The sequence below is a fragment of the Lysobacter spongiicola DSM 21749 genome (genome assembly GCF_900167055.1).
GTDB classification, from domain to species: Bacteria; Pseudomonadota; Gammaproteobacteria; order Xanthomonadales; family Xanthomonadaceae; genus Novilysobacter; species Novilysobacter spongiicola.
In genome coordinates this window covers 849,400-894,733 of the sequence record NZ_FUXP01000001.1, presented here as the reverse complement: position 1 = coordinate 894,733, position 45,334 = coordinate 849,400, and the positions used below count along the sequence as shown (strand labels likewise).

At 66.2% G+C, this 45,334-nt stretch carries 46 protein-coding genes and 1 pseudogene (1 of these 47 cut by a window edge); 24 read left to right on the top strand and 23 right to left on the bottom strand.

The annotated features are described in order from the left end of the window. A partial coding sequence (locus B5D37_RS04200) for an integrase core domain-containing protein (protein WP_143814116.1) occupies nt 1-318 on the top strand: 318 nt, incomplete at its 5' end. Nucleotides 319-581: 263 nt separating this feature from the next. Here the strand turns inward: B5D37_RS04200 and B5D37_RS04195 are convergent. Next, nucleotides 582-779 (bottom strand): annotated as a pseudogene (locus tag B5D37_RS04195) (methyltransferase); the annotation flags it as partial. Between the two features lie 50 nt (nt 780-829). Here B5D37_RS04195 and B5D37_RS04190 point away from each other — a divergent pair. Further along, a complete protein-coding gene (locus B5D37_RS04190) occupies nt 830-1,276 on the top strand; it encodes an Rrf2 family transcriptional regulator (protein WP_078757398.1) in 447 nt (148 codons plus the stop codon). Next, a complete protein-coding gene (locus B5D37_RS04185; RefSeq protein WP_078757397.1) occupies nt 1,273-2,166 on the top strand; it encodes an NAD(P)/FAD-dependent oxidoreductase in 894 nt (297 codons plus the stop codon). Before B5D37_RS04190 ends, B5D37_RS04185 begins: the two co-directional genes overlap by 4 nt. 37 nt (nt 2,167-2,203) lie before the next feature. Here the strand turns inward: B5D37_RS04185 and B5D37_RS04180 are convergent, their stop codons facing one another. From B5D37_RS04180 to B5D37_RS04145, 8 genes are all read right to left on the bottom strand, one after another. Continuing rightward, nucleotides 2,204-2,539, bottom strand: a complete 336-nt coding sequence (locus B5D37_RS04180) for a YnfA family protein (RefSeq protein WP_234987689.1) — start codon at nt 2,537-2,539, stop codon at nt 2,204-2,206. Beyond that, complete coding sequence (locus B5D37_RS14900) at nt 2,536-2,688, bottom strand: hypothetical protein (protein ID WP_200809181.1); 153 nt, start codon at nt 2,686-2,688, stop codon at nt 2,536-2,538. Before B5D37_RS14900 ends, B5D37_RS04180 begins: the two co-directional genes overlap by 4 nt. Before the next feature lie 29 nt (nt 2,689-2,717). Further along, nucleotides 2,718-5,834 (bottom strand): efflux RND transporter permease subunit, encoded by a 3,117-nt coding sequence (locus B5D37_RS04170; protein ID WP_078757396.1) that lies wholly within the window; start codon nt 5,832-5,834, stop codon nt 2,718-2,720. Between the two features lie 10 nt (nt 5,835-5,844). After that, nucleotides 5,845-7,395: an efflux RND transporter periplasmic adaptor subunit gene (locus B5D37_RS04165; protein ID WP_078757395.1), complete on the bottom strand. Its 1,551-nt coding sequence runs from the start codon at nt 7,393-7,395 to the stop codon at nt 5,845-5,847. A 59-nt stretch (nt 7,396-7,454) separates the two neighbouring features. Then, on the bottom strand, nt 7,455-7,760 hold the full coding sequence (locus B5D37_RS04160) for a hypothetical protein (RefSeq protein WP_078757394.1): 306 nt from the start codon (nt 7,758-7,760) through the stop codon (nt 7,455-7,457). A gap of 2 nt (nt 7,761-7,762) precedes the next feature. After that, the gene (locus B5D37_RS04155; RefSeq protein WP_159447334.1) at nt 7,763-9,016 is read right to left on the bottom strand and encodes a TolC family protein; all 1,254 of its coding nucleotides are present in this window, start codon (nt 9,014-9,016) and stop codon (nt 7,763-7,765) included. 69 nt (nt 9,017-9,085) lie between these two features. After that, complete coding sequence (locus B5D37_RS04150; protein ID WP_078757392.1) at nt 9,086-9,487, bottom strand: hypothetical protein; 402 nt, start codon at nt 9,485-9,487, stop codon at nt 9,086-9,088. Between the two features lie 82 nt (nt 9,488-9,569). Continuing rightward, a complete protein-coding gene (locus B5D37_RS04145; protein WP_078757391.1) occupies nt 9,570-11,408 on the bottom strand; it encodes a SulP family inorganic anion transporter in 1,839 nt (612 codons plus the stop codon). An 86-nt stretch (nt 11,409-11,494) separates the two neighbouring features. On the opposite strand from B5D37_RS04145, the gene B5D37_RS04140 reads away from it, so the two are divergent. From B5D37_RS04140 to B5D37_RS04130, 3 genes are read left to right on the top strand one after another with little or no spacing between them, the layout of a single operon-like run. Then, entirely contained in the window at nt 11,495-12,367 is an 873-nt protein-coding gene (locus B5D37_RS04140) for an MBL fold metallo-hydrolase (protein ID WP_078757390.1), read from the top strand. 8 nt (nt 12,368-12,375) lie between these two features. Continuing rightward, complete coding sequence (locus B5D37_RS04135; protein ID WP_078757389.1) at nt 12,376-12,780, top strand: YeeE/YedE family protein; 405 nt, start codon at nt 12,376-12,378, stop codon at nt 12,778-12,780. A gap of 2 nt (nt 12,781-12,782) precedes the next feature. Then, nucleotides 12,783-13,199 (top strand): DUF6691 family protein, encoded by a 417-nt coding sequence (locus B5D37_RS04130; RefSeq protein ID WP_078757388.1) that lies wholly within the window; start codon nt 12,783-12,785, stop codon nt 13,197-13,199. A gap of 57 nt (nt 13,200-13,256) precedes the next feature. On the opposite strand, the gene B5D37_RS04125 is transcribed toward B5D37_RS04130, so the two are convergent. Then, on the bottom strand, nt 13,257-13,892 hold the full coding sequence (locus B5D37_RS04125; protein WP_078757387.1) for a class I SAM-dependent methyltransferase: 636 nt from the start codon (nt 13,890-13,892) through the stop codon (nt 13,257-13,259). A gap of 134 nt (nt 13,893-14,026) precedes the next feature. On the opposite strand from B5D37_RS04125, the gene B5D37_RS04120 reads away from it, so the two are divergent. Then, entirely contained in the window at nt 14,027-15,061 is a 1,035-nt protein-coding gene (locus B5D37_RS04120) for an NADP-dependent oxidoreductase (protein WP_078757386.1), read from the top strand. A 228-nt stretch (nt 15,062-15,289) separates the two neighbouring features. Here the strand turns inward: B5D37_RS04120 and B5D37_RS04115 are convergent, their stop codons facing one another. Together B5D37_RS04115 and B5D37_RS04110 are read right to left on the bottom strand one after the other, a co-directional pair. Further along, a complete protein-coding gene (locus B5D37_RS04115; protein ID WP_078757385.1) occupies nt 15,290-15,625 on the bottom strand; it encodes a hypothetical protein in 336 nt (111 codons plus the stop codon). Nucleotides 15,626-15,627: 2 nt separating this feature from the next. Continuing rightward, complete coding sequence (locus B5D37_RS04110; RefSeq protein WP_143814114.1) at nt 15,628-17,073, bottom strand: amidohydrolase family protein; 1,446 nt, start codon at nt 17,071-17,073, stop codon at nt 15,628-15,630. A 167-nt stretch (nt 17,074-17,240) separates the two neighbouring features. On the opposite strand from B5D37_RS04110, the gene B5D37_RS04105 reads away from it, so the two are divergent. Then, nucleotides 17,241-17,729, top strand: coding sequence for an RNA polymerase sigma factor (locus tag B5D37_RS04105; RefSeq protein WP_078757383.1), 489 nt, complete (start codon nt 17,241-17,243; stop codon nt 17,727-17,729). Next, nucleotides 17,726-18,289, top strand: a complete 564-nt coding sequence (locus B5D37_RS04100; protein ID WP_078757382.1) for a hypothetical protein — start codon at nt 17,726-17,728, stop codon at nt 18,287-18,289. The genes B5D37_RS04105 and B5D37_RS04100 overlap by 4 nt, the downstream gene beginning before the upstream one ends. Here B5D37_RS04100 and arsB read toward each other — a convergent pair. The 7 genes from arsB to B5D37_RS04065 all read right to left on the bottom strand — a co-directional run bounded on the left by arsB (nt 18,276) and on the right by B5D37_RS04065 (nt 25,869). Next, on the bottom strand, nt 18,276-19,367 hold the full coding sequence (gene arsB / locus B5D37_RS04095) for an ACR3 family arsenite efflux transporter (protein ID WP_078757381.1): 1,092 nt from the start codon (nt 19,365-19,367) through the stop codon (nt 18,276-18,278). The genes B5D37_RS04100 and arsB overlap by 14 nt on opposite strands. Before the next feature lie 14 nt (nt 19,368-19,381). Next, nucleotides 19,382-19,912, bottom strand: a complete 531-nt coding sequence (locus tag B5D37_RS04090; protein WP_078757380.1) for a cytochrome b — start codon at nt 19,910-19,912, stop codon at nt 19,382-19,384. Further along, the gene (locus tag B5D37_RS04085) at nt 19,909-21,012 is read right to left on the bottom strand and encodes a catalase family peroxidase (RefSeq protein ID WP_078757379.1); all 1,104 of its coding nucleotides are present in this window, start codon (nt 21,010-21,012) and stop codon (nt 19,909-19,911) included. Before B5D37_RS04085 ends, B5D37_RS04090 begins: the two co-directional genes overlap by 4 nt. A 376-nt stretch (nt 21,013-21,388) precedes the next feature. Beyond that, nucleotides 21,389-22,900, bottom strand: coding sequence for a CsgG/HfaB family protein (locus B5D37_RS04080; RefSeq protein ID WP_078757378.1), 1,512 nt, complete (start codon nt 22,898-22,900; stop codon nt 21,389-21,391). A 3-nt stretch (nt 22,901-22,903) separates the two neighbouring features. Continuing rightward, nucleotides 22,904-23,539 carry a hypothetical protein gene (locus tag B5D37_RS04075; protein ID WP_078757377.1) on the bottom strand — a complete coding sequence of 212 codons (636 nt, stop codon included), beginning with the start codon at nt 23,537-23,539 and terminating at the stop codon, nt 22,904-22,906. A 30-nt stretch (nt 23,540-23,569) separates the two neighbouring features. Continuing rightward, complete coding sequence (locus tag B5D37_RS04070; RefSeq protein ID WP_234987688.1) at nt 23,570-24,712, bottom strand: hypothetical protein; 1,143 nt, start codon at nt 24,710-24,712, stop codon at nt 23,570-23,572. Next, complete coding sequence (locus B5D37_RS04065) at nt 24,703-25,869, bottom strand: hypothetical protein (protein ID WP_143814113.1); 1,167 nt, start codon at nt 25,867-25,869, stop codon at nt 24,703-24,705. The genes B5D37_RS04070 and B5D37_RS04065 overlap by 10 nt, the downstream gene beginning before the upstream one ends. Nucleotides 25,870-26,281: 412 nt before the next feature. On the opposite strand from B5D37_RS04065, the gene B5D37_RS04060 reads away from it, so the two are divergent. The 9 genes from B5D37_RS04060 to B5D37_RS04020 all read left to right on the top strand — a co-directional run bounded on the left by B5D37_RS04060 (nt 26,282) and on the right by B5D37_RS04020 (nt 36,896). Next, nucleotides 26,282-28,129 carry a type I restriction-modification system subunit M gene (locus B5D37_RS04060; protein ID WP_078757375.1) on the top strand — a complete coding sequence of 616 codons (1,848 nt, stop codon included), beginning with the start codon at nt 26,282-26,284 and terminating at the stop codon, nt 28,127-28,129. Next, nucleotides 28,126-29,466 carry a restriction endonuclease subunit S gene (locus B5D37_RS04055; RefSeq protein WP_078757374.1) on the top strand — a complete coding sequence of 447 codons (1,341 nt, stop codon included), beginning with the start codon at nt 28,126-28,128 and terminating at the stop codon, nt 29,464-29,466. Before B5D37_RS04060 ends, B5D37_RS04055 begins: the two co-directional genes overlap by 4 nt. Continuing rightward, on the top strand, nt 29,463-30,221 hold the full coding sequence (locus B5D37_RS04050) for a hypothetical protein (protein WP_078757373.1): 759 nt from the start codon (nt 29,463-29,465) through the stop codon (nt 30,219-30,221). Before B5D37_RS04055 ends, B5D37_RS04050 begins: the two co-directional genes overlap by 4 nt. A 15-nt stretch (nt 30,222-30,236) precedes the next feature. After that, on the top strand, nt 30,237-31,100 hold the full coding sequence (locus B5D37_RS04045; RefSeq protein ID WP_078757372.1) for a GIY-YIG nuclease family protein: 864 nt from the start codon (nt 30,237-30,239) through the stop codon (nt 31,098-31,100). A gap of 20 nt (nt 31,101-31,120) precedes the next feature. Next, nucleotides 31,121-31,933 (top strand): HNH endonuclease, encoded by an 813-nt coding sequence (locus tag B5D37_RS14610; RefSeq protein ID WP_234987687.1) that lies wholly within the window; start codon nt 31,121-31,123, stop codon nt 31,931-31,933. A 92-nt stretch (nt 31,934-32,025) separates the two neighbouring features. Beyond that, nucleotides 32,026-32,655 carry a nucleotidyltransferase domain-containing protein gene (locus B5D37_RS04035; protein ID WP_078757371.1) on the top strand — a complete coding sequence of 210 codons (630 nt, stop codon included), beginning with the start codon at nt 32,026-32,028 and terminating at the stop codon, nt 32,653-32,655. Further along, on the top strand, nt 32,603-33,052 hold the full coding sequence (locus B5D37_RS04030) for a DNA-binding protein (protein WP_078757370.1): 450 nt from the start codon (nt 32,603-32,605) through the stop codon (nt 33,050-33,052). The genes B5D37_RS04035 and B5D37_RS04030 overlap by 53 nt, the downstream gene beginning before the upstream one ends. Further along, nucleotides 33,049-36,156 carry a type I restriction endonuclease subunit R gene (locus tag B5D37_RS04025; RefSeq protein WP_078757369.1) on the top strand — a complete coding sequence of 1,036 codons (3,108 nt, stop codon included), beginning with the start codon at nt 33,049-33,051 and terminating at the stop codon, nt 36,154-36,156. The genes B5D37_RS04030 and B5D37_RS04025 overlap by 4 nt, the downstream gene beginning before the upstream one ends. 185 nt (nt 36,157-36,341) lie before the next feature. Continuing rightward, nucleotides 36,342-36,896, top strand: a complete 555-nt coding sequence (locus B5D37_RS04020; protein ID WP_078757368.1) for an NADPH-dependent FMN reductase — start codon at nt 36,342-36,344, stop codon at nt 36,894-36,896. A 27-nt stretch (nt 36,897-36,923) separates the two neighbouring features. Here B5D37_RS04020 and B5D37_RS04015 read toward each other — a convergent pair whose 3' ends face one another. After that, complete coding sequence (locus B5D37_RS04015; RefSeq protein WP_078757367.1) at nt 36,924-38,423, bottom strand: catalase; 1,500 nt, start codon at nt 38,421-38,423, stop codon at nt 36,924-36,926. An 82-nt stretch (nt 38,424-38,505) separates the two neighbouring features. Between B5D37_RS04015 and B5D37_RS14895 the strand changes: the two genes are divergently transcribed. Beyond that, nucleotides 38,506-38,961 (top strand): MATE family efflux transporter, encoded by a 456-nt coding sequence (locus B5D37_RS14895; RefSeq protein ID WP_200809180.1) that lies wholly within the window; start codon nt 38,506-38,508, stop codon nt 38,959-38,961. Between the two features lie 26 nt (nt 38,962-38,987). Further along, complete coding sequence (locus B5D37_RS14890; RefSeq protein ID WP_200809179.1) at nt 38,988-39,842, top strand: MATE family efflux transporter; 855 nt, start codon at nt 38,988-38,990, stop codon at nt 39,840-39,842. On the opposite strand, the gene B5D37_RS04005 is transcribed toward B5D37_RS14890, so the two are convergent. Further along, nucleotides 39,812-41,005 (bottom strand): phytase, encoded by a 1,194-nt coding sequence (locus B5D37_RS04005; RefSeq protein WP_078757366.1) that lies wholly within the window; start codon nt 41,003-41,005, stop codon nt 39,812-39,814. The two genes, B5D37_RS14890 and B5D37_RS04005, sit on opposite strands and share 31 nt — an antisense overlap. Nucleotides 41,006-41,163: 158 nt before the next feature. Between B5D37_RS04005 and B5D37_RS04000 the strand changes: the two genes are divergently transcribed. The 3 genes from B5D37_RS04000 (at nt 41,164) to B5D37_RS03995 (ending at nt 44,442) form a co-directional block, all read left to right on the top strand. Beyond that, a complete protein-coding gene (locus B5D37_RS04000) occupies nt 41,164-43,485 on the top strand; it encodes a TonB-dependent receptor plug domain-containing protein (RefSeq protein ID WP_078757365.1) in 2,322 nt (773 codons plus the stop codon). Nucleotides 43,486-43,560: 75 nt separating this feature from the next. Next, nucleotides 43,561-43,770, top strand: coding sequence for a hypothetical protein (locus B5D37_RS14605; protein WP_143814111.1), 210 nt, complete (start codon nt 43,561-43,563; stop codon nt 43,768-43,770). Between the two features lie 63 nt (nt 43,771-43,833). Next, nucleotides 43,834-44,442 (top strand): DedA family protein, encoded by a 609-nt coding sequence (locus B5D37_RS03995; protein ID WP_078757364.1) that lies wholly within the window; start codon nt 43,834-43,836, stop codon nt 44,440-44,442. 4 nt (nt 44,443-44,446) lie between these two features. On the opposite strand, the gene B5D37_RS03990 is transcribed toward B5D37_RS03995, so the two are convergent. Next, the gene (locus B5D37_RS03990) at nt 44,447-44,872 is read right to left on the bottom strand and encodes a type II toxin-antitoxin system death-on-curing family toxin (protein WP_078757481.1); all 426 of its coding nucleotides are present in this window, start codon (nt 44,870-44,872) and stop codon (nt 44,447-44,449) included. A 10-nt stretch (nt 44,873-44,882) separates the two neighbouring features. After that, nucleotides 44,883-45,104 carry an AbrB/MazE/SpoVT family DNA-binding domain-containing protein gene (locus B5D37_RS03985; protein ID WP_078757363.1) on the bottom strand — a complete coding sequence of 74 codons (222 nt, stop codon included), beginning with the start codon at nt 45,102-45,104 and terminating at the stop codon, nt 44,883-44,885. Between the two features lie 164 nt (nt 45,105-45,268). Between B5D37_RS03985 and B5D37_RS03980 the strand changes: the two genes are divergently transcribed. Continuing rightward, on the top strand, nt 45,269-45,334 hold the beginning of the coding sequence (locus B5D37_RS03980) for a PAAR domain-containing protein (RefSeq protein WP_234987686.1). It continues 465 nt past the right edge of the window; only the first 66 of its 531 coding nucleotides appear in the window; its start codon is at nt 45,269-45,271; its stop codon lies off the right edge, out of view.

Sequence of the window (45,334 nt, the reverse complement as noted above, 5' to 3'; positions counted from 1 at the left end):
ACCCGGGTGATGACCGACAACGGTGCCTGCTACAAGTCCCGGCGCTTCTGCCGGCTCCTGCGCCGCTTGGGCCTGCGCCATCTGCGCACCCGGCCCTACACGCCACGCACCAACGGCAAGGCCGAACGCCTGGTCCAGACCGCTTTGCGCGAATGGGCCTATGCCCGCTCCTACGACAGCTCGGAGCAGCGTCGGCACGCTCTTCCTCGCTGGCTGCACCACTACAACTGGCACCGGCCGCACGCCAGCCTTGGCTACCAACCCCCGATCAGCCGCATCCAGCTTCCACTGAACAACGTCCTGGGTTTACACAGCTAGCCCTAGGCGCGCTCGAAGCGTCGTGGTGAGGTCCGTCATCATCTGCAATGGTAGCCGGCAATCAGGATGGCACGTGAGCCGCCCGGGGGAATGTCCGACAATTCACTTAAGCCGAACCCGCTTCGCGGGTCGGTCAAGTTCTTCCGAGGTGGAGTGCCCCAAGCGAAGGTCCGGTCTTGGCCGGAAGCGGCCTCAGGTGAGCTACGGCCGATACGTTTCCCAACCGAAACGAAAACGGGGCATAGAACAGCTCGATCCCCTCAAAATCCGGGGCGCGCTTCGGCAAGCGCGCTGAGCTCCAGGCCGCCGCCCGCACCGAGCACGAGCACGTGGCCGTCCTCGGGAACCACCTCCGCGAGCAGTAGCGCGGACATCCGATGGAGCGCCGCGAGGCCCGGCACCTTCTTGATCACACCCTCGATGTAGTGGGTGGCGGCGCTTGGATCGTTGAACGAGAACACGACGATCTCGGGGCTTGACGAGGGTCGCCATATGTAACATGGTTAGTTACATGAAACGAGACAGCCGTCTTTCCGCCGTCCTGCATGCGTTGCTGCACATGGCCGAGCACCCCGGGCCGATGACGTCCGCCGCCCTGGGCCAGTGCCTGGGCACCAACCCGGTGGTGGTCAGGCGCACCATGGGGCTCCTGCGCGATGCCGGGCTGGTCGCCGCCGGCCGTGGCCATGCAGGGGGCTGGACCATCAAGGCCGACCTGGCCACCGTGACGCTCCGGGACCTGCACGAGGCGCTCGGCGAGCCGGCGCTGTTCGCCGTCGGGCACCGAAGCGAGAACCCCGCCTGCCTGGTCGAGCAGGTGGTTAACGCGGCCTTGAACGATGCTTTCGACGAGGCCGAGGCGCTGCTGATGGAGCGGTTCGCCTCGGTGTCCCTGGCGCAGTTGGCGAAGGAGTTCGCGCGCCGCCACAAGGCCCACAAGAGGAGTGCGGTGGCATGACCTATCACGTCATCGTCATTGGCGGGAGCTACGCCGGCATGGCGGCTGCACTGCAGTTGCTCCGGGCGCGGCGCACCGTGCTGGTCATCGATGCGGGGCAGCGGCGCAACCGCATGGCGGTCGAATCACACGGGTTCCTGGGCCAGGACGGGAGCGATCCCGCAGAGATCGCGCGCGTCGCACGGTCCCAGCTCGAGCGTTACCCCACGCTGACCTGGATCGAGGGCACCGCCGTTGCCGCGTCCGGCGCGAGGGACGGCTTCACCGTCACGACGGGAGACGGCGACGAGCACCGCGGGCGGCGCCTATTGCTGGCGCTCGGCGTCTCCGATGCGCTGCCCGAGGTGGAAGGCCTGGCGGAACGATGGGGAAGGAGCATCTTCCACTGCCCCTACTGCCACGGGTACGAGCTCGACCGCGGCGACGTCGGCGTCATCGCCGCCCACCCGATGTCGGCGCACCAGGCGAGCCTGTTGGCCGAGTGGGGGCTGGTGACGCTGTTGACCAATGGCGTGCTCGAACTCGATGAGCCGGCGGAAACGGCACTGGCAGAGCGGGGCGTCGTCATCGAAAGGACGACGATTGGCCGCATTGAGGGCAAGGCGGAGGTCGTGCTGGCGGATGGGCGCGGCCTGGAGTTCGCCGGCCTCTTCACCGCACCGCGCAACGCGCCTGCCTCCGACATCGCCGAACAGCTCGGCTGCGAGCTGATGGACACCCCGATGGGCACCCAGATCCGCACCAGCGAGGCCAAGGAAACCAGCATCCCCGGCGTGTTCGCATGCGGCGATGCCGCCCGCGTGCCGCATTCGATATCGCTTGCCGTCGGCGATGGCGCATGGGCCGGGGCGCAGGTGCACCAGTCGCTGGTGTTTGCAGCGGCCGCGTAGCAACCTCGCTTCAACCGATGGTCGTTTCTGCTGCGGGTCAGGTACGCCAGTGCCCGCCGACCATCACCATGGCCCCGAGGAAGATCAAGCCGCCACCGAGCACGTCGATGCGGTCGAGGCGGCCGTCATCGACGAGCACCAGCCAGGCCAACGCGGTTGCGACGTAGATGCCGCCGTAAGCGGCGTAGATCCTGCCCGAGGCGACCGGATGCAAGGTCAGCAACCAGGCGAACGCGGCCAGGCTGACCGCCGCTGGAATCAGGAGCCACGCGGAGCCGCTTTCCTTTCGCCAGAGCAGGACCAGCCAGCAGCCGACGATCTCCGCGAGCGCGGTGATGACAAACAGCGCGGCGACTTTGAGCACCGGGATCACGCTGCACTTTCCATACGCAATTCGGCCCATGCATCGCGCAGCACCCGCCACAACGAGCGCAGGAACATCATCGCGAACGTGGCCAGGTTGATGGCCAGCACGATCATCAGCACGCGGCGCTGCCGTGCCTCCAGGGCGCGGATATCCACGGTGCTTCCGCAGCAAGCGTCTCCCATGTTCAGCTCTCCATGGATACGGGGCCGGAGACACGGCGGCCGTACTGGCCGTAACGCAGGTACAGCGCCGGCAGCACCAGCATATTCAGTACCGTCGAGCTCAGCAGGCCGGCCAGGATCACGATGGCCATCGGTGCCTGGATCTCGCTGCCCGGCTCGCCCGCCGACAATGCCAACGGCACCAGCGCCAGGGCGGTGGCGAGCGCGGTCATGGCGATGGGTACCAGGCGCTCCTCGGACCCGCGCCGCACCCGCTCCAGGGCATCGGCGATGCCTTCTTCGCGCGCCAGGTGATGGATGTGCGCTATCAGCATCACGCCGTTGCGCGTGGCGATGCCAAACAAGGTGATGAAGCCGATGATCGACGCCACCGTCAGGATGCCGCCCGACAGCCACACGCCGGCCACGCCGCCCAGCAGCGCGAGCGGCAGGTTGAGCATGACCAGCAGCGCGTCGCGGGTGCTGGAAAACGCGAGGTACAGCAGCAGGAAGATGCCGACCACCACGCCACTGCCGATCAGCAGCAGCGTGCGCGAGGCGGCCTCGGCGCTCTCGAACTGGCCGCCATACTCGACGTGGTAGCCGGTAGGCAGGTCGATGTTGCGCTCGATGCGTTCGCGCGCGTCGTCGACCACCCCGCCGAGGTCGCGGCCGGCGACGTTGGCCATCACCACGATGCGCCGCTGCACGTTCTCGCGGCCGATCTGGTTGGGCCCGCGGCTGCGCTCCACGCGGGCCAGCGCCGACAAGGGCACGCGTGCTCCGTCCGGCGTGGCGACCTGCAGGGCGCGGATGGTCTCAACGCTGTCGCGCGCCGAGTCCGGTAGCCGCACGACGACATCGATGCTGGCGTCACCTTCAAGCACGCGCGATACCGTGCTGCCGAAGAACGCGGTTTCGATCACGTGGCTGGCCTCACGCACGCTCATGCCGTACCGGGCCAGGGCGCCGCGATCGAAGTCGATGGTCACGAAAGGCAGTTCCGACTGCTGCTCCAGGTTGACGTCAACCGCGCCCGGCACCGCCTTGACCTGGTCCTCGATCTGCTGGCCCAGGCGGCGCAGTTCGTAGAGGTCCTTGCCGAACAGCTTGATCGCGATGTTGGCGCGGGTGCCCGACAGCATGTGGTCGATGCGGTGCGATATCGGTTGGCCGATTACTACCTGCGCGCCGGAGATGCCGGAGAACTCGCTGCGGAGGTGCGCCAGCAGGGCCTCCTTGCTGCGCTCGCCCATTGCCAGGGTGACCTCGATCTCGGAGGCGTAGATCTCCTGCGCGTGCGGGTCGAGCTCGGCGCGTCCGGTGCGGCGGCCGGTGGCCACGACCTCGGGCTGGTCGAGCAGGATCCCTTCGACCCGGCTGGCCAACGCGTCGGACTGCTCGAGCGAGGTGCCCGGCAGGGTCGTCACGTTGACCGTCAGGCTGCCTTCGTTGAAGTCGGGCAGGAAGGCCCGGCCGGCGCTGAACAGCGCGAACAGCGTCAGCGCCGTGCCGACCACCGAAGCGATGCCGATGATGCGCCAGCGCGACACGGTGGCGTCGAACAGCGGCCGGTAGCGCGCCTTGAACCAGCGCGACAATCCGGACTCGCGCGCTTCGCGCACGATCTTCGAGCGTGGCAGCAGCAGGCTGCACAGCACCGGCGTGACCGTGACCGCGACCGCAAGCGAGGCCAGCAGCGACACCACGTAGGCGAAGCCCAGCGGCTGCATCAGCCGGCCTTCCACGCCGCTGAGGAAGAAGATGGGCAGGAACACCAGCACGATGATGATGGTGGCGAACACCACCGAACCCTGGATCTCGCGGGTGGCCGCGAACACCAGGTCCAGCACGCCGCGACGTTGGGACTCCGGCAGCAGCACGTTCTCGCGCAGCCGGCGCACGGTGTTCTCCACGACGATGATCGCGTCGTCCACCAGTGCGCCCAGCGCGATCGCCATGCCGCCCAGCGTCATGGTGTTGATGCCGATACCGGCCGCCTTCATCGCCAGGACCGCCACCACCAGCGACAGCGGGATCGCCAGCAGGGTGATGCCGGTGGCGCGGCCGCTCAGGAGGAACGCGAATACGATCGCGACCACCAGCAGCATGCCTTCGACGATGGCGCGGCCCAGGTTGCCGATGCCGACTTCGATGAAGTCCGCTTGGCGGAACAGGTTGGCGCTGATGGTCATGCCCGCGGGCAGCGTGGACTGGATATCGGCCAGCACGCGGTCAAGCTCGCCGGTCAGCGCCAGCGTGTTGGCACCGGGCTGCTTCTGGATGCCCAGCACCACCGCGCGCTCGCCATTGAACGCGGCGGTCCCGCGCGTGGGCGCCGCTCCGACGCGCACCTCGGCCACGTCGCGGACCAGCACGGGACGATCGCCGCGCCGGGTGATGAACACCTCGCCGATGTCCGCGGGCTCGCGGACGCGGCCGCGCCCGTGGATCAGGAACTCCTGCGCGTTCTCCACGTAGAAGCCGGCCGAGGTGTTTTCGTTGCTCTCGCCGACCGCATCCATCACCTGTTCCAGCGTGACGTCGAAGGCGGCCATGCGCACCGGGTCGGCCACTACCTGGAACTGCCGGGTATCGCCGCCATTGGGGATCACCTCGGCGATGCCGGGCACTGCCAGCAGACGCCGGCGCAGCACCCAGTCCGCCGTGGTCTTGAGCTCCATCGGCGTGTGCCGATCGGAGTGCAGGGCGATGAACATGATCTCGCCCATGATCGAGGTGATCGGCGCGAGCGTGGGCTCGGGAAGGTCCGGCGGCAGCTGCCCGCGGACGGTGGCGATGCGCTCGGCGACGATCTGGCGTGCCTGGTAGACGTCCGTTCCCCAGTCGAACTCCACCGTCACCACGCCGATGCCGATGCTGCTGTTGGATCGCACGCGGCGCACGCCGGGAGCGCCGTTGAGCGCGGTTTCGAGCGGGAAGGCGATCAGGGTCTCCACCTCTTCGGGCGCCATCCCATGCGCCTCGGCCACCACGGTCACCGACGGGGCGGTGAGGTCCGGAAAGACGTCCACCGGCATGCGCTGGGCTTCGATCGCCCCCCAGGCCAGCAGCAACAGCCCACCGAACAGCACGAACAGGCGGTTGCGCAGCGACCAGCCGATCAGTTTCTCGATCATTCCGGCGCCCTCAGTGTGCGTGGCCGTGGCCCATGGCTTCCGGCGTCGCCGCCGCCAGCCGGACCTGCATCGCGCCGCGGCTGACGACGCGCTGGCCGGCCTCCAGCCCCTCGAGTACCTCGTAGCGGTCGCCGTCGCGCAGACCCAGTCGCACCGGCACGCGCGAGAAAGATTCACCGCCACGCATCACGTACACCACCCGCTGGCCGCCGTCGTCGATGACCGCTCCCACCGGCACGCTCAAGCCGCTGCGCATCCCACCGGTAAATACCCGCGCTTCAACGTCCTGGTTGAGCGCGATGTGCGGGCCGGGGTCGTCCATCGCGAAGATCACGGGGACGCTGCGGCTCTCCGGATCGATCATCCCGCCGACCCCGACCAGCCGGCCGTTGTCCGCGGTGCGGATCTCCACCGGGGCGTCGAGCCCGGGTAGCTCGAATGAAGCGCCCGTGGGCGACTCCAGCCGCGCCGCGTCGGCTTCGGAGACGTGTGCCTCGAGCCAGAGCTCGTCGCGGTTGACGATATGGAACAGCAGGTCGCCATCCTCCACCGCGGACCCGTTTGATACGGGCGCGAGCGCGATCATTCCAGCCATCGGTGCCTTGACTGCAATGCCACCACTGCTGCCGCCCAACTGTGACACCCGGTCCCCGGCAGCCTGCAACTGTGCCTGTGCGACTTTCCGTGCAGCGCGGGCCTCCTCCAGGCGACGCTGGGATACCGCCTGCTGTGCATACAGGCGCTCCATGCGCGCCGACTCGGCCTCCGCCAGGGCCGCCTGGCTGCGGGCGGTGGCCAGGTCCGCTTGCAGAGAGGCGACGTCGGTATCGCTGCCCAGTCGGGGGACCAGCATCGCCAGGGTCTGCCCGCGTGCGACGCGGTCGCCCAGTGCAGGGAAGCCGCCGGTCGCGCGCACGGTGCCGGCGGCGGTGGCGACCACCTCGGCGGCGCCGTCGGCGGATGGGCGGATGGTGGCCGGGGCACGCACCGATTCGCGCAGTTCTCTCGGCTGCACCGCTTCGATGGAGAAGTCGGTGGTCCACTGCTGCTCCTTCAGGAAACCGATCTCGCCTTCGGTCGTCCCGGCTGCAGGGCCGGCTTCCAACGCGGCCGTCGCATCGTCGTAGACCGTGACTTCCCCGAGCTCGTGGCGCGCCTCCAGTCCGGGTGCCGTGATGACAAGGCTGAGGTTGCGGCGCCCGGTGGCGCGGGGCAGGACGGTCGGCGCGAAGATGCCGGGAGCGCGCGGCGCGCTGACACGAAAACGCTCGGTGGGCGCGTTCCCGCCGGAGAGGATCACATCGACGGTGCCGGCTTCGACCGGCTTGTAATCCGCGAGCCGGGTGAAGTGCGCCGCGAAGGTCGATTTGGCGCCGGTGACCAGCGGATCGAACTCGACGAACAGCTCCGTCCGGGGGGTGAAATGGGTATGGACCTGCGCCTGCAGATCCGGTGACGCACTCCCGCTCGTGCGGTCGCAGCCGGCCAGCGCCAGTGCGATCAGCGCAGCGGGCAGCATGCGGGTGCGGAGGGAGGCGAGCGAAATCGGGAGGCGGCGCATGGCGGTTCCGTAGTCAATCGGGGGAGCGTCCCGCCCGGGTTCCGGGCGGGACGGATGGATCAATGGCTGTGGTCGGCGTCGTCGCCGTGCGGATGGTCACCTTCCTCTTCGGCGTGGTCCTCGCCGGTGGGGTGGCTGCCGTCGGCGTTGTGCGCGTGGTGATCCTCTGCCGCCGCATCGGCCTCGATGGCCACCGGGGCTTCGTCGCCATACACGGCTTCGGTCTGTGCCGCGGCTTCGGCGGTGGCTGCGGCATCGGCCTGCGGCGTGGCGTCGGTCGGCGTGGTGTCGCTGTTGCATGCAGCCAACAGCAGGGCGACGGCGATGGCGGTGGCGGTGGCGGTGGCGGTGATGCTGATCTTCATGGTCACTCCTTCAGGTGGGTGGGGTTGGGAACGTCGGGGTCGAGGGGGCTCAACAGCTGGAGCTCGAGTAGCGCTTCGAGTGCACGCGACTGCTGGTCCAACGCCTGCTGGATGACATCAGTTTCGGCCTGGTGGGCGTCGAGCAGGCCGACCAGATCGAGCTCGCCTTCGGCGAAGCTGTTGCGGGCGATCGTGGTAAGCCGCGCGGCTTCGGGTACCGCGAATCGCAACAGCGTCCGCGCCGATTCCGAAAGTTGAGCGGCCTCGGCGAGGGCGGCAGCGCGGCGGCCCTCGGTCTGAAGCAAGGCGCGCTGGTATCGGGCTTCGGCCAACTGGGAATCGGCGGCGGCGCGGGCGCGTGCCGCCTGGTTGCGGTCGAACAGGGGCAGCGGCACACCCAGCTCGACGATCATGACGTTGTCGCTGATGCCGGCTTCCTCCACCCGCTTGGTCCCCACGCCAATGTTGAGCGGCAGGGCCAGCCGGCGTTCGGCGCGTGCCTGCGCTGCGGCGTGTTCGCGCCGTGCCTGAAGCACCTCGAGTTCTGCTGATCCGGTTTCGGCGGAAACAGTGGGGAGGGCGGGCAGCGGTGGCGTGGTGTCCAGCTCGGCGGTCAGTGCCGCCTTGCCGATCCAGCCGACAAGATGGGCGCGGGCGGCGCGGGCTTCTGTATCTGCCAGGGCGGCATCGGCCTCGGCCTGGGCGCTGGCCTGGGCGATGCGGCGGCTTTCGTAGCCGGACAGGTCCCCGGCCTGGTGGCGATGTCCGGCGATGTCCGCAAGCGTTGCCAGGCCGGTGGCACTCCGCTGCCAGGAATCCCTGAGCGTTTCGGCAGCGACGGCCCGGGAGTAGGCGCGAAGGACCTCGCCGCGCAGGCGCGCACGTTCGTAGCGGGCGGTCACCTCCGCCGCGCGGATGCCGAGTTCGGCCGCGTCGATGCGCAGTCCGCGGCGGCCCCCCAACTCGATCTCCTGCGAAAGCACCACGCTGGTTTCGCGTCCGTCGCCACCCGGCGCACTGCGGTCGCGCTCCTCCAACAGCTCCAGCTCGGGATTGGACCAGGTGCGCGCGGCCAAGACTTCGCTGCGGGCGTGTCCTACGCCGGCATCCAGCTCCTGTCGGACATGGGGTTGTGACAAAGCGAGCGCCACCGCCTCATCGGCGGTGATGCGCTGCTGGGCGTGGCCGGACAACGCCCAGCACGCAAGCGACAACGCCAACAGGCGTCGCGCCTTGCAACGATGTGGAGACAACACGGGTGACCCTCCGTCCGGATCAATCAGGCAGGTGCGCGGGCGCGGTCGCGGTGCGACCGGGGACAGCGGTCAGGCGATCGGTGGACGGAACGGGAGGTTTGGGGCGTCGTCGGGGAGGCAAAGCCGGTGGAGCTCCGGCAGCAAGGGCTCACAGAGCTCCACGCCGGACATCGCCATCGGCTCGTCGGGCATGGTTACCGTGAGGCTAGCCGCCTGGTGCATCAGGCCGTGCCCACCCGTGGCATGGTCGGGATCAGGATCGGCCACGTCATCGGAATGGTCGTGATGGTGGTGGCCATCGGGTGTCGGGTGACCGTGCCCATGCCCGTCGTCACTGGCACCCATCGCGGCATGCTCGAGGCCGTGAAGTTCGCCTACGGCCGCGAGGGTCGGGCTGACGACCATGGCCAGTACCATCAGCACGAGCAGGGCAGTGCGCAGGCGGCGGCGGTGGCGACGGAGGGCGTGCATGGCCGTCGTAGCCTACTTGCTCCACGCCAGGATCGGCAAACCGACGCGGATTCGGCCTTGGGAGTGCAGTGGGACCGCGGGGTCACTGGTCCGTGGCAGCTTTACCCTCTTTCGTGGCGCCGGCACCCGTAGGCGGGGGCTGTGCGGCCGGCACGTCATCATCTGCGCGCCGGGTCGTCTCGCAGTCCAGCGCAGCCATGGCCTGGTGCTGGCTCAGGAAGACGCGGCCGCTGAGGTGGTCGAGGAAGTGCGAGCGCTGCAGCCGGTCGAAGACCGGGCCTTTGACTTCTGTCAGGTGGAACCGCACGCCGGCCTGTAGGAGCCGTTCGTTGATCACTTCGAGACTGGCCAGTGCGCTGGCGTCGATGTAATTGACCGCCGGACACATCAACACCACGTCACGGATCTCCGGTCGCCGGGCGATCTCGTCGTACAGCCGGTCCTCCAGGTAACGCGCATTGGCGAAGTACAGGCTTTCATCGACACGTACGGACAACACGTGGGCGCTGGTCAGTACGGTGTGGCGCTCGATGTTGCGGAAGTGTTCCGTGCCGGGGACCTGCCCGACAACCGCGATGTGCGGCCGGCTGGTGCGCCACAGGTACAGGGCGATGGACAGCAGCACGCCTGCGACGATGCCTGCTTCCACGCCCACCGCGAGCACGACCAGGATCGTGACGGCCATGGCCGAGAAGTCGCTGCGGGAGTAGCGCCAGGTGTGGCGGACCGTGCCCAGGTCGACCAGTGACAGCACCGCGACGATGATCGTTGCAGCCAGTGCGGCCTGGGGCAGGTTGCGGAACAGCGGCGTGAACAACAACGCGACCAGTGCGATGCCGGCGGCAGTGAAGACACCGGCCAGCTGGGTACGGGCACCGGCGTCGAAGTTGACGACGGAGCGCGCGAAGCCCCCGGTGACCGGATAGCCGCCGGTGAGCGCGGCCGCGACGTTGGCCGAGCCCAGGCCGACCAGCTCCTGGTTCGCATCGATGCGCTCGCGCCGCTTGGCCGCCAGCGTCTGGGAGACGGAGATCGACTCCACGAACCCGACCAGGCTGATCAGCACGGCCGCGGGCAGCAGTTGCGTCCACAGGCCCGCATCAAAGCGGGGGAAGGACAGCGGCGGCAGGCCCGCAGGCACCGCACCCACCACGCGGACGCCACCCTGGGCCAGGTCCCACGCCGCCACTGCCAGCGTGGTGGCGATGATGGCGACCACGGGGCCGGCCTTGGTTGCGAAGTCCGCCGCGCGCACGGGCATGCCAATGCGCAGCAGCAGCGGCTTGAGGCCCTTGCGGACCCAGAACAGGAAGGCGGTCGCGAACAGGCCGATCAGCACGGTTGGAACGTTTGCGGCGGGCAGTGCCCCGACCAGCGCGGGCACCAGCTCGACCAGGGTGTCGCCTTCCAGCCGGATGCCGAGGATGTGCTTGAGCTGGCTCGCCGCGATCAGCACGGCCGAGCCAGTGATGAAGCCGGAGATCACCGGGTGGCTGAGGAACGTCGCCAGGAACCCGAGCCGCAGCACCGCCATGCCCAGCAACACCAGACCCGACAGCAGCGCGAGCACCAGCGCCGCCTCGACATAGCCGGCCGTGCCCGTGGCCGCGATGTCGCCCACCGCTGCGGCGGTCATCAGCGACACCACGGCGACTGGCCCGACCGAGAGCGTGCGGCTGGTGCCGAATGCGGCGTACGCGATGAGGGGCGCGATGCTTGCGTACAGCCCGACCTGAGGGGGCAGCCCGGCGAGCATCGCGTAGGCGAGGCTCTGGGGGATCAGCATCAGCGTGACCACCAGCGCCGCGAACAGATCCTGGCCAAGCGTCGCGCGCCCATAACCGAGCAGCCAGGTGGCGGCTGGCAGCCAGCGCTCAAGGTGGAACAGGTGCTGGGATCCGGGTGTCCTGGGTGTCGTCATGGCAGCCGCAGCGTGGAGGGTGGTTGACAAGTAATTTCCGTGTAGCTAATTTAGTCATTACTAAAGTGAAAAGCAAGGAGCCGCCCATGAACCCTCAGGTCCAGAGCTTCTACGATCCAGCGACGTTCACCTTCACCTACGTGGTCTACGACCGCGATGGCGGCCGGGCTGCGGTTGTCGATCCCGTGCTCGACTACGATTCCGCCTCGGCGCGCACATCGACCGCATCGGCGGATCGCGTGCTTGCGTTCGTGCGCGAACATGCGCTGACGGTGGACTGGATCCTCGAAACACACGCGCATGCCGACCACCTCACCGCGGCCGCACACCTCAAGCGGGAGACCGGTGCGAAGGTGGCGATCGGTCGTGGCATCACCCAGGTGCAGGAGCGCTTCAAGACCCTGTTCGGCCTGGAGCCGGAGTTCCCGACCGATGGCCGCCAGTTCGACCGGCTGTTCGCCGACGGCGACACGTTCACCATCGGCGGGCTCGAAGCGCGGGCGATCGCGACGCCCGGCCATACCGACGACAGCCTGACCTACCTGGTGGGCGATGCGGCTTTCGTGGGCGACACCGTGTTCGCCCCGGATACGGGCACCGCCCGGGTGGACTTTCCCGGCGGTGATGCGCGCAAGCTGTACAGGTCGATCCGCACGCTGTTCGACCTGCCGGCCGACACCCGGCTGTTCCTGTGCCACGACTACCCACCGGACGACCGCGAGGCGCGCGCGCAGAGTTCGCTCGACGAACAGAAGCAGCGCAATGTGCATGTCGGAGGCGAGGCGGAGGAGGAAGCATTCGTGAAAATGAGGACGGAACGGGATGCCGGGCTTGCGGTGCCCAAGCTCATCCTGCCGGCATTGCAGGTGAATATCCGCGCGGGCGAGCTGCCGCCGCCGGACGCGAACGGCATCCGCTACCTGCGGCTGCCCATGAACCAGCTGGGAGGTGACGCGTGACCACGTGGATGATCGCCCTCGCGGGCGGCGTACTGATCGGCCTGTCTGCGACCCTGTTGCTGTGGTTGAACGGCCGGATCGCCGGTGTCAGCGGCATCCTCAACGGCGTTCTGTTCCCGAAGGCCGGCGATGTGTCCTGGCGGGCCATGTTCATGCTGGGCCTGATCGCGGCCGGCGGGCTGTACATGGCGTTGGTGCCGGGTGCACCGCTGCCGCGGACGGACTACTCGCGCGCGGGCCTGGTGGCCGCCGGGCTACTGGTGGGGTTCGGTACGCGCATGGGCAATGGCTGCACCAGCGGCCATGGCGTCTGCGGGCTCGGACGGCTGTCGATGCGTTCGCTTGCGGCGGTCCTGACATTCATGGCGACCGCAGTGGCGACCACGTTCGTCGTGCGGCACGTCTGGAGCTGATGATGAAAAAGTTCTCGTTTGCCGCCCTGCTGTCGGGCGCGCTGTTCGGACTGGGTCTTGCGATGTCCGGCATGACCGATCCCCGCCGCGTGCTGGGCTTCCTGGATGTGTTCGGCGAGTTCGACCCGACCCTGGCCTTCGTCCTCGGCGGTGCCGTGGCCACTACAACGCTTCTGTTCCGTTTCGTGCTGCGCCGTGGCAGCCCGGTGCTCGCCGACACCTTCCAGCTGTCGAACCTGAAGCACGTCGATGCCAGGCTGCTCGGTGGCGCCGCCCTGTTCGGGATCGGCTGGGGCATCGCCGGCTACTGCCCGGGCCCCGCGCTCGCCGGTCTGGGCATCGGCTCGACCGAAGCACTGTGGTTCGTGCCGGCCATGCTGGCTGGCATCCTGTTGCATCGCCTCGTCAATCGCGCCTGAGGCGATTGGCGCGGGGCGGAATGCGCGAAAAAGCGGAGCGCTTGGCCCGTCGAAGGATTACCCGGTCCGCTGCAGCAACGCGTACTCGAAAGCCTGCTCGTTGCCGTCCGGCGTGCGGTGGAGCTCCCGTCGGCAGTCCAGCAACTTGAAGCCTCGGCCCAACAACCGCGCGACGTCCTGCGCGGAGCGGCGGGCGACGTCCAATCCACTGCAGCGGACCGGGCCGTCGGGAGCGAACCCGCCGATGATGGCGTGTCCGCCGACCACCAGCGCGTGAGTGGCTTGGCGGACGTACGCCGCTACCTGCTCCTGCCGGGTAAGGAAGTGCAGCACGGCGCGGTCGTGCCAGTGGCTGTATTCGCCATCAGGTAGTGCCAGGCTCGTCACGTCCCCGGCCATCCACTGGACCGTGCGTGCCCGGGGCCCGAGCCGCGCGCGGGCGATGTCCAGCGCGGCCAAAGACAGATCCAGCACGGTGACCTGGTTCACGCCTCTCGCCAGGAGGTCGTCCACCAGCGTCGATGCGCCGCCACCCACGTCGATGATGCGACTGTCGGAGGAGAGGCCAGCCTGCTCAAGAAGCGCGAGCGACGTCTCCAGGTGCTCGCGGTGCCAACTGACAGAGTCACTGGCCTTCGTCCGGTAGACGTTTTCCCAGTGGACTTCGGCGTCGCGCGGTCCGTTCGTATGCATGGCGAAGCGCTTGAGGATTGGGGGGCATTCCGTGGTTGATACCACCACCAGCCGGCGTATCCTGGAAATCGCCCTCTGCTTGAGCTCACATGCCCGGGACTACGCTAGTCCTCGACTTATTAAGAGGCAACCCCATGTCTTCAAACGCAACCATGCAACGGGCGATCGTGCTGAACTCCCGCCCTGTAGGCGCACCCACGCCCGATAACTTCCGACTGCGCGAAACACCACTGCCCGAGCCAGCCGACGGAGAGCTGCTGCTGCGTACCCTGTATCTCTCACTTGACCCGTACATGCGTGGTCGAATGAGCGAGGCCAAGTCGTACGCCGAACCCATGGCTATCGGTGACGTGATGGTCGGTGGCACCGTGTCGCGGGTGCTGGTTTCCAGGCATCCGGACTTCAAGGAAGGCGACCTGGTGCTCGGCTTCAGCGGCTGGCGAGACCATGCCCTGTCTGATGGCACCGGCCTGAGCAAGCTGGACCGGAACATGCAGGCGCCGTCGCTCGCGCTTGGCGTGTTGGGCATGCCCGGCTTCACCGCCTACATGGGCCTTCTCGACATCGGGAAACCAGAAGCCGGTGAAACCGTGGTCGTGGCTGCGGCCAGCGGCGCGGTGGGCTCGGTGGTCGGCCAGATTGCCAAACTCAAGGGTTGTCGCAGCGTAGGAATCGCCGGGGGGGCGGAAAAATGTCGCTACGTGGTCGAGGAACTGGGCTTTGATGCCTGCATCGACCATCGGGGCGCAGACTTTGACGCCGAGTTGGCTGCTGCGTGCCCCGATGGCATCGACGTGTATTTCGAGAATGTCGGCGGCGCGGTGTTCGATGCGGTATTGCCGTTGCTCAATACCTCGGCGCGTGTGCCGGTATGTGGCCTCATTGCCAACTACAACGCCACCGAGCTTCCCGCCGGACCGGATCGCCTCGGCTTGCTCATGGGCAACATTTTGTCCAAGCGCATGCGTGTGCAGGGATTTATCATCTTTGATGATTACGGCGATCGCTACGGTGAATTCATTGAGCAGATGGGTCAATGGGTACAGGCCGGCAAGATCAAGTTCCGCGAAGACATCGCCGACGGTCTCGATCAGGCGCCACGTGCCTTCATCGGCATGTTCAATGGCAGCAATTTCGGCAAACTGGTGGTTCGTGTTGCCAGCGAATGACGCATGACGGGGTCACGGTTTTCGGGGCGCTGTACCAGCAGTGGGCGCCTTGGCCCTGCACCTGGCGACCCAGGCTGATGTCCACGATCTTCGCCGAGGTCGCCCGGGCATTCAGTGTCCGGCGACCTCGGTTCCGATCCCGCCCGCTGCGGCAGAACAAGCAGGCGACTTGATGGTCGGTCTTGGCCGGGAGCGGTCGTCGCCTGGCAGCGACCGCTCCGTCGTGGTTCAACGCATTCGCTGGCGGATTTGCTCCCATAGGCGCCGACGCGCTTGATAGGCGCTGACGCCAAGCAGCAGGGCGGCCACCCAGATGGTTCCCTCGGTGGTGACCGCGGCGAGGGTCGCCAGCACCAGCATCGTCGAGGTATCGACCTCCATCCCGATGCCGACAGCCAGCGCCACCCATGACAACACACACGCGGCGCCGGCCAGCTTGATCCACATCCACTTGCGCCGCACGGCCGGTTGCGACTCCGCCATCGCGGCGTTCTCCGGGCCGCTCTCTTCGCGCGTGCGAAGGTCTGCGGCAGGAAGGCTTCGGGCTTGTGCTTCGTGTTTCATGGTCATTCTCCCTTGAGTTGATCGAGCGTGGCGGTGGTGAGGAACTCGCCGTCGAGCACGACGGCATGGATGTCGCGGGTGTGCTGGATGTCGTCCAGCGGATTGGCGTCGAGCACCAGCAGGTCAGCCTCGTACGCGGGCGCGATCCGCCCGAGCCGATCGCCGGCGCCGAGTGCGTCGGCGGCATTGCGCGTTCCGGCCAGGAGCAGCCGCTCGTTGGGAACACCGGCCTCTGCCAGCAGTTGCATCTCGCGGTGCAGGCTGATGCCCGGGGCGATCCACGGGTTGCTCATGTCGGTGCCCAGGGTCATGCGTGCATCGGTGGCATACAGCCGCGCGGCCATGCGCTGCACCTTCGGCCAGACGTCGCGGGCACGCTGGAAGTCTTCGGGCTGCCAGCCGATGGCGAAGGTGAACCATTCGTTCCAGTGGGCCAGCAGCTTGGGATGGGCGTACCGGCGGGCGTCGTCCTTGTGGACGTTGTCCTGGTCCTGGACGAAGGCGGCATGGAAGGCGACGAGGGTGGCGTCGAACACCGGGCGGTGCCTCCGGTACGCCGCGACCAGCCCGTCCGCCTGCGGGCCTTCCGGGTCGAAGTGCTCCCACCACTCGAAGAACGAGTACGTACCGCCACGGGCGGTGGCCTGCCATGCCGCGCGCTGCTCCGGTGTCAGCAGGTCCGGGCTCACCGGCATCAGGTGGACGATGCCATCCAGCCCCATCTCCAGTGCGTCCGTCCAGGCGATGCTCTCGAGATGCGCGATGGCGGGGCGGCCGTGCCGGTGCGCAGCGTCGATACCGGCTTTCAGTAGTTCGGGGGACAGGCCGGTGTAGAGCTTGATCCAGTCGGCGCCAGACTCGACCTGTGCGCTTACCACCTGCTCCATTTCCTCGGCGCTGTGCACTGCGGTGGCCAGCCCGGGCAGCCCGGCGTTGTTGATGACCGGCCCGGCGTCGAAGCTTTCCGGACCGACCATCTCGCCGTTGGCCAGCCGCTGCTTGTAGCGGGCGGCCGCCTGCAGGTCCCCGGCCGGATTGCGCACGGTGGTGACGCCGAACGCGACCAGCCGCCTGGCGTTGTGCTCGGCGATGTCGTCATCGGGCAGGGCCTGCATCACAACCTCGCCGTGCTCCTGCTTGATCTCCATCGGCCCCAGCGTGAGGTGCGCGTGCATGTCGATCAGGCCGGGCATCAGATAGCGGCCCTCCAGATCGTTGGGGCGGGCACCGCGCAGGCAGGCGGGATCCCCGGCTGCGGTGATGGTGGCGATGGCGGCGCCTTCCACGCGTACACAGCGGAGCGCGCTGACGCGGTTGTCTTCGGCTTCGACGATGTGCACATTGTCGAGCGCCAACGGTGCGCCGCCGGATGGCGCATTGGCCAGTGCGGGGGGCGGTGCGCACAACGCCGCGGGAAGCAGCAGGCTTGCGAGAGTAGAACGTTGCATCAGGTGTGTCCTTTCCAGTGGGATCGCCCAATGAGTGGCGGCCAGCAGGGAATTTCTTACGCAAAAAAGAAAAATTGTTTCGATGTAAGAAATGCGCCGCCCGCTGCGACTGAGGGTTTGCTGGCCATCCCTTTGGTCGCCGATCGATCCACTCCACACACCACTGCATGCACCCACTCTGGCCACAGGTAAAAGCTTTCCATCCGCAGCTGTGGCGCGCGGTGTGCGGCTATGAACTCAACCCCGCCGTCCGCGAGGAGTTGCTGCAGGAGGTGTTGCTCGCCATCTGGGAGAGCCTCCCTCGGCTGCGCGAGGCGGACAGGCTGTTGCCGTTCGTGTTGCGCATCGCGCACAACCTGGGTGCCAGCCACGTGCGCGCGGAGACACGGATGGCGACACCTGTTCCGTTCGACGATGCGCTGCACGATGTCGCGGACCCGGCCACGGCCGATGCGTGCGCGCGTACCCAATGGCTGTTCGAGGCGCTGGCCACGCTGCCACTCAAGTTGCGGCAGGTACTGATGCTGCAGCTGGAAGGCTTCGACTACCAGGAGATCGCCGACATGCTGGGCATCAGTCCTGAGAACGTCGGCGTGCGCCTGCATCGCGCCCGAGATCGCCTGAAGTCCCTGTCAAAAGAAGAGGGCATCCAATGAATTTCGATGATCTGTTGAAAGATGCCTGGCAGGGCCAGGCGCAAGCCCCGGTCCAGCAGGACCTGACCCGCCGCGTGCGCCGGCGCCAGTTGCGGCTGCGCCTGCTGCGCACGCTGGAAGTGGCGCTAACGGTCATCGCCGTGCTGGTGTTCGGCCAGGCGCTGCTCAGTGGCCGGGTCGATCCCGCGCACTGGCTGTTGATGCCGTTCTTCCTGGCGTTCCTGCCGATGGCGTGGATCTTCGTCCTGCGCTCGCCGCGGCGGCATGCGGCCGACGCCACCGGCAGCGCCAGCACCTATGCACGGGTCCGGCTTGCGCAGCTGCGCACCGGCCTGCGCGACCTGTGGCTGGCGCGGACCACGGCGTGGGTGCTGCTGGCGTATGCGCTGGTGGTAAATGTTGGCGTCTGGCTGCTGGCCGGCGCGGCGTGGCGCGAGGCGGGGCTGGCCCTGCTGGTCATGGCCGTCGCGTCCCTGGGGGTGACCCTCTGGCTGAGCCGTACGCTGCGCCAGCGGTGGCTTCGGGAGTACCGTTCGGTCCGGCGGCTTACCGGCGGCTGACGGCGCACGAGGCCACGGTGGCCGGCGCGGCCGGGAACCAGCGCGCCGTGCGATTGGCAAAGGCCACGAGCGACAGCATCACCGGCACCTCGACCAGGACGCCGACGACGGTGACCAGCGCCGCGCCCGAGTTGAGGCCGAACAGGCCGATGGCCACCGCGACCGCCAGCTCGAAGAAGTTGGAGGTGCCGATCAGGGCGCAGGGCGCCGCCACGTTGAAGGGTACTTTCCAGAGCTTCGCCGCCCCGTAGGCCAGGGCGAACATGCCGTAGGACTGGATCAGCAGCGGCACCGCGATCAGTGCGATCAGCAACGGCTGGTCGAGGATGCCCCGCCCCTGGAACCCGAACAGCAGGACAACCGTTCCCAGCAGCCCAAGGATCGACAACGGCTTGATGCGGCCAGTGAAGCGCGAGACCGCGGCATCGGCCTGCGCCGGATCCGCGGCATTGCGGCTGAGATGCCTTCGGGTGATGACGCCTGCGATCAACGGAATCAACACATACAACCCAACGGACAGGATCAGCGTGGCCCAGGGCACCTGGATGTCGGTCACCCCCAACAACAGGGCCACGATCGGTGCGAACGCGAAGATCATGATCACGTCGTTGAGCGCCACCTGCGCCAGCGTGTAGGCGGCGTCCCCCCGGGTCAGTTGCGACCAGACGAACACCATGGCGGTGCACGGTGCAGCGCCGAGCAGGATCAGCCCTGCGATGTACTGGCCGGCGTTCGCGGGATCGATCAGGTCGACGAAGAAGTAGTGGAAGAACAGTACGCCCAGTCCAGCCATCGTGAACGGCTTGACCAGCCAGTTCACCACCAGCGTGATGATCAAGCCCTTCGGGCGTTCGTGGATGCGCCTCAGGCTGGAGAAGTCCACCGAGACCATCATGGGATAGACCATGAACCAGATCAGGATCGCGACGATGAAGTTGACCGAGCCGTACTCGAACGCCGCCAGTGTCTGGAACAGGCCCGGCGCCAGGTTGCCCAAGGCGATGCCGGTAGCGATGCAGGCCGCGACCCACAGACTCAGGTAGCGCTCGAAGAAGCCAATAGGGGACGCGGTGCTCACACTTTCTCTCTTCTCTACTGTTTGCGTGCCATCGCCTCGAACACGCCATCGCGGCGCACCCAGGCGTGGTACAGCGCCGCCGCGAGGTGCAGCAGGATCACCGCGAACAGGGTGTAGCCGAGCAGGCCATGGGCGCCGCGGAGCCACGCGTAGAGGGTGGGATCATGCGGCACCAGGGCCGGCAATTGCAGCGCACCGACCATCTGCACCGGATAACCGCCTGCCGAAAGCATCGTCCAGCCCAGCAGCGGCATCGCGAACATCAGTCCGTACAGCACCCAGTGCGAAGCCTTGGCGGCGAAAGCCTGCAGCCGGGGCATGTCCGCCGGCAGTGGCGGGGGCGGACTGCGCCAGCGGTTGGCCAGCCGGATCACCGCCAGCACCAGGATCAACGCACCCAGCGGGCGGTGCAGATCGACCAGCACCGGGCGTAGCGTCACCGACGCGACCATCCCGACACCGATGAAGAGCATCGCCAGGATCAGCACGGCCATCCCCCAATGCAGCAGCCGCGCGAGACCATCGAAGTGACCGTGGCGGTTCATGGCTGGGCCTCCGGCGCGGTGTCGGTGGGCTTCGGGGGTGTCAGGCCCTGTGCGGTCTCGCGTTCGCGACGGTTGAACGACACTGCGTAGGCGGCAGCGCGTGCGGCCAGGATCGGATCATCCGACAGGGCGATGCCTTCCGGCACGATGGTCGGGTCGTAGTTCACGTCCCGGCATGGCCCCGTCTCCTGCGACTGGCTGTTTTCGAGCACCACCACCCCGACCACGTGGCGCGGGCGATCCTCGGGCCACGGCTGTGAGGGGTCGGCCACCGGATCGCCCGGGCCCGCCTCGGTCACGACCATGTCCCACCGCAGGGGCCCGTCCTGCAGCCGCGTCTCGAGATCACTGGCGAGGTAATCGGGTTCGGCCTGCTGGCGCTCCACTTCGCCCAGTGGTTCGAACGGCGCCTGCGGCTCCATCGACCAGCGCACGAAACGTGATCCACCGTCGGCATCCTCGAAGCGGAACGCGTTGATGCCGTTGTAGGTGGTGTTGGCCCAGCTGCTCGACCATGGCGCCGACTTCGCCCAGGCCTGGAACCGCGCGGCCTCCGGATGCTCGGCCAGGAACGCCGCCATCTTCTCCGGGTCCGGCTTGCCCGTGGCCGGATCGGGGCGCGATGCCAGCATCTGGTGGTGGAAACCCTCCAGCGAGGACACCGCGAAGAACGGGAAGCTGTTCATCGCCATCCGCCACTCCTGCCCATCGTCGGCCGTGAGCACCAGCGCCATGCTGCGCACGCGCGCCTGCGCCTCCGCTCCGTGCGGATCGCCACCGCCAATCGACATCCGCCCCTGGACCCGCGTGCGCGGCTGGCTGAAGACGCTGGCGCGCGACAGCGCCCGGGCCTGCGCGGTCGGCTCGAAATAGCCCGCGACGCAGACCCCCTTGCTGTGCGCGCGACGGAAGCCGGGATTCAGCCCGCCGACCTCGATATCGTCGACCAGGCGCGGGGCCGTCAGGCGCGTCCCAATCCAGCCGGCGGCCCACGCGAAGGCAGTGGCGAGCACGGCCACGATGGCGGCGATGGCGACGAATGCAGGCCAGCGGGATGGCGGCCGCGGGGGCGTGGGGGGTGCGGGGGGCAGGGTGGACATGGGGGGCTCCGGGAGTGCGGAGACCGTAGCAGGGCATCTGGCAGCAATGCGTGTTCCGGTAGCTGCGGCAGGCGTTCAAGAAGCGGTCGGGTTGGCCGAGCCGCTACATGGGGGCGCCCGAATCACTGGCCTGCGAGATCAACGCGACACATATCTACGGAGCGGGCGCCAAGCACAGAGACACCGCCAGCAGTGATATCGACCTGGTGATCCGATCGGGAGGGACGAAGCCCATGCCTTCTGCCTGGCTGCACCGGCGGGATATGCGGGCGTAGCTGCTGGGGAAGGTACTCCGCAGGTAGCTCGCGACTACCCGCCCTTAAGGAAGAACGCCCCGCCAACCTGGCGGGGCAAGTACAAAGTGAATCCGCTGCGACTACCAGTCGCTGTCTTCCTGAGCAGCCGGCACTGTGGGTTGGGCCACCGGCGAGGAACTGGCTCTCCGCATGGGCGCAGCGGCCGCATCAGCTACTGCCGGTGGAGACTCGGGGGCAGAAGTTGCAGCCTTCGCCAAGCCACGCAGCTCGACCATGCCAGGGCTGAAGCTCGAGAGACTCGCAGGTACGTTTCCTTCGATGGTGCCGTAGGACGTTTGACCAGCGACCCGGTCCACCATGATCACGCAACACGGGATTTCCATGCGGCCCAAGGACCGGCCGGTTTGCGGATCCGACAGCTCCTGCCCCAGAACTACGGCTTCATACCGTTCGCCAACCGCCAAGCTCTGGCCTCCCTGGCTGAGCACCACCTGGTCGCCCATCAGTGCGATCACCGACACCGGGAAGATCTCGGCGACGATGGTTTTGGTCATCTGACCAGACAGGGAGCTCATCATCTCTGTTGCCAAACCGACGCCGTCAATGCTCCTGGGCAGAGTACTCGCGCCCGTTGCAGGCAACTCGTGCGAGAACGTTTCCGACAGCACCACTTCACCGGTTGTCGCATTGATCAGGCGCAACGAAATCCGCCCACCACCCGCATAAGACACCAGCTCCCGGTCAGACATACGCAGTTTGCGACTGGAGCGTGGATAGGCGAAGCGTTCGATCGTGGGCACAAGGATGAGATCCGTAGCCAACCGCTGACCAAGTCGAGCGACTTCTTCTTTACGGGCGTTGCCTGAATTGATGAAGTCCACTTCATCCTGCAGTTCATCGCCAAACTCACGATCCAGTACCTGGAACCGGTCCGTCTGGGTCAGGGCATCGGACAGCCGCCCACGGATCTCGGCGGCGACGGATGACGCGTCGATGTGTCCGTCACCCACCTGGTACCGGGCCGAACCGACCCGGGGAGCAGTGATCGCGATCGATGGACGGCCGTCGTCCTTCGGGCCCACGAACTTCGCGACCTCCGCCTTGACCCGCACCTTCCAGTAGCGGCTCATGCCGCGCTCCGTTTCACTCACCTCGAGTTTGTCGCCGAACCAGCCGCCAAGGCTCGCAGCGGCATTGAATTCCCGCTCGTAGTCGACCCGCTCGATTTCCTCGCTCGAGACAACGGAGAAACTGCGGACCGCCCCATCGGAGGAAGAGACCACGACGTCGGCGTAGGCGTCGGAATCCACGCCCAGTGAGCCAAGGCCGTCCACGCGGATGTCCACCCCCGCCGATAGCGCCGCGGATGAGGATGAAACACGGCGTCCATTGACCTGCGCAATCGCCTGGTCGAGGCCACGCAATGCGGCGATGTTCGGTGTGGGGCCGACCCCCTCCGCCTCGACGGTGACCGCTTCCACGCCCCCGAAATCGGGGTTGTCACGGAAGGTTGGTGCAGCGGTTTCCGCAGGCACTGCTCCATCAGGCGCATCTGGTTCTTCCTGCTGCTGACACGCGGATGTCACAGTCAGCATCAGCGCGGTCGTGCTGGCGATGATCAGCCGGCGCATGGGTCAGAGCCCGTCGAGGGCGGCGGTGGCGTTCTCGGGCGCCTCGATGTTGTTGCGCTTCGCATATGCAAGGAGCGAGCGGGTCGTGGTGCCTAGGTTCTTGACGTAGCCCGGGATCTCCTTGCCCACGTACAGGGCGCTGCGTGCCTGGCCGATCAGCATCAAGGGATTGGAGGTGGCCGAACTGGTGAAGGCGGACGCTTCGCCCACCAGGTGGCGGGCACCCGCAAGTGCGGCCAGGTAGCCGACGAGCCCTTCGGTAAACTTTGCACGCGCCTCGACAGACAGCTCCGGCTGGTCCTCCATTGCCTGGTCGATCGCTGCCTGCATGGCTTCCGAGTACTCGCGGGTCTTCTTCATTGCGTCATGGTCCAGTTGGCCCGACGCCATCGCCTGCTGGGTCGCCTGCGCTTCGGCCAATTGATCCTTCAGTCCCAGTGCCTCGCCGAGGGTGCTCTGCGCGTTGATCAGCAGCGCCTGCGACTGGCTGAAACTGACGATGAGCGAATCCGCGCTGGGTGCGGCAGCCGCCTGGGCCGGGTCGGCATTCTTGCCGAACAACTTGCCCAGCTGTGCGTGGGCGGGCAGGGAGGCGGACGCAGCCAGGATCACGGTGAGCGCGGTGGCAATCTTCTTCATGTGGATCTCCTTCGTAGTTGGATGTGGCAGTTAGTGCACCGCGCGGACGTTCAACTCATCCACCATGGTCTGTGCTGTTCTTTCAGCGGCAATGCTCAAGGCGTTGGTACGGGCTTCCATTTCGCTGCGGCCGAGCCCTGCGAATTGCACAGGCCCCACCGATGAGATGGTCCGGGGGAAGCGGCCGCGCACATCCAGGACCTTTCCAGTCACCGTCACGTACACGCGGACGTTCCCACTGACCGGGTCGGTGTCACGCATGCCGACATCCAGCGTGCCGAAGGCCAGGTAGGGAATGCCGGCAGTACGAACGCCGGCAACGGTGGATCGCAGCACCTCCGGTGACAGGTCGTCGCCGGCACTGAAGTCACTCCGTACCCGCTCGACGCTCAACTGGCCACCACTTTCGGCTTCGACGTATTCGGCTTCGACCATTTCGTAGCCAGCGCCGCTGAATACCCCGGTCATTGCCGTGTTGATCTCGCCCGCGTTCGTGACCTTCCAGGCGACGTTGTCGGCGCGCTGGGTGACGCTGCCACCGGTTTCCGTTGTCACGGAGCTGCTCGCGTTGCTCGAAGCCTGTTGCGTGATCGACCCCGAGGTGCCGATGCTGCCGCCGCCGATGCTTTCGCCTTCGCGGGTGCGTTCACTGAAGCTGCCGCTGGCATCGCCGGAGGCTTTCACGTCAGCGCGGTGATAATCGCGCGCCCGGAAGGTCTGGACGCTGTCCTGCATGCGCGCCACGAACAACGCAGTGACGAGTGAGCGATCGCCCATGGATGCAGTGGCGGTGGCGGAACCGGCGTCAAGCTCGGCCCGGAGAAGCGTCGCATTGACCTCGGCCCTGACCACCACCGTGTAGGTGTTCGCCTTCTTGTCTTCCGATTCATTGAGAACGGTCGAGCCCAGGACGAACTGGTCGAGCCGGGCCCCGAACTCCTCCCTACGGCTCGCAAATACCTTGGCCTTGGCCACCCATGTTTCAGCAACATGCGATTCGAGCGCGGAGAGCGTGGCCCGGCGCATTGCCTCCTGCCGCTCATCCGGGCTCAGCCGGCCGCTGTAGGACACGGTGGCCATCCCCTTGCTGCTTACCACCTGTGCAAGGGCGGGTAACGCGCATAGGGCAGCCAGCACGCATACCGCGATGCGCAGGCGAAATGTCATCTGCATTGGTCGATCAACTCCTTCAGTGATTTCAGTTGCTTGTTGAACAGGCGGCCGCCGGGCTGCTCGCGGGCCCAGTCGTTGTTTTCCCCCGCCGAAGCCACCGCCAGGGAAGACAGGCCGGCAAGCAAGGTTTCGTAGTAGGCGGCGCCGGTGTCCACCCGGTCCTGCGAGGCCGGAATGGTCTTGGTGGCGCCCTGTCGCAGTGGCTGGTCGAAAAAGACCTGCGCCGACAGCGGCTCCTCCACCCGGACATCGAAGAAGGCGCCGTAGAGCTGCTGCCGGAAGGCGGGCGTCTGCTTGAGCGTCTTCTCGCGGAAGTCGCTGATTTCAAGTGCAATGGTGTAGTCGGCGTCGGGTATCGAGAGGTTGTAGACCGAGCCGTCCGCGAACCGGGCCGACATCGCACCGGCAATTGCCTGGCCGGACTGGTATGGCAACAGCGGCAATCGAAGCCTTGCGGCGAGGATCTTGCTGAACTCGTGACCGATGAGGTCGCCATCGACGCTGGCTGGAAGACGCTGTGCCAGTGCGTCCGGCAGGTGGACGCTCGTGATCTGCAAGCGCCGGGCCGAAGCGGAAGGCAGCGTCAGGCCGGCGAGTTCCTCCGCCAGTGCCAACGGCAAGCCCGAGGCGCGCCCGTCGAACAGAATGTCGTGGGCGATCTGCTGCTTCCGGGCCTCGCTGGGAGGCTCGGGTAGCAGCTCTATCCGCTGCAGTGTGAGCGGGTATGAAAAGAGTACCTGGCGCTCCTCGAAGTCAAAGAAGAGCGCTTGCCCGGCCAGTTCAAACAACAGCTTGTACTGGCCGGCGAGCGGTTCGACCACCACCGTTTCACGGTCGATGGCGACAGCCATTGCTACGGCACTGCCGGTGCCGTCGAGGCTTGCGAGAGTGCCGGCTTCCACCATGAAGTTGGCAGGAGGACGGTCGGAGAGCGCCTGCAGAAGCTGTGCGTTGAGTGCGAGATCCCCTCGGGAGGAAATCGCAGCCTGGGTGTAAGGAGCCCTCGTGCCGGCCTGGTCAGCAGCGCCCGTATAGGCGATGCCTGCGAAATGCACGGTCGGCTTGCCGCCCTGTGCGGCAGCGATGCCAGCGAACCCGAGAAACAACAGCCCGCAGCAAGCCATGCGCGGCCAGCTGGCCGCGAATCGTGGATTCATCAATTTCCCCCTGTTGCCCGCCGAGCACGGTGGGCGGCGAAAACTGTATAGGAGTTTTCGCTTGCATCACATAGCTTTTTAGGGCAGGTGTGCGGGCTGGTTGCGGCAGGAAGTGCCGTGATCAGCCAGTACTGCGGATGCCGGGACCCGGCCCGTTCTGTCGTTAACGAGCCCGGAGGCTGACAACACGGGGGCGGCAAGGCTGGTTTGACGTGAATTAGAGAAGTTAGCCCTGCTCTGTAATTTGCCTAATGCCCTCATAGGCTCGATTCGCAGGACGTCGAGGTCGACGATGTTTGACAGCTTCATGCGGGCGGATCATGCCGGGGGACGACTGGCGGACCGGGTAACGGGGTGGAGTTACCTCGTATGATCTGACGTGAAGCATGTCTGCCAGATCACCCCGGGGCCCATGAACCAAACCTCCCTCTCCAGCTTCATCTGGTCGGTTGCCGACCTCCTGCGTGGCAACTACAAACCGCACGAGTACGGCCGCTTCATCCTGCCGTTCACGGTGCTGCGCCGCCTGGATTGCGTACTGGCGCCCAACAAGGACAAGGTGCTCGCCGAGTTCAAGAAGAAGACTGACGCCGGCATCAACCCCGACCCGTTCCTGCGACGCATGGTCGGCGACGCGCGCTTCTACAACACTTCGCCGATGGACCTGCCCAAGCTGCTGGGCGATCAGGACCACATCCGCCAGAACCTCTACGCCTACGTGCAGGGCTTCTCGCCGGAGGCGCGAGACATCTTTGAGCGGTTCGACTTCTACACCCAAGTCGAGCGGCTGGCCAAGGACAAGCTGCTGTACCTGGTCACCGAGAAGTTCGCCAACATCGACCTGCACCCGGACCGCGTGGACAACGCGCAGATGGGGCACGTGTTCGAGGAGCTGATCCGCAAGTTCGCCGAGCTGTCCAACGAGACCGCCGGCGAGCACTTCACCCCGCGTGAAGTCATCCGGCTGATGGTCAACCTGATCTTCATCGAGGATGACGACGTGCTGACGCCCGGCAGCGCCGTGGTGCGCACCATCTACGATCCAACGGCCGGCACAGGCGGCATGTTGTCGGTGGCCGCCGAGCACCTTATGGAGCACAACCCGGCAGCGCGGCTCACCCTGTACGGGCAGGAGCTCAACGACGAGTCCTACGCCATCTGCAAGGCCGATATGCTGATCCGCGGGCAGGACGTGGACAACATCGTGCCTGGCAACACGCTCAGCGAGGACGGCTTCACCCACCGCAAGTTCGACTACATGCTGTCCAACCCGCCGTTCGGCGTGGAGTGGAAGAAGGTGCAGAAGGCCGTGCGCGACGAGCACGAGCAGAAGGGCTTCGATGGCCGCTTCGGCCCCGGCCTGCCGCGCGTGTCAGACGGCTCGATGCTGTTCCTGCTGCACCTGGTGTCGAAGATGGCGCCGGTGGTCAACGGGGAGGGCGGCAGCCGCTTCGGCATCGTGCTCAACGGCTCGCCGCTGTTTACGGGTGGCGCCGGCAGCGGCGAGAGCGAGATCCGCCGCTACCTGCTGGAGAGCGACCTGGTCGAGGCCATCATCGGCCTGCCGACCGACATGTTCTACAACACCGGTATCGCCACCTACGTGTGGATCGTCAGCAACAAGAAGCCCGAGGACCGCCGCGGGCAGGTGCAGCTGATCGACGCCAGCGACTTCTGGCGCAAGATGCGCAAGAGCCTGGGCAGCAAGCGCAAGGAGATGGGCGAGGACGACATTGCCCTCGTCACCCGGCTGTTTGGCGACTTCACCGAGGCCGAGCGCGTCACCCTGCTGGATGCTGACGGCCGCGAGGTGGAGCAGCGCATCGTCACTGGCACCGACAGCCCGCCGGTGGCGCCCGAGGGCGGCAAGCTGAAACGCGTGCCGATCTCCCGCATTTTCGACAACGAAGCCTTCGGCTACACCACCATCACCGTCGAGCGCCCGCTGCGCGACGAGGCCGGCAACGTCGTCAAGTTCGAGAAGGGTAAGCAGAAGGGCCAGCCGCAGCCCGACAGCAGCCTGCGCGATACCGAGAACGTGCCGCTGGGCGAGGACATCAAGGCGTACTTCGAGCGCGAGGTGCTGCCGCACGCGCCGGATGCGTGGATCGACGAGGGCAAGACCAAGGTTGGCTACGAGATCCCGTTCAACCGCCACTTCTACGTGTTCGAGCCGCCGCGCGCGCTGGAGGAGATCGACGCCGAGCTGAAGCAGGTGGCCGGCAACATCATGCGGATGCTGGGGGAGCTGGCGGAATGAGTCTGCCGAGGTATCCGGAGTACAAGGACAGTGGTGTTGAATGGATAGGAGATATCCCATCCCACTGGGCGGCCACCCCGATCAGCATGCTGGCAACGTTGAACGATGAGACGCTCCCGGAATCCACCGACGCGGAGCTAGAGATCGAGTACGTCGATATCGGAAGCGTGAGCCTCACCGGAGGGATTGAACGCAGCGAAGCCCTGACGTTTTCCAATGCACCGTCGCGGGCACGGCGTATTGTTCGCGATGGTGACGTGCTGGTATCGACAGTTCGAACGTATCTCAAGGCGATTGCCCCGGTGGTTTCGCCAGCGCCGAACCTCATCGCCTCCACAGGTTTTGCGGTGGTGCGCCCAAAATCGGGCCAGTACTCCGGGTATTTAAAGTACGGACTTCAATGCGAAGCATTCGTTCACCAGGTCATCGCGCGATCTACTGGGGTCAGCTATCCAGCGATCAACGCTTCTGATCTTGCTCGCATCCCCCTGTGGACTCCTTCGTTCGGAGAGCAACATGCGATAGCAAGTTTTCTCGACCGCGAAACCGCCAAGATCGACGCACTGATCGCCGAGCAGGAAAAGCTGCTGGCACTGCTGGCCGAAAAGCGCCAGGCCACCATCTCCCGCGCCGTCACCCGCGGCCTCGACGCCAACGCCCCCATGATGGAATCCGGCACCCCGTGGCTGGGCAGGGTGCCGGCGCATTGGGAGGTGAGGCCGTTGAAGAAGGTGATCGCGAGCGCCAAGGCTGGTCCGTTCGGATCAGCACTCACGAAAGACATGTACTGCGCTAGTGGCTATCGCGTCTACGGGCAGGAGCAGGTAATTCCTGCAGATTTCACGCTGGGCGATTATTTCATCGGCAGTGAGAAGTACTCAGAGCTTCAGCAGTATGCCGTCACACCAGGCGATATCTTGATCAGCTGCGTTGGGACATTCGGAAAAGTCGCCATCGTTCCAGAAGGGATTCATCCCGGCGTGATCAATCCTCGCCTCATTCGTTTACGTTCGAGGTCGCATGTCCTGGCTGAGTTCTTGGTTACGGTCCTCCGTAGCAACATTGTGTTCGAGCAATTCTCGCTGCTCAGTCGTGGCGGGACGATGGACGTGATCAACATCGGCACGCTGAATGGGATTCAAATTGCTGTGCCGCCGCTTTCTGAGCAAGGGGCCGTCTGTGACTTCGTGGTCGCAGAATGCGCAAGGATTGATCGGCTTGGGGCAGAAGCGAAGCGGTCGGCGAGTTTGTTGCGGGAGCGCCGAACCGCCCTGATCGCTGCTGCCGTCACCGGCCAGATTGACGTGCGCGGTGCAGTGGAGGCGGAGGCGGCGTGACCGATCCTTGGCTCCGCGATGTCCTCGCAGTGTTCCGCGCACTGGCCGACCCCAGGCTTGAAAGCGCGATCCCGCGGCCGACAACCGGACCACTCGAACAGGCCTGCGCCCATTGGGGCGCGCTGCACTACACGCTGTCCAGCCTGCTGGGGTGGGCCGATGTTGGCCGCGGCCTTGCGTGGTGGTACGCCGCCGGCCAGCCGGTGGGCGATTCACCCGTGCTGGCGCTCGTGCAACGGGTGTGGGGCGCCGATGACCTCATCGACTACTACGCCGCGTGGTCCTGGTTGCCGCTGGGTGTGGGCTACGAGTTGCCGCAGTCCGCCTTGATCGGCGGCGGCCCCTCGCCTACCTGGCTCGCCCGGCATTCTCGCTGGCCGGACGAGGACTGGTGGCGCAGCTTCGCCCGGCGCGGTCAGGTCCACCACCACGACCCGTTCTACGGCGGCAGCGATCCGCTGCACCTGTCTATCCATCACGGCCCACCCACCGCCGAGCCGTCGGGGAATCCGTTGGTGCACCTGATCCCGGAACAGCGCCGCGCTGTGCTGGTCACGGAGCGGTTGGACCACTGGCTGTCCGACCTGCGCGCGCTCGAAGCCCGCCTGCCGCCGCTGGGCGACCGCTCATGGCGCGTCGAGGTGTTTGATCGCCGCACCGGCTATCTGGGTGAATACCGCCGAAGCCGCGTCACCGGCCGCTGGTTCACCGGCAGGCACGCCATCCACATGCGCGGCCACGACGCGCACGACTGACCGCAGGGAACGCCCATGCCCCATCCGCAAACCATACAGATCTTCCTCCCCGCCGGCGACCCGCAGGGCATCCGCATCGCCGAGATCACCACGCGCATCGTCCGCGTCATCGAGGTGCCGCGCAGTCTGCTGAGCGACTTCCTGAAGATGCCGGAGGCCGAACAGGTCGGCGTGTACTTCCTGTTCGGCGAGGATGAGGACGGCGGCGCCCAGCGCTGCTATATCGGCCAGACCGGCTCGCTCAAGACCCGCCTGTCGCAGCACAACTCGGGCAAAGATTTCTGGAACCGCGCCCTCATCGCGGTGTCGCTGACCAACAGCCTTACCAATACCCATGCGAGCTACCTGGAGTGGCTGTCCATCCAGCAGGCGCAGTCGGCTGGGCGCTACGTGATGGACAACGGCAACGCCGGTGGCCGCCCCTATACCCCTGCGCCGATGGAAGCCGACTGCAGCGAGATACACGCCACCGTGCGCACGCTGCTGGCCACGCTGGGCTTCCCGGTGTTCGAGCCTTTGGCGCGCGCTGAGGTTGTGCAGCGAGGCGACGAGGTCTTCGTGTGCCGTGCCTCGGACGCGGACGCGAGAGGCCTCTATACCGAGGAAGGGTTCGTGGTGTTGGCTGGGTCAAGTGGTCGTCTCGAGACCGTGCCCTCGTTCCAGAACCACGGCTATCACCGAGTGCGCGAGCAGCTGGTCGAGCAAGGTGTACTGGTCATTGAAGGCGACCGCATCCGCTTTGCACGGGATCACCTGTTTCAATCGCCCAGCGGTGCGGCCGCATGCGTGACGGGACGCACCGCGAACGGTTGGATTGAGTGGAAGGATGGCAACGGCCGGACGCTCGGCGAGCGTAAAACGGCGGTGGCAGAGACATGAAGCACACAGGCTGCACGTCATTGGCAGAACTCGTAGCGAGGGAGCTTGACGTTCCGCCGGAAGACATCATGTTGCTTCGACACTCCAGTGAGAGCGTCAAGAAGCTACTCGCTACTGGCGGTACTGTGGAGGATTACACCTACACGCAGCCCACGGGGTCCGCGTATGACTATCATCATCCCGATAAGACGCCGATCAAGGTTGTGGTTGTGATCGTCCGGGATCGTGTCTATGGCGTCTTCAAGGTCCTGGGAGTCGAACGCGAAGGTACGACCTACTCCCTGACGTCTGCCGCGCATCGGCGCTTTGATATCGAGCGCGGCAAGCCGCCGCGACCCGCGAAGCGCTTCTCCATGCTGCCTGTGCACACGGCCTACGCCGACCTTACCGTCCAGGGCTGGGAAGGGCGGAGCAGGACCGCCGTCCAAAGATCCGATGGATCCTTCTTTCTGGAAATTGTGGTGGCACCGCCGATCGATCCTGAAGGTTCCGAGGCTCTTCAAGAGCAGCTCGATCGACGACTGCAGGCTGCCCTTACTGATACGCCGGCGCAGCGCAGACAGCGCCTCATGCTCGCGCCGAAGCTCCCCCGGAAGATAAGCGTCGCAACTGTAGCCTTCGTCAGAAACGCAGACGTGATCGCGGAGGTCTTGCTTCGTGCCGCAGGAAAATGCGAGAGCTGTTTTGCGTCTGCTCCCTTTTTCCGCAGGACAGATCACAGTCCGTATCTCGAGGTTCATCACAGGATACGACTCGCGGATGGAGGCGAGGACACCGTAGCCAATGCGATTGCGCTGTGTCCCAACTGTCACCGGCGTGAGCATTACGCTTAGTACTTGAGCCGATGCCTGCGAGCTCCAATGGCAGGTACTTGCGATGTCGGGTGTTGCGGACATGTTGCTTTATAGGCAACATTCGTAGCCATATGAGCAACACCCGCCAGTTGATGGATCTTCTTTTCGGCATCACCCGCCAACGCGTGCTTGCCGTGCTGTTGCTGCGCCCGGACACCAGTTTCCACCTGCGAGAGCTCGCCCGCCTGACTGGCAGTCACCCGGGCACTCTTGGACGGGAGCTCGACAAGCTCACCGAATCGGGATTGCTCCAACGCACCGAACAGGGCAACCAGGTGCATTACCGGGCCAACCGGGACAGCCTGCTGTTCAATGACCTGGCGGCGATCTTCCGCAAGACGCATGGAGTGGTGCCGGCATTGCAGGAGGCACTGGCGCCACTGGATGCAGGCATCCATGTTGCCTGGGTGTTCGGCTCGCTCGCGCAGGGCACCGAGGGCGAAGGCAGCGATATCGATTTGCTGGTGCTTGGGGATCTTGGTTTCGTCGAACTCGTCAAGGCTTTGAACCCTATCCAGCAGGCCCTGCGGCGGGACATCAATCCGGTGCTGTATCCGGTGGCCGACTTTCAAGCGCGGGCAGCTTCTGGGGATGCCTTTGCCCGCGGGCTGCTGGATAACCCGAAACTCTTCGTAAAGGGGAACAAGGATGACGTTGCAGAACTTGTTGGCAATCCGACAACTGCAGGCCCACTCCGCTGACGCAGCGGCAATAGGGAAGTTGTTGGCGGCGGCGGAACGCAACCTTGCCGATGCGCAGGTCGAGGCGATCAGCCCGGATAGCCGCTTCGATGTCGCCTACAAGTGCGTGATGCAGTGCGCCATGTTGGGCTTGTGGGCCAACGGGTATCGCACGTCCACCAGCCAGCCGGGTCATCATCAGACGGCGATCCAGTGCCTGACGCACACCATGGGAGTGCCGAAGGATGACGTTGTCGTGCTCGACGCTTTGCGTCGCCAGCGCAACATCTCCGATTACGAGGGCGATCCGGTATCCGGGCCTACACTGATCGCATGCCTGGACGAGGCGGCGAAACTGTTGGCACACACCAAGCGGTGGTTGCGAGAGCATCGCCCCGAGCTGATGGGGAACGTATGAACCTGCACCAGGAGCACCACTTCGAGCGCGAGATCTGCGCGCACCTCGCCGCCCATGGCTGGCTGTACGCAGAGGGCGACGCGGCCCACTACGACCGTAAGCACGGGGTGTTCCTGCCGGATCTGCTGGCGTGGGTCGAGGCCACCCAACCGGACAGCTGGCAACGGCTGCTGAAGACTCACGGGCCTCAGCTGGGCGAGCGCCTGGCCGACCGCATCCGCAAGAACCTGGACGATCGCGGCACGCTCGACGTGCTGCGCCGGGGCGTGGAGATGCTGGGGCTCAAGCAGCCGCTGTCGCTGGTGCAGTTCAAGCCAGCGCTGGGGATGAACCCGGTGACCCAGCAGCACTATGCCGCCAACCGCCTGCGGGTGGTGCGGCAGGTCAAGCACTCGCCCAACCGCCCCAATGATTGCCTGGACCTGGTCTTGTTCGTCAACGGCATTGCGGTGGCGACCGCGGAACTGAAATCGGACTTCACCCAGAGCGTGGGTGACGCAGTGGATCAGTATCGGTTCGACCGGCACCCTCACCCCAAGGGCAGGCAGCGCGAACCGCTGCTGGCGTTCCCGGGCGGCGCGCTGGTGCATTTCGCGGTCAGCCAGGCGGAGGTGATGATGACCACGCGGCTGGCTGGCGAGCACACGCGCTTCCTGCCGTTCAACCGTGGCAACGCCGGCGGGGCGGGCAATGCGCCGGACCCGGCCGGATTTGCCACTCGCTACCTGTGGGAAGAGGTGTGGGAGCGCGACAGCTGGCTGGAAATCCTCGGCCGCTACCTGATCGGCAAGCGCGACGACAAGAAGCAGCTGCAGGCGGTGATCTTCCCGCGCTACCACCAGCTGGATGCCACGCGGAAGCTGGTGGCCGACGTGCACGAGCACGGCGCTGGGCAGCGCTACCTCATCCAGCACTCGGCCGGCTCGGGCAAGACCAACTCGATCGCATGGACGGCGCACTTCCTCGCTGACCTGCACCGCGACAACAAGAAAGTGTTCGACAGCGTGCTGGTGGTGTCTGACCGCAACGTGCTGGACAGCCAGCTGCAGGAGGCGATCTTCGACTTTGAGCGCACCACCGGCGTGGTGGCCACCATCACCGGCGAGAGCGGCAGCAAGAGCGCGCAGCTGGGGCAGGCGCTGAAGGATGGCAAGAAGATCATCGTCTGCACCATCCAGACGTTCCCCTTCGCGCTGCAGGCGGTGCAGGAGCTGGCGGCCACCGAGGGCAAGCGTTTCGCGGTGATTGCCGACGAGGCCCACAGCTCGCAGACCGGGCAGGCGGCGGCCAAACTCAAGCAGCTGCTGAGCCCGCAGGAATGGGCGGAGCTGCAGGACGGCGGCGAGATCGACACCGAGGCGCTGCTGGCCGCGCAGATGGGCGCGCGCAGTGCCGAGTCAGGGCTGACCTATATCGCCTTCACCGCCACGCCCAAGGGCAAAACGCTGGAATTGTTCGGCCGTACCGGAGCGGACGGCTTGCCGCAGCCGTTCCACGTGTACTCGATGCGGCAGGCAATCGAGGAGGCATTCATCCTCGATGTGTTGCTCAACTACACGCCGTACGACCTGGCCTTCCGCCTTGTCCACGATGGCAAGGAGATCGACCACACGCAGGTCGAGCGCAGCACCGCGATGAAGGGAATCATGCAGTGGGTCCGCCTGCACCCGTACAACATCGCGGCCAAGGTGCAGATCGTGGTGGAGCACTACCGCGAGAACGTGCAGCCGCTGCTGGACGGAAAGGCCAAGGCGATGGTGGTGGTGTCATCCCGGCAGGAAGCGGTGCGCTGGCAGAAGGCCATCCGTGAGTACATCGAACGGCGGGACTATCCGCTGGGCGTGCTGGTGGCTTTCTCCGGTGAGGTGAGTGATCCCGAGAGCTTCCCGGAGCCGGTTACCGAGACCAGCAAGCTGCTCAACCCCGGCCTGAAGAACCGCGACATCCGCGAGGCCTTCGCGCAGCCGGAGTTCCACCTGCTGCTGGTGGCGAACAAGTTCCAGACCGGCTTTGACCAGCCGCTGCTGTGCGGCATGTACGTGGACAAGAAGCTCGGCGGCATCCAGGCGGTGCAGACGCTTTCGCGCCTCAACCGCGCCCACCCCGGGAAGAAGAGCACCTACGTGCTGGACTTCGTCAACGACGCCGGTGACGTGCTGAAAGCGTTCAAGACGTACTACGAGACGGCCGAACTGGAAGCCACCACGGACCCCAACCTCATCTTCGACCTGCGGGCCAAGCTCGACGCCGCCGGCCACTACGATGACTTCGAGGTGGAGCGGCTGGCGAAGGTGGAGATGGACCCGCGGGCGACACAGGCCCAGCTGGTGGCCGCCATCCATCCTGTTGCCGACCGTCTGCTCAAGCGTTACAAGGCATTGCAGCAGGCCCGCGTGGCGGCTATCGGGGCCGACGACGGCGAGTCGGAAAAAGCGGCGAAGGATGAACTGGAGGCGCTGATCCTGTTCAAGGGCGACATGGCGTCGTTCAACCGGCTGTATGCCTTCCTGTCGCAGATGTTCGACTACGGCAACACCGATATCGAGAAGCGGTCCCTGTTCTACACACGCCTGTTGCCGCTGCTGGAGTTCGGCCGCGAACGCGACACTGTCGATCTCTCGAAGGTGGTGCTGACCCATCACACGCTGCGCAGTGGGGGCAAGCAGCCGCTCAGCCTCAACGCAGACGGCACGTACAAGTTGCCTCCGTTGGATGCGGTGGGCAGCGGCCGGGTGCAGGAGAAACAGCAGGCGTACCTCGCCGAGATCATCGAGAAGGTCAATGGACTGTTCGAGGGACAGCTGACCGACGATGACCAGCTGCTGTACGTCAACGGCGTACTGAAGGGAAAGCTGCTGGAGAACCAGACACTGGTCGAACAGGCAATGAGCAACAGCAAGGAGCAGTTTGCGAACTCCCCGGACCTCAAGGATGCGCTGATGAACGCGATCATGGATGCGTTCGAGGCGCACTCGACCATGAGCAGTCAGGCGCTGGGATCGGAGCGGGTGCGCGATGGGCTGCGGGATATTTTGCTCGGGCCGGCGCAGTTGTATGAAGCGCTTAGGAGGCAGGCGCCTCACGCTTCTGCCGGGGCTCCGTAGAGGTCGGTGGTGGCCGGTCGCGGCTGAAGCCGCTCCTACAGGGGCGGGATGGGTGAGTGGGTGGGTTGGCGCTTCACGTGGATTGAAGCCGCGCCAGCCGAGACTCGGGGGTCCAAACCGGCGTCGTCCTGTCGAGCAGGGCTCCAGGGCCGGTGCCGGCCCACCCCAGCCACATGGAGTCCCTCATGAGCCAGACCACCATTGCCGTCCTCGTCGGCAGCCTCCGCAAGGAATCCTTCAACCGCAAGCTGGCCGATGCGCTCGCACGCCTGGCGCCTTCGGATGTCACCTTCGAGCAGCTGGAGATCGGCGACCTGCCGCTCTATAACCAGGATGACGACGACAACCAGGCCGATGCGGTGAAGCGCTTGAAGTCGGAGCTGCAGTCCGCCGATGGCGTGTTGTTCGTGACGCCGGAGTACAACCGCTCTGTGTCGGGCGTGCTGAAGAACGCGATCGACCATGCTTCGCGCCCGTACGGGAAGAGTGCGTTCGCCGGCAAGCCGGCCGGGGTGATCGGGGTCTCGGTCGGCGCAATTGGCACGGCGATGGCGCAGCAGCACCTGCGTAACATCCTGGCCTATCTCGACATGCCGACCTTGAACCAGCCCGAGGCGTTCATCCACGCCAAGGATGGGCTGTTCGACGATGCCGGCAACATCGGTCCGGCCAGCAAGGAGTTCCTGCAGGGCTGGGTGGACAGCTTCCTGGGGTGGGTCACCCGCCATTCGGCAAGGTGACCCGTCAGCCGCCGGATGGGTGGGGCGTCAGCTCTCGCCCATGCCGGCGGCGGGTTCGGACGCGGCGCCGGCACGCACCTTCTCTTCGATCCGCCTGCCCACGTCGGGGTCGATGCCCTTCCAGTACTCGAACGCGCGCTCCAGCACCGGGCTGCGCACGCCACCCAGCAGGCTGCCTGACACCTGTTCCACCAGCGCGTCGCGCTCGGCGTCGTTGAACACCTCGCGCACCATGATGCCGGGCTGGGTGAAGTCGTCGTCTTCGGCACGCAGGGTGTAGGCGCAGCGCACCATCTCGCCGTCGGATTCCCAGCTGTCGTCCATCACGCCTGTCTTGTCCGACCACGGGCGACCGCCGCTGTTGGCGGCATAGACCGGGGCATCGCCGCTGTTCTGGTACGCCATTGGACCGTCGAACATGTAGGTGTTCACCGGCACCTGCGGCTGGTTGACCGGCAACTGGTGGAAGTTGGCGCCGATGCGGTTGCGCTGGGCATCGCTGTAGGCGAACGATCGCGCCAGCAGCATCCTGTCGGGTGACAAACCGATGCCCGGCACGGTATTGCCTGGGGAGAACGCGGCCTGCTCGATCTGGGCGAAGAAGTTCTCCGGGTTGCGGTTCAAGGTAAGCGTGCCGACCGGGATCAGCGGGTAGTCCTTGTGCGACCAGACCTTGGTCAGGTCGAACGGGTTGTAGCGGTAGTCCTTGGCCTCGGCGTACGGCATCACCTGCACGGACAACGCCCATTCGGGGTGCTCGCCGCGGGCGATGGCGTCGAACAGGTCGCGACGGTGGAAGTCGGCATCGGCGCCGGCCATGTCCTGCGCTTCGGCATTGCTGAAGAACGCCATGCCCTGCTGGGTGTGGAAGTGGTACTTCACCCAGAACTTTTCACCGGCGGCGTTGATCCACATGTAGGTGTGCGAGCCGTAGCCGTTCATGTGCCGCCAGGTGCGCGGCAGCCCGCGCACGCCCATCAGGTAGGTGACCTGGTGCGCGGATTCGGGGTTGTTGGTCCAGAAGTCCCACTGCATGTGGTTGTCGCGAAGGCCGGAGTCGGGCAGGCGCTTCTGGCTGCGGATGAAGTGCGGGAACTTCATCGGGTCACGTACGAAGAAGATCGGGGTGTTGTTGCCGACCAGGTCGTAGTTGCCTTCGCTGGTATAGAACTTGATCGAGAACCCGCGCACGTCCCGCCAGGTGTCGGGGCTTCCCATCTCGCCGGCGACGGTGGAGAAGCGCAACAGCAGGTCCGATTTGCCACCGGGCTGGAACAGCGCGGCTTTGGTGTAGCGGGAGACGTCTTCGGTGGTCTCGAACACGCCGAATGCGCCGGCACCCTTCGCGTGCGGCTGGCGCTCGATGACCTTCTCGCGGTTGAAGTGCGCCAGCTGGTCGACCAGGTGCACGTCGTGCAGCAGGATCGGGCCGTCCGGGCCGACGGTGAGTGAGTTGCGGTCGCTGGGGGCGGGTGCGCCGGTGGAGGTGGTCGAACCCGTGTTGGATTTGCGATCGTCGCTCGACATGGCCGTGCTCCTTGAGGGGGACAGCCCGATGCTGCAGCCCGCGGCGTTAGTTTTTCATTAGGCCTGCCGGCATCATGGCGCCATGAGTGCAGCCACTGCCGGTGCCCCGATCACCCGTCTCGCCATCGCCCGCCGGGCGTGGCCGATCATCATCGCCAACGCCGCCGTCCCGACGCTGGGGCTGGTGGACACGGCGGTGATCGGCCACTTCGGCACCGCGGCGGACCTGGGTGCGCTGGCGCTGGGCGCGCTGCTGTTCAACTTCGTCTACTGGAGCTTCGGCTTCCTGCGCATGGCCACGACCGGCTTCATCGCACAGGCCGACGGGGCGGGCGACGAGCCGGAGGTGCGGGCGACGCTCGGGCGCTCGTTGTTGCTGGGCATCGGGCTCGGCGTTGGCGTGTGGTTGCTGCAGTGGCCGGTGGTACAGGGCTACTTCGCGCTGATGGATGGCAGCGCTACGGTGGAGTCGGTCGGCCGCGAGTACTACCACGCGCGCATCTGGGGGCGCCGGCGGCGCTGGCGCTGTACGCGCTGAGTGGCGCGCTGATCGGGCTTGGCCACGTGCGCACCCTGCTGTTCGTGCAGTTGCTGCTCAACGGGCTCAACGCGGGGCTGGACGTGTACTTTGCCGCCGGGCTTGGGATGGGCGCGCGTGGCATCGGACTGGGTACGGCGCTGGCGGAGTGGGAGACCTGCGTGGTTGCGGCGGTGCTGCTGTGGCGCTTGCTGCGCCGTCGGCACCGCGACGGCGAGCCGTTCCTGCCGTGGCTGCGTATCGCCGACCGGGTGAAGCTGCGCCAATCGCTGATGGCCAATGGCGACATCCTGGTGCGCACGTTGTGCCTGTTGCTGGGCTTCGGCTGGTTCGCCAACCAGGGCGCGCGGTTCGGCGACGTGACACTCGCGGCCAACCACATCCTGTTGCAGCTGGTGTCCTTCAGCGCGTTCTTCCTGGACGGGTTCGCGTTCGTGGCCGAGGCGCTGGTTGGCGGTGCGGTGGGTGCACGCGACCGGCTGCGCTTCCGGCGGGCGGTGCGCCTGTCGAGCGAGCTGACTTTCGGAACCGCGGCGGTGCTGGCGCTGGGGATTGCGCTGCTCGGCGCCTCGATCGTCGAGGCGCTCACGGTACTGCAGCCGGTGCGCGCGGCGGCGGCCACCTACCTGCCGTGGACGGCGCTGTACGTGCTGGTCTCGGTGGCGGCGTTCCAGCTGGACGGGGTGTTCATCGGCGCCACCCGCACGCGCGAGATGCGCAATGCGGGGCTGGTCTCGTTGGCGGTGTTCCTGCTGGTGGCGTGGCCGCTGGCGGGGCGGTTCGGGAACCACGGCCTGTGGGGGGCATTCGTGGTGTTCGTGGTGGCACGCGCAGCCGCGTTGTTGCCGTATTACCGGCGCGTGGTGGCGGGCGTGGGGTGAGGCATGGAGGCAGTGCAGGTCTGGCGGAGGTCCAGGGCCGTGGCGATGGCGCGCCAGTCGAATGCGGCTACGGCCATGTCGTCGTGCACGGCGTAGAACACCCCGGCCGGGAAGTTCGCGGTTCCAGGCTGGTGCAGCCAGACACCGTCGGTGTTGCCGGTGGTCTTGCCTGCGAAGGCGCCCAGGTGGGCAAGGTTTTCGCGGTCGAACACGTGGAACAGGCTGCGGTCCTTGAACTGGTCGGTAGCCAGCCAGTAACCGCTGCCGTCGTCGCACTGCCACAGGGCGATGCCTTCGGCCTGCGCCTTGAACAGGCCCTCGCCGATGGTGCGGCCGGCGAACCGACCATCCAGGCGGTACTCGCGCAGGGCGGTACCGGTGACGGTGTCTTCCTCGGCGACCAGCAGGCGGCCGTGTGCCGTATCACCCCAGATCGATTCGGGGATGCGGATGGCGCCGGCGGCGGTGGTATCGCCTTCGGAGCCGACCTGCGTTGCCTGCAGCGTGTCGCCGTCGATGGTGACGGTATAGCGCTGGATGCGCCGGTCCAGCTCGGCCAGTGGTGGGACGATGTCCTCATCGTCGGCGTCAACGCCCGCCATGTAGGCATCGGTGACGCGAACGTCGTAACGGCCCGGGGCGGTGGCGTGCAGCCAGATGCCATACGGCTGCTTCAACTCGCTGCCGCCGAAATGGCCGACCGGCTCGAAGCCCGGCAGGCGTAGCACCTGCACGCGCTGGTTGTCGCGCTCGACCACGAACACCAGGTCGTCGACCACGAAGATGCCATTGGGGCGGTCGAACTCGGCGGCGCCGGTGCCGCGGCGGCCGAGCGGATCCAGGCTCTCACCAGTATCGCCGTCGTAGGCCATCAGCCGTCCGGTGGCCTTGGCCGTGGCCAGCAGCAAGGCGCGTCCGTCGGGGCCACGCCACAGCGCAGGCGAGTCGACGTTGTCGTCCGGGGTGCGCGTGGTGATGAAGGCCTCGGGCACGACGGCGTGGGGCACGCCGGCTTGGGACAGCATCGGGTCCTCGTCGTTGTCATCCGGTTCGCGATCACCCGGCACGCTGGCGCAGGCGGCAAGCAGGCCGAGCAGGCAGGCGCTGGCCAGGCTGCGGATGGTGAGCGGAACGGCAGTGCGGGCGGGGTGGGCAGGCAGCATCGGCGGTCGGTCCGGATGACATGGAGACGACGTTTCTATCACCGACGCATGACAGTTCCGCGACATGCCCTACACCCGTGACATGCGGTTCGGAACCGTCATCCTGCCGCCATATTCGTGCCTGATCGTGGTCGCCTTCACACCCACCAGGCGATCCCATGAAGTCCAACCCCCTCGCCCTCGGTTTGGCCCGCGCGCTGGCCGTCACCCTACTGGCCGTGCCTGTTGCCCACGCACAGCAGACGGGTGGGCCCGCACCCGACGCGGTGGACCTGGATGCGGTGAAGGTGACCGGACAGATCGTCTACCGCGACCGCAGCGCCGACACTGCACCGACCCTGAGCTACGGGGTCGAGTTCTTCCAGCGTTTCGAGCCGCGCACGGTCGGCGACATGCTCAAGCGCGTGCCGAGCGTGGCCTTCGTGTCCGATGTGCTGGAGTACGACGGCGCCCGCCTGCGCGGCATGGATCCGGGCTACACGCAGATCCTGGTGAACGGCAAGAAGGTGCCCGGTGGCGGCGCGGACCGTTCGTTCTTCGTCGACCGCATCCCGGCCGAAGTGGTCGAGCGGGTGGAGATTGTCCGCAGCCCCAGCGCCAATCGTTCAGGCGATGCGGTGGCCGGCGCCATCAACATCGTGTTGCGCGACGCCTACGAGTTCGACGGTGGCTACGTGCGCCTGGGTGCGTCCCGCTTCGACGACGGCGAGGTGACGCCGACGGTGGCGGCGGTCGCCAGCGGCGCGGTTGGCGACGCCCGCGTGCTGGGCGGCATCAGCCATCAGGGCCGCTACAACCCCAAGCAGAAGACCAGCCTGCGTTATGACGCGCCGGGCGGTGAATTCGACAACCGCGAGGACCAGTCCGACATCCGCGACGGCGAGGACACGTCGGTGAACCTGTCCTACGTGCGCGACATCGGCGAAGGGCGGCTGTCGCTGTCTGGCGTCTACGTGCGCACCGATCGCACCGAAACCGAGCACTCGCGCGAGTACAACGTGCCGGCCGGCACGGCGATGGACAACCTGCTCTCGGTGAACGACCAGGTCGAGGACATCCGCCAGGACAACTTCGCCATCAAGGGCGGTTACGGGTTCGCCATGGCCGGCGGCGACACGGAGGTCGACCTGAGCTTCTCCCGATTCGACGATGACACGATGTCCACCGAAGTGGAGGTGGGCTACGACGACGGCGAGGCGCCGCCCGCATGGGACGGCTTCGAAGGCACGCGCGAGCTGACGGCGTTGCGCGACGATGAATTCAGTGCCGCGCTTTCGCACCGCAGGCCTGCCGGGGCGGCGGAGCTCGAGTTCGGCGTCGATTTGACCCGAAAGGATCGCGAGCTGGAGCTCGGGGTCAGCGAAGTGGAAGCGGAGGAGGAAGGCGAGCCATTGCCGCCGTATGCGGACTTCGATGTCACCGACAGCGACATCCGCGAAAACCGTATCGATCCGTACCTGATGTTGTCCGGGACGGCAGGGCACCTCGACTGGGAAACCGGCCTGCGCTACGAGACCACCGACACCCGCGTGGCCGTGGACGGCGAATCCCATGAGCACGATGAAGGCATGCTGCTGCCCTCGGCGCACCTGCGTTGGAACCTGACCACCAACGATCGCCTGAGCCTGTCCCTGGCCCGCACGGTACGCAGGCCATCATTTGACTACCTCACGCCAGTGCTGCTGGAGGGGGAGTACGGCGACAACGACTTCATCGGTGACCCGGCGCTGCAACAGGAAAGTGCGACGGGCGTCGACCTGGGCTTCGAGCACCGCATCGGCCGCCGTGGCGTGGTTGGCCTCAACCTGTTCTACCGCGACGTCAGCGACCTGATCGAGCTGGTCAATACCGGGGAGCCCAGTGACGAGGCGCTGGGGGACTTCGAGGATGAGGTGGATGACTTCCTGGCGGACAACCCGGGCGCCGCCCCCGGTTCACCGGGCTATCCCGTGCTCGATCCCGACAGCTATGTCTACACCGCCGCCAACGTGGGCGATGGCGAGGTCTTCGGTGTCGAGCTGGACCTGTCGACACCGCTGGACGCATTCGGCCTTCCGGATACGGGCGTGTTCCTCAACTACTCGTGGCTGGACAGCAACGTCGAGGATGCCCTCGGCACGCGCCGATTCAACGACCAGGCCCGCTCGGTGCTCAACGTCGGCTTCATGCAGGACCTGCCTGCGCTGGGCATGAGTTTCGGCGTCAGCTATCGCCGCCAGGGTGATGCCCATGCGCGGCTGCTCGCCGAAGAAGTCACCACCCGCTACGGCGAGGACCTGGAAGCCTTCGTCGAGAAGCGCTTTGGCGACCAGTGGTCGGTGCGCCTGACCGGCACCAACCTGCTGGACGCGTCCAAGGACGAGGTGTTCCACAAGTTCGACACGCTCGGCGACCAGCTGGACCGCGACCATGACGAGTACGAGCTGGAGACGGAAAGCGCTGGCCCGGTGTACCAGATGGTGGTGCGCTACGCGTTCTGAGGATGCTGTGGGCGCATGCCGCGCGTTCACCGCACCGGTCCTAGTCTCGGTCTCTCCCCAAGCGAGGACACGGACATGGCTGGAACAGACGAGCGCGACCCGAAGCAGGGCGCTGGAACCAACCCGAAAACGGATCCCGCCAAGGATCCGGCAGCAGGCCCACCGGTGGAACCGGATCCCGAAGCCGGCATGGACAAGGAAGTTGGTGACCTCGACGATCCCGATGCGGTGGATGACGAAGGCGCACTGCCGGGTCGCATGGGCGGTGGATTGGCTGGCGGCTGACGGTCACGCCCGCTCCACCCGTCGGTCCGCACGCTGGCCGCCCACTCTCCGCTGGACGGCACCATGGGCGACTGGATCACCAGCACGATCACGCGAATGGGCGAGCTCGGCGTCTTCCTGCTGACGCTGCTGGAAACGGTGTTTCCGCCCATCCCGTCCGAGCTCGTCATGCCACTGGCCGGCTACCTGGCTTCGAGCGGCGACATGTCCTTGTGGGGCGCTATCGTGGCAGGCACGGCGGGTTCATTGCTCGGCGCGCTCGTCCTCTACTGGATCGGGCGCAAGGTCGGGAAAGAGCGATTGATGAAGTTCGCGGACCGCCACGGACGCTGGTTGACGCTGTCGCGCAAGGACATCGAGCGTGCATCGGGCTGGTTCGATCGCCATGGCGGCTGGGCCGTGTTCGTCTGCAGGCTGATTCCTGGCCTGCGTTCCCTGATCTCGATACCGGCGGGCATCCAGGGGATGTCGCTGCTGCCGTTCCTGCTCTACACGGCGGCAGGCAGCCTGGCCTGGACGGCACTGCTGGTCTACCTGGGCTACCTGCTTGGCGGCAACTTCGAACGCGTCGGTGACTGGGTCGGCCCGATTTCGAACGTGGTGCTGGGTGGCATCGCGATCTGGTACGTCTGGCGGGTGGTGACACATAAGGACGCTGCCCACCGCGACTGAGCGTTCAGCCGTAGCTGGGCGCCGGCTCGTTGACGGAGGTGGCGTCTTTGCAGCAGATGTGTCGACGCAGCCATTCGGCGAAGTCGGCTTCCGACAGGCTGCCTTCCGCTAGTCCGATCATCGCGGCGTACTTCTCCTCTTCGCTTGCCTCGAGTTCGACATCGTTCAAAGCGAGGAACACGCGGTAGCAGACATGCGCGGTGCGCTTGTTGCCGTCGACAAAAGGATGGTTGCGGGCCAGGCCATGGGCAAGGCTGCCGGCAAGGGCCGCAACATCCGGGGGCGGCTCACCGTACGCGAACAATTGTTGTGGTCGCGCCAGGGCAGAGTCCAGCAGCGCAGCGTCACGTACGCCAGCGCTTCCGCCGTGTTCCGCCAACTGACGGTCATGGATGGCGAGTGCAAGGGCCGCTTCGATCCAGACGATCATCCCCTTCACCTCACTGCGCCAGCTTGTGGAGGACCTGGCGATCCTCACGCATGATCCGCTCTGCTACCTCCATCTGCGCCGCGAGCTTGGGGTCGAACGCCGTCAGCTTGATTCCGTCGGGGATCTCGAGCACGTGCACCTCATCGCCCTTCGTCAGGCGAAGCCGAGCGAGCAGCTCCTTGGGGAGGATGACGCCGGCAGAATTGCCGATGGTGGTGATCTTGAGCTTCATGACGGGCTCCAATGGTAGTTATAACGAACGTTATACTGAGTGCGTGACTCATGCAAGCCGGCGGCAAGCATCAGGAGAGCAGGGGAGCCAACCCCGGGCACTTTCGGCCCGAGCGGCTGCCGGATCTGGCAGACTTGCGGCTTCAACTGGCAAGGAGGCCGGCAATGACAAGGATGTGGGCGGTCGAGGGTGACAGTACGACCAGTGGCGGCCGTGTAGTGACCGGTTCG

What these genes read in the sequence shown, in the direction of transcription:
- B5D37_RS04025 (WP_078757369.1), top strand. Translation starts at nt 33,049, where the DNA reads ATGAACCTGCACCAGGAGCACCACTTCGAGCGCGAGATCTGCGCGCAC.
- B5D37_RS04140 (WP_078757390.1), top strand. Translation starts at nt 11,495, where the DNA reads ATGAACCCTCAGGTCCAGAGCTTCTACGATCCAGCGACGTTCACCTTC.
- B5D37_RS04070 (WP_234987688.1), bottom strand. Translation starts at nt 24,712, where the DNA reads ATGCAGATGACATTTCGCCTGCGCATCGCGGTATGCGTGCTGGCTGCC.
- B5D37_RS04145 (WP_078757391.1), bottom strand. Translation starts at nt 11,408, where the DNA reads ATGACGACACCCAGGACACCCGGATCCCAGCACCTGTTCCACCTTGAG.
- B5D37_RS04100 (WP_078757382.1), top strand. Translation starts at nt 17,726, where the DNA reads ATGAATTTCGATGATCTGTTGAAAGATGCCTGGCAGGGCCAGGCGCAA.
- B5D37_RS04160 (WP_078757394.1), bottom strand. Translation starts at nt 7,760, where the DNA reads ATGAAGATCAGCATCACCGCCACCGCCACCGCCACCGCCATCGCCGTC.
- B5D37_RS04110 (WP_143814114.1), bottom strand. Translation starts at nt 17,073, where the DNA reads ATGCAACGTTCTACTCTCGCAAGCCTGCTGCTTCCCGCGGCGTTGTGC.
- B5D37_RS04060 (WP_078757375.1), top strand. Translation starts at nt 26,282, where the DNA reads ATGAACCAAACCTCCCTCTCCAGCTTCATCTGGTCGGTTGCCGACCTC.
- B5D37_RS04120 (WP_078757386.1), top strand. Translation starts at nt 14,027, where the DNA reads ATGTCTTCAAACGCAACCATGCAACGGGCGATCGTGCTGAACTCCCGC.
- B5D37_RS04035 (WP_078757371.1), top strand. Translation starts at nt 32,026, where the DNA reads ATGAGCAACACCCGCCAGTTGATGGATCTTCTTTTCGGCATCACCCGC.
- B5D37_RS04185 (WP_078757397.1), top strand. Translation starts at nt 1,273, where the DNA reads ATGACCTATCACGTCATCGTCATTGGCGGGAGCTACGCCGGCATGGCG.
- B5D37_RS04090 (WP_078757380.1), bottom strand. Translation starts at nt 19,912, where the DNA reads ATGAACCGCCACGGTCACTTCGATGGTCTCGCGCGGCTGCTGCATTGG.
- B5D37_RS04115 (WP_078757385.1), bottom strand. Translation starts at nt 15,625, where the DNA reads ATGAAACACGAAGCACAAGCCCGAAGCCTTCCTGCCGCAGACCTTCGC.
- B5D37_RS04055 (WP_078757374.1), top strand. Translation starts at nt 28,126, where the DNA reads ATGAGTCTGCCGAGGTATCCGGAGTACAAGGACAGTGGTGTTGAATGG.
- B5D37_RS04015 (WP_078757367.1), bottom strand. Translation starts at nt 38,423, where the DNA reads ATGTCGAGCGACGATCGCAAATCCAACACGGGTTCGACCACCTCCACC.
- B5D37_RS14895 (WP_200809180.1), top strand. Translation starts at nt 38,506, where the DNA reads ATGAGTGCAGCCACTGCCGGTGCCCCGATCACCCGTCTCGCCATCGCC.
- B5D37_RS04080 (WP_078757378.1), bottom strand. Translation starts at nt 22,900, where the DNA reads ATGCGCCGGCTGATCATCGCCAGCACGACCGCGCTGATGCTGACTGTG.
- B5D37_RS04075 (WP_078757377.1), bottom strand. Translation starts at nt 23,539, where the DNA reads ATGAAGAAGATTGCCACCGCGCTCACCGTGATCCTGGCTGCGTCCGCC.
- B5D37_RS04030 (WP_078757370.1), top strand. Translation starts at nt 32,603, where the DNA reads ATGACGTTGCAGAACTTGTTGGCAATCCGACAACTGCAGGCCCACTCC.
- B5D37_RS04170 (WP_078757396.1), bottom strand. Translation starts at nt 5,834, where the DNA reads ATGATCGAGAAACTGATCGGCTGGTCGCTGCGCAACCGCCTGTTCGTG.
- B5D37_RS04125 (WP_078757387.1), bottom strand. Translation starts at nt 13,892, where the DNA reads ATGCATACGAACGGACCGCGCGACGCCGAAGTCCACTGGGAAAACGTC.
- B5D37_RS03985 (WP_078757363.1), bottom strand. Translation starts at nt 45,104, where the DNA reads ATGAAGCTCAAGATCACCACCATCGGCAATTCTGCCGGCGTCATCCTC.
- B5D37_RS04000 (WP_078757365.1), top strand. Translation starts at nt 41,164, where the DNA reads ATGAAGTCCAACCCCCTCGCCCTCGGTTTGGCCCGCGCGCTGGCCGTC.
- B5D37_RS04130 (WP_078757388.1), top strand. Translation starts at nt 12,783, where the DNA reads ATGAAAAAGTTCTCGTTTGCCGCCCTGCTGTCGGGCGCGCTGTTCGGA.
- B5D37_RS03990 (WP_078757481.1), bottom strand. Translation starts at nt 44,872, where the DNA reads ATGATCGTCTGGATCGAAGCGGCCCTTGCACTCGCCATCCATGACCGT.
- B5D37_RS04135 (WP_078757389.1), top strand. Translation starts at nt 12,376, where the DNA reads ATGATCGCCCTCGCGGGCGGCGTACTGATCGGCCTGTCTGCGACCCTG.
- B5D37_RS04005 (WP_078757366.1), bottom strand. Translation starts at nt 41,005, where the DNA reads ATGCTGCCTGCCCACCCCGCCCGCACTGCCGTTCCGCTCACCATCCGC.
- B5D37_RS04150 (WP_078757392.1), bottom strand. Translation starts at nt 9,487, where the DNA reads ATGCACGCCCTCCGTCGCCACCGCCGCCGCCTGCGCACTGCCCTGCTC.
- B5D37_RS04020 (WP_078757368.1), top strand. Translation starts at nt 36,342, where the DNA reads ATGAGCCAGACCACCATTGCCGTCCTCGTCGGCAGCCTCCGCAAGGAA.
- B5D37_RS04045 (WP_078757372.1), top strand. Translation starts at nt 30,237, where the DNA reads ATGCCCCATCCGCAAACCATACAGATCTTCCTCCCCGCCGGCGACCCG.
- B5D37_RS03995 (WP_078757364.1), top strand. Translation starts at nt 43,834, where the DNA reads ATGGGCGACTGGATCACCAGCACGATCACGCGAATGGGCGAGCTCGGC.
- B5D37_RS04165 (WP_078757395.1), bottom strand. Translation starts at nt 7,395, where the DNA reads ATGCGCCGCCTCCCGATTTCGCTCGCCTCCCTCCGCACCCGCATGCTG.
- B5D37_RS14605 (WP_143814111.1), top strand. Translation starts at nt 43,561, where the DNA reads ATGGCTGGAACAGACGAGCGCGACCCGAAGCAGGGCGCTGGAACCAAC.
- B5D37_RS04085 (WP_078757379.1), bottom strand. Translation starts at nt 21,012, where the DNA reads ATGTCCACCCTGCCCCCCGCACCCCCCACGCCCCCGCGGCCGCCATCC.
- B5D37_RS04105 (WP_078757383.1), top strand. Translation starts at nt 17,241, where the DNA reads ATGCACCCACTCTGGCCACAGGTAAAAGCTTTCCATCCGCAGCTGTGG.
- B5D37_RS04190 (WP_078757398.1), top strand. Translation starts at nt 830, where the DNA reads ATGAAACGAGACAGCCGTCTTTCCGCCGTCCTGCATGCGTTGCTGCAC.
- B5D37_RS04065 (WP_143814113.1), bottom strand. Translation starts at nt 25,869, where the DNA reads ATGAATCCACGATTCGCGGCCAGCTGGCCGCGCATGGCTTGCTGCGGG.